56 protein-coding genes are annotated in these 53,956 nt (G+C 56.9%); 4 read left to right on the forward strand and 52 right to left on the reverse strand.

Translation table 11 applies throughout. The features are described from left to right. Positions 1 to 121: 121 nt before the first annotated feature. The 50 genes from ACLEIV_RS14285 to ACLEIV_RS14530 all read right to left on the reverse strand — a co-directional run bounded on the left by ACLEIV_RS14285 (position 122) and on the right by ACLEIV_RS14530 (position 49,402). Positions 122 to 523, reverse strand: a complete 402-nt coding sequence (locus tag ACLEIV_RS14285; RefSeq protein ID WP_410457304.1) for a DUF2802 domain-containing protein — start codon at positions 521 to 523, stop codon at positions 122 to 124. Then, positions 523 to 1,008 carry a chemotaxis protein CheW gene (locus tag ACLEIV_RS14290; protein ID WP_410457305.1) on the reverse strand — a complete coding sequence of 162 codons (486 nt, stop codon included), beginning with the start codon at positions 1,006 to 1,008 and terminating at the stop codon, positions 523 to 525. Before ACLEIV_RS14290 ends, ACLEIV_RS14285 begins: the two co-directional genes overlap by 1 nt. Before the next feature lie 20 nt (positions 1,009 to 1,028). After that, on the reverse strand, positions 1,029 to 1,877 hold the full coding sequence (locus ACLEIV_RS14295; RefSeq protein WP_410457306.1) for a chemotaxis protein CheW: 849 nt from the start codon (positions 1,875 to 1,877) through the stop codon (positions 1,029 to 1,031). Further along, positions 1,874 to 2,659 (reverse strand): ParA family protein, encoded by a 786-nt coding sequence (locus tag ACLEIV_RS14300; RefSeq protein WP_410457307.1) that lies wholly within the window; start codon positions 2,657 to 2,659, stop codon positions 1,874 to 1,876. The genes ACLEIV_RS14295 and ACLEIV_RS14300 overlap by 4 nt, the downstream gene beginning before the upstream one ends. After that, positions 2,656 to 3,516, reverse strand: a complete 861-nt coding sequence (locus ACLEIV_RS14305; protein ID WP_410457308.1) for an OmpA/MotB family protein — start codon at positions 3,514 to 3,516, stop codon at positions 2,656 to 2,658. The genes ACLEIV_RS14300 and ACLEIV_RS14305 overlap by 4 nt, the downstream gene beginning before the upstream one ends. After that, entirely contained in the window at positions 3,513 to 4,256 is a 744-nt protein-coding gene (locus ACLEIV_RS14310) for a flagellar motor protein (RefSeq protein WP_410457309.1), read from the reverse strand. The genes ACLEIV_RS14305 and ACLEIV_RS14310 overlap by 4 nt, the downstream gene beginning before the upstream one ends. Before the next feature lies 1 nt (position 4,257). After that, positions 4,258 to 5,394: a protein-glutamate methylesterase/protein-glutamine glutaminase gene (locus ACLEIV_RS14315; protein WP_410457310.1), complete on the reverse strand. Its 1,137-nt coding sequence runs from the start codon at positions 5,392 to 5,394 to the stop codon at positions 4,258 to 4,260. Positions 5,395 to 5,421: 27 nt separating this feature from the next. After that, the gene (locus tag ACLEIV_RS14320; RefSeq protein WP_410457311.1) at positions 5,422 to 7,494 is read right to left on the reverse strand and encodes a chemotaxis protein CheA; all 2,073 of its coding nucleotides are present in this window, start codon (positions 7,492 to 7,494) and stop codon (positions 5,422 to 5,424) included. A gap of 9 nt (positions 7,495 to 7,503) precedes the next feature. Next, positions 7,504 to 8,253: a protein phosphatase CheZ gene (locus ACLEIV_RS14325; protein WP_410457312.1), complete on the reverse strand. Its 750-nt coding sequence runs from the start codon at positions 8,251 to 8,253 to the stop codon at positions 7,504 to 7,506. 12 nt (positions 8,254 to 8,265) lie between these two features. Next, complete coding sequence (gene cheY / locus ACLEIV_RS14330) at positions 8,266 to 8,637, reverse strand: chemotaxis response regulator CheY (RefSeq protein ID WP_477529394.1); 372 nt, start codon at positions 8,635 to 8,637, stop codon at positions 8,266 to 8,268. Between the two features lie 187 nt (positions 8,638 to 8,824). Further along, positions 8,825 to 9,538 (reverse strand): RNA polymerase sigma factor FliA, encoded by a 714-nt coding sequence (locus tag ACLEIV_RS14335; protein WP_477529395.1) that lies wholly within the window; start codon positions 9,536 to 9,538, stop codon positions 8,825 to 8,827. Beyond that, a complete protein-coding gene (locus ACLEIV_RS14340) occupies positions 9,531 to 10,415 on the reverse strand; it encodes a MinD/ParA family protein (protein ID WP_410457314.1) in 885 nt (294 codons plus the stop codon). Before ACLEIV_RS14340 ends, ACLEIV_RS14335 begins: the two co-directional genes overlap by 8 nt. Next, the gene (flhF, locus tag ACLEIV_RS14345; protein ID WP_410457315.1) at positions 10,408 to 11,793 is read right to left on the reverse strand and encodes a flagellar biosynthesis GTPase FlhF; all 1,386 of its coding nucleotides are present in this window, start codon (positions 11,791 to 11,793) and stop codon (positions 10,408 to 10,410) included. The genes ACLEIV_RS14340 and flhF overlap by 8 nt, the downstream gene beginning before the upstream one ends. A gap of 16 nt (positions 11,794 to 11,809) precedes the next feature. Continuing rightward, positions 11,810 to 13,906, reverse strand: a complete 2,097-nt coding sequence (gene flhA, locus ACLEIV_RS14350) for a flagellar biosynthesis protein FlhA (protein ID WP_410457316.1) — start codon at positions 13,904 to 13,906, stop codon at positions 11,810 to 11,812. Between the two features lie 169 nt (positions 13,907 to 14,075). After that, a complete protein-coding gene (gene flhB / locus ACLEIV_RS14355; RefSeq protein WP_410457317.1) occupies positions 14,076 to 15,209 on the reverse strand; it encodes a flagellar biosynthesis protein FlhB in 1,134 nt (377 codons plus the stop codon). Beyond that, entirely contained in the window at positions 15,210 to 15,998 is a 789-nt protein-coding gene (gene fliR / locus ACLEIV_RS14360; RefSeq protein ID WP_410457318.1) for a flagellar biosynthetic protein FliR, read from the reverse strand. A 178-nt stretch (positions 15,999 to 16,176) separates the two neighbouring features. After that, positions 16,177 to 16,446: a flagellar biosynthesis protein FliQ gene (gene fliQ, locus ACLEIV_RS14365; RefSeq protein WP_410457319.1), complete on the reverse strand. Its 270-nt coding sequence runs from the start codon at positions 16,444 to 16,446 to the stop codon at positions 16,177 to 16,179. Further along, positions 16,446 to 17,192: a flagellar type III secretion system pore protein FliP gene (fliP, locus tag ACLEIV_RS14370; protein ID WP_410457320.1), complete on the reverse strand. Its 747-nt coding sequence runs from the start codon at positions 17,190 to 17,192 to the stop codon at positions 16,446 to 16,448. Before fliP ends, fliQ begins: the two co-directional genes overlap by 1 nt. Continuing rightward, entirely contained in the window at positions 17,179 to 17,550 is a 372-nt protein-coding gene (fliO, locus tag ACLEIV_RS14375; protein ID WP_410457321.1) for a flagellar biosynthetic protein FliO, read from the reverse strand. The genes fliP and fliO overlap by 14 nt, the downstream gene beginning before the upstream one ends. After that, positions 17,550 to 17,966, reverse strand: a complete 417-nt coding sequence (gene fliN, locus ACLEIV_RS14380; RefSeq protein WP_410457322.1) for a flagellar motor switch protein FliN — start codon at positions 17,964 to 17,966, stop codon at positions 17,550 to 17,552. Before fliN ends, fliO begins: the two co-directional genes overlap by 1 nt. Continuing rightward, complete coding sequence (fliM, locus tag ACLEIV_RS14385) at positions 17,963 to 19,021, reverse strand: flagellar motor switch protein FliM (RefSeq protein ID WP_410457323.1); 1,059 nt, start codon at positions 19,019 to 19,021, stop codon at positions 17,963 to 17,965. Before fliM ends, fliN begins: the two co-directional genes overlap by 4 nt. Positions 19,022 to 19,028: 7 nt before the next feature. Continuing rightward, positions 19,029 to 19,499 (reverse strand): flagellar basal body-associated FliL family protein, encoded by a 471-nt coding sequence (locus tag ACLEIV_RS14390; RefSeq protein WP_410457324.1) that lies wholly within the window; start codon positions 19,497 to 19,499, stop codon positions 19,029 to 19,031. Between the two features lie 47 nt (positions 19,500 to 19,546). Next, positions 19,547 to 21,472 (reverse strand): flagellar hook-length control protein FliK, encoded by a 1,926-nt coding sequence (locus ACLEIV_RS14395; protein WP_410457325.1) that lies wholly within the window; start codon positions 21,470 to 21,472, stop codon positions 19,547 to 19,549. Positions 21,473 to 21,594: 122 nt separating this feature from the next. Then, positions 21,595 to 22,032 (reverse strand): flagellar export protein FliJ, encoded by a 438-nt coding sequence (gene fliJ / locus ACLEIV_RS14400; protein WP_410457326.1) that lies wholly within the window; start codon positions 22,030 to 22,032, stop codon positions 21,595 to 21,597. Beyond that, positions 22,032 to 23,363 (reverse strand): flagellar protein export ATPase FliI, encoded by a 1,332-nt coding sequence (gene fliI / locus ACLEIV_RS14405; protein ID WP_410457327.1) that lies wholly within the window; start codon positions 23,361 to 23,363, stop codon positions 22,032 to 22,034. The genes fliJ and fliI overlap by 1 nt, the downstream gene beginning before the upstream one ends. After that, entirely contained in the window at positions 23,350 to 24,156 is an 807-nt protein-coding gene (fliH, locus tag ACLEIV_RS14410) for a flagellar assembly protein FliH (protein ID WP_410457328.1), read from the reverse strand. The genes fliI and fliH overlap by 14 nt, the downstream gene beginning before the upstream one ends. Then, positions 24,153 to 25,199, reverse strand: a complete 1,047-nt coding sequence (fliG, locus tag ACLEIV_RS14415) for a flagellar motor switch protein FliG (RefSeq protein WP_410457329.1) — start codon at positions 25,197 to 25,199, stop codon at positions 24,153 to 24,155. Before fliG ends, fliH begins: the two co-directional genes overlap by 4 nt. Continuing rightward, positions 25,192 to 26,901: a flagellar basal-body MS-ring/collar protein FliF gene (gene fliF, locus ACLEIV_RS14420; RefSeq protein WP_410457330.1), complete on the reverse strand. Its 1,710-nt coding sequence runs from the start codon at positions 26,899 to 26,901 to the stop codon at positions 25,192 to 25,194. The genes fliG and fliF overlap by 8 nt, the downstream gene beginning before the upstream one ends. A gap of 11 nt (positions 26,902 to 26,912) precedes the next feature. Next, positions 26,913 to 27,227, reverse strand: a complete 315-nt coding sequence (gene fliE / locus ACLEIV_RS14425; RefSeq protein ID WP_410457331.1) for a flagellar hook-basal body complex protein FliE — start codon at positions 27,225 to 27,227, stop codon at positions 26,913 to 26,915. 110 nt (positions 27,228 to 27,337) lie between these two features. Then, the gene (locus tag ACLEIV_RS14430) at positions 27,338 to 28,723 is read right to left on the reverse strand and encodes a sigma-54-dependent transcriptional regulator (protein ID WP_410457332.1); all 1,386 of its coding nucleotides are present in this window, start codon (positions 28,721 to 28,723) and stop codon (positions 27,338 to 27,340) included. Positions 28,724 to 29,044: 321 nt separating this feature from the next. Beyond that, a complete protein-coding gene (locus ACLEIV_RS14435; RefSeq protein ID WP_410457363.1) occupies positions 29,045 to 29,998 on the reverse strand; it encodes a sensor histidine kinase in 954 nt (317 codons plus the stop codon). 263 nt (positions 29,999 to 30,261) lie between these two features. Further along, positions 30,262 to 31,722 (reverse strand): sigma-54 dependent transcriptional regulator, encoded by a 1,461-nt coding sequence (locus tag ACLEIV_RS14440; protein WP_410457333.1) that lies wholly within the window; start codon positions 31,720 to 31,722, stop codon positions 30,262 to 30,264. 460 nt (positions 31,723 to 32,182) lie between these two features. Continuing rightward, on the reverse strand, positions 32,183 to 32,566 hold the full coding sequence (gene fliS, locus ACLEIV_RS14445) for a flagellar export chaperone FliS (protein ID WP_410457334.1): 384 nt from the start codon (positions 32,564 to 32,566) through the stop codon (positions 32,183 to 32,185). Between the two features lie 35 nt (positions 32,567 to 32,601). Next, positions 32,602 to 32,898: a hypothetical protein gene (locus ACLEIV_RS14450; protein ID WP_410457335.1), complete on the reverse strand. Its 297-nt coding sequence runs from the start codon at positions 32,896 to 32,898 to the stop codon at positions 32,602 to 32,604. Next, positions 32,895 to 34,304 carry a flagellar filament capping protein FliD gene (gene fliD / locus ACLEIV_RS14455; RefSeq protein WP_410457336.1) on the reverse strand — a complete coding sequence of 470 codons (1,410 nt, stop codon included), beginning with the start codon at positions 34,302 to 34,304 and terminating at the stop codon, positions 32,895 to 32,897. Before fliD ends, ACLEIV_RS14450 begins: the two co-directional genes overlap by 4 nt. A gap of 30 nt (positions 34,305 to 34,334) precedes the next feature. Next, positions 34,335 to 34,745 (reverse strand): flagellar protein FlaG, encoded by a 411-nt coding sequence (locus ACLEIV_RS14460; RefSeq protein ID WP_410457337.1) that lies wholly within the window; start codon positions 34,743 to 34,745, stop codon positions 34,335 to 34,337. A 217-nt stretch (positions 34,746 to 34,962) separates the two neighbouring features. Then, positions 34,963 to 36,414: a flagellin gene (locus ACLEIV_RS14465; RefSeq protein WP_410457338.1), complete on the reverse strand. Its 1,452-nt coding sequence runs from the start codon at positions 36,412 to 36,414 to the stop codon at positions 34,963 to 34,965. A gap of 256 nt (positions 36,415 to 36,670) precedes the next feature. Further along, positions 36,671 to 37,921, reverse strand: a complete 1,251-nt coding sequence (flgL, locus tag ACLEIV_RS14470) for a flagellar hook-associated protein FlgL (RefSeq protein WP_410457339.1) — start codon at positions 37,919 to 37,921, stop codon at positions 36,671 to 36,673. A gap of 9 nt (positions 37,922 to 37,930) precedes the next feature. Further along, the gene (gene flgK / locus ACLEIV_RS14475) at positions 37,931 to 39,892 is read right to left on the reverse strand and encodes a flagellar hook-associated protein FlgK (RefSeq protein WP_410457340.1); all 1,962 of its coding nucleotides are present in this window, start codon (positions 39,890 to 39,892) and stop codon (positions 37,931 to 37,933) included. A gap of 9 nt (positions 39,893 to 39,901) precedes the next feature. Then, the gene (gene flgJ / locus ACLEIV_RS14480) at positions 39,902 to 40,891 is read right to left on the reverse strand and encodes a flagellar assembly peptidoglycan hydrolase FlgJ (protein ID WP_410457341.1); all 990 of its coding nucleotides are present in this window, start codon (positions 40,889 to 40,891) and stop codon (positions 39,902 to 39,904) included. A gap of 221 nt (positions 40,892 to 41,112) precedes the next feature. Beyond that, complete coding sequence (locus ACLEIV_RS14485) at positions 41,113 to 42,216, reverse strand: flagellar basal body P-ring protein FlgI (RefSeq protein WP_410457342.1); 1,104 nt, start codon at positions 42,214 to 42,216, stop codon at positions 41,113 to 41,115. Positions 42,217 to 42,263: 47 nt separating this feature from the next. Further along, positions 42,264 to 42,944 carry a flagellar basal body L-ring protein FlgH gene (gene flgH, locus ACLEIV_RS14490; RefSeq protein ID WP_410457343.1) on the reverse strand — a complete coding sequence of 227 codons (681 nt, stop codon included), beginning with the start codon at positions 42,942 to 42,944 and terminating at the stop codon, positions 42,264 to 42,266. A gap of 25 nt (positions 42,945 to 42,969) precedes the next feature. Beyond that, positions 42,970 to 43,758 (reverse strand): flagellar basal-body rod protein FlgG, encoded by a 789-nt coding sequence (gene flgG / locus ACLEIV_RS14495; RefSeq protein ID WP_410457344.1) that lies wholly within the window; start codon positions 43,756 to 43,758, stop codon positions 42,970 to 42,972. Between the two features lie 11 nt (positions 43,759 to 43,769). Further along, positions 43,770 to 44,513: a flagellar basal-body rod protein FlgF gene (flgF, locus tag ACLEIV_RS14500; protein ID WP_410457345.1), complete on the reverse strand. Its 744-nt coding sequence runs from the start codon at positions 44,511 to 44,513 to the stop codon at positions 43,770 to 43,772. 262 nt (positions 44,514 to 44,775) lie between these two features. Beyond that, positions 44,776 to 46,029 carry a flagellar hook protein FlgE gene (flgE, locus tag ACLEIV_RS14505; protein WP_410457346.1) on the reverse strand — a complete coding sequence of 418 codons (1,254 nt, stop codon included), beginning with the start codon at positions 46,027 to 46,029 and terminating at the stop codon, positions 44,776 to 44,778. Positions 46,030 to 46,040: 11 nt separating this feature from the next. Beyond that, a complete protein-coding gene (locus ACLEIV_RS14510) occupies positions 46,041 to 46,739 on the reverse strand; it encodes a flagellar hook assembly protein FlgD (protein ID WP_410457347.1) in 699 nt (232 codons plus the stop codon). A gap of 6 nt (positions 46,740 to 46,745) precedes the next feature. Continuing rightward, positions 46,746 to 47,165 carry a flagellar basal body rod protein FlgC gene (flgC, locus tag ACLEIV_RS14515; protein ID WP_410457348.1) on the reverse strand — a complete coding sequence of 140 codons (420 nt, stop codon included), beginning with the start codon at positions 47,163 to 47,165 and terminating at the stop codon, positions 46,746 to 46,748. Further along, complete coding sequence (gene flgB, locus ACLEIV_RS14520; RefSeq protein ID WP_410457349.1) at positions 47,162 to 47,563, reverse strand: flagellar basal body rod protein FlgB; 402 nt, start codon at positions 47,561 to 47,563, stop codon at positions 47,162 to 47,164. The genes flgC and flgB overlap by 4 nt, the downstream gene beginning before the upstream one ends. An 82-nt stretch (positions 47,564 to 47,645) precedes the next feature. Then, positions 47,646 to 48,467: a CheR family methyltransferase gene (locus ACLEIV_RS14525; protein WP_410457350.1), complete on the reverse strand. Its 822-nt coding sequence runs from the start codon at positions 48,465 to 48,467 to the stop codon at positions 47,646 to 47,648. 20 nt (positions 48,468 to 48,487) lie between these two features. Then, positions 48,488 to 49,402 (reverse strand): chemotaxis protein CheV, encoded by a 915-nt coding sequence (locus ACLEIV_RS14530; protein WP_410457351.1) that lies wholly within the window; start codon positions 49,400 to 49,402, stop codon positions 48,488 to 48,490. 162 nt (positions 49,403 to 49,564) lie between these two features. Here ACLEIV_RS14530 and flgA point away from each other — a divergent pair, with 162 nt between their 5' ends. From flgA to ACLEIV_RS14545, 3 genes are all read left to right on the forward strand, one after another. After that, positions 49,565 to 50,305, forward strand: coding sequence for a flagellar basal body P-ring formation chaperone FlgA (flgA, locus tag ACLEIV_RS14535; RefSeq protein WP_410457352.1), 741 nt, complete (start codon positions 49,565 to 49,567; stop codon positions 50,303 to 50,305). A gap of 71 nt (positions 50,306 to 50,376) precedes the next feature. Then, positions 50,377 to 50,694: a flagellar biosynthesis anti-sigma factor FlgM gene (gene flgM, locus ACLEIV_RS14540; RefSeq protein WP_410457353.1), complete on the forward strand. Its 318-nt coding sequence runs from the start codon at positions 50,377 to 50,379 to the stop codon at positions 50,692 to 50,694. A 1-nt stretch (position 50,695) separates the two neighbouring features. Then, positions 50,696 to 51,109 carry a flagella synthesis protein FlgN gene (locus ACLEIV_RS14545; protein WP_410457354.1) on the forward strand — a complete coding sequence of 138 codons (414 nt, stop codon included), beginning with the start codon at positions 50,696 to 50,698 and terminating at the stop codon, positions 51,107 to 51,109. Between the two features lie 64 nt (positions 51,110 to 51,173). Here the strand turns inward: ACLEIV_RS14545 and ACLEIV_RS14550 are convergent, their stop codons facing one another. Further along, positions 51,174 to 51,554, reverse strand: a complete 381-nt coding sequence (locus ACLEIV_RS14550) for an LPP20 family lipoprotein (RefSeq protein ID WP_410457355.1) — start codon at positions 51,552 to 51,554, stop codon at positions 51,174 to 51,176. Continuing rightward, positions 51,544 to 52,290 carry a FlgO family outer membrane protein gene (locus ACLEIV_RS14555; protein ID WP_410457356.1) on the reverse strand — a complete coding sequence of 249 codons (747 nt, stop codon included), beginning with the start codon at positions 52,288 to 52,290 and terminating at the stop codon, positions 51,544 to 51,546. Before ACLEIV_RS14555 ends, ACLEIV_RS14550 begins: the two co-directional genes overlap by 11 nt. Positions 52,291 to 52,530: 240 nt before the next feature. Here ACLEIV_RS14555 and ACLEIV_RS14560 point away from each other — a divergent pair, with 240 nt between their 5' ends. After that, on the forward strand, positions 52,531 to 53,670 hold the full coding sequence (locus tag ACLEIV_RS14560) for a flagellar assembly protein T N-terminal domain-containing protein (protein WP_410457357.1): 1,140 nt from the start codon (positions 52,531 to 52,533) through the stop codon (positions 53,668 to 53,670). The last annotated feature ends 286 nt before the right edge of the window (positions 53,671 to 53,956 follow it).

The raw sequence follows: 53,956 nt of genomic DNA on the forward strand, positions 1-53,956 counted from the left end.
CCATTTATACAGAAAGAAACATAGTCGGGGACGCGTGAGGGGTAACCGAACGAAAAACCACAGTCTGTATTGGAGACGGTATTTACTCTTCCCCCTCACAGCTGCCCATTCGCGAGGGAAACTATTGCCGATGCAGGGAAATCAGCAGCTCGGCTTCGGCCCTCGGCATCTCGCACTCGGCCATGATCTCGTCGATATCGGCGCCCAGTTGCACCATGCGAGTCGCCCGACTGTAGAGTTTGCCCTGAGGATCTTTCAGCGCCAGCTCCTGCTGCTGCTCGCTTAGCTGCCCCTGTTGACGGTGCAAATCGCTCACCTTGTTGCCAAGCCCGATATTGGCCGCCTGCAGCTCTTCTATCTGTTTGCGGTAACTGTCCCGGGTCCGGGTCAGCTCACGCATCAGACGGCTCATGGCCTCCAGCTTGCGCTGGCTCTGACGCCACATCGACCAGGACACCAATAAAGCCGTCATGGCCAGCATCAACGCCACTATCGCCAGAATAAACGCCGGCTGCAGCCACATTACAACTGGCCCAACTCGTCCCATTCATCGTCGGACAACAGCTTGTCCAGATCCACCAGGATCAGCAGCTCCTGTTCGCGATTGCACACGCCCTGAATAAATTTGGCGCTTTCGCTGGTGCCGACATTGGGGGCGCTTTCGATCTCGGACGACTTGAGATATACCACCTCGGCCACACTGTCGACCAGGATGCCGATGACCTGTTTTTCCGCCTCGATGATCACAATACGGCTGTTGTCGGTAAGCTCTGCCGGCTGCAGGCCGAATCGCAGCCGGGTGTCGAGCACCGTCACCACGTTGCCACGGAGATTGACGATGCCCAATACATAGTCCGGCGCACCCGGTACCGGGGCTATATCACTGTAGCGCAGTACTTCCTGCACCTGCATGACATTGATGCCGTAGGTCTCGTTATCAAGACGGAAAGTAACCCACTGCAATATCTCTTCGGCAAGATTTTCCGCTATGTTGCGATGACTGTTCATAGATTTTCCCTTATGCCTGCTCAGACTTGTTGTCCGTCGATATTCTTACCCTGCTCCAGCAGCCCGATCAAGGCGTCCACATGCAGCAGGGCACACATTTTGTCTTTTACCATGCCCGCCAGCCAGGGCCGGGAGCCCGGCATGGCGCGCCATTTCACCTGCTCCCGGGTCAGCATCGCGGTACCTTTCAGCAGATGGCAGCCCAGCCCCCAGTTGCTTTCACCCAGCGTCACCAGATACTGATATTCTTCTTCGGCCTGATGGCCAGGCATGGCCCAGCGCGCGGTGTCCACCACATAGAGTTGACGCTCACGCTCGGTCAACACACCGGCGAACCAGTCGGGCTTGCCGAACAGGCTGGTCAGCCTGGACATCTGATAGATGCCCCCCAGGTGAGTCAGCGGTACCGCAAAGGTCATGCCTGCCACCTCGAAGAACAGGGCCTGGAAGCTGTTTTCGGTGTCCATATTGTGCCATTCGGCAACGGCCGGTGCTTCGATGGCTACCGGCGTTTCTGTCGCTATCGGCATCGTCGGTGTCGGCGGCGCCGGTTCGCTCATTGCCGGCTCCTCGATGGGCTGAACAGCCGCCGGAGGCACAAGTACGGGCTTTTGCTCCCGTGACGGCTCCGGTTCGGGCGCCAATACCTCGACCGGCAACGGCAGACTTTCTTCTTCTTTCAGCTCGGCCACCCGGGCCAGCAGGGCCTCCAGCCCCAGGCGTCGTTCCTCCTCGGCCGGATCGGCAAAGGTCGTGGCCGGGCCGGATGCGGCAACCGGTACCGATTGCACTGATAATGGCGCCGGAGAACTTTCTTCCAGCAGGGCACCAAAATAATCGTCGAGGGCGTCGGATTGTCGTTGATTCATAATGCCGGCTCCACGCCATCTAGCTGCCACAGGTAGCGCAGCAGGGTCTGGTAGGCATAAACCCCTCGGCTGCCTTTGGCGAAACAGGACGGTGGTTCATGGCGCAGGCTGGCATCGCGAAACTTGGTATCCACCGGGATCACCGAGGGCCAGAGCCGCTCACCATACTGTTGTTTCAGGCTGTCCAGGCTCTGCACCGAGGCTCGGGTGCGCTGATCGTACATGGTTGGCACCACCGTATAGTTGAAACCGTCTTTTCTGGCCCTGTGCATCAGGGCAAAGGTACTGACCATGCGCTCCAGTCCCTTGATGGCCAGAAACTCGGTCTGCACCGGCACCAGTATGCGATCACAGGCGGCCAGCGCATTGACCATCATCACCCCCAGCACAGGCGGGCAGTCGATGATGACCACATCAAAGTCATGCTGCAGTTCTGTCAGCAGGCGCTTCAGTACCAGTCCCATGCCTTCACGGCTGCTGGAGGTACGATCCAGCGTCGCCAGGGAGATCGACGCCGGTAACAGCGTCAGGCCCTCGAAACGGGTTTTCAGCGCCACCTGCTCGAACAGGGTGCGGGTCGGCCGCTGGGCCTGAAAGAGATCGAACAAGGTGTGCGGCAAGACATCCATATCGTAATCGAGATAGGAAGTCAGGGAGCCGTGCGGATCGGTGTCGATCAGCAACACCCGTTTGTTGCGTTGCGCCAGCAAACCGGCGAGCGCCACGACGGTCGTGGTTTTACCGACGCCCCCTTTCTGATTTGCTACTGTCCAGACAATCACTGCTTCGCCCCGTCTTGTGTCGATGTTGTACCGATACGTATGCCACCACCGGGCAGCTCATACACCCGCAGTGCCGGACTCTGCTCCCTGTTCAACGGCCGTGACGGCAAGGCAGTTCGGGGTTGCCACCGGTGTGCCGAGATGGCAATTTCGACCCGTCTATTCCGGGCTCGCCCCCGCTCGCCCAGCTGTTGCTCCCGTGGATGAAATTCGCCGAAGGCCTCCAGCGCCACGCGCGGCGCGGCAATCCCTTCATGAAGCAGCCACTCCAGTACCGCCCGTGCCCGCTCGGCAGAAAGCTGCCAGTTGGAGGCATAGAGTTCGTTGCTGATCGGCAGATTGTCTGCGTAGCCGCGAATCCGAACAAAATGATTCACCGGCGCCAGCACCGGTACCAGGGTGTGCAGCACCGGCTGGGCATTGCCCCCCAGCAAGGCGCTGCCACTGGCGAACAGCAGCTTGCCATCAAAGCTCAGGGTCAGCCAGTCGCCATCGTTTTCAAGCCCCACCAACCGACGTTCCAGCAAGGGGGCCAACCGTAGCTCCAGTTCGGCTTGCAGACGGGCCAGGCTGACCTCCTCCGGTGGCGCCGGCGCGCCGGTTCCGGCGGCGGCAGACTCGGAAGCCACCGCCAGCCGGCTGATCGCCGCCCGAGCGGGCAACGCATCGCCACCAAGCCGCACCAACGCCTGTTCCATGCCATCCAGCATGGGTTGCTGCAGCTCGGTTTTACTGGCATGAATGGCGTACAGCACCACAAACAGCGCAAACACCAGCGTCATGTAGTCTGCATAGGACACCAGCCAACGCTCCAGGCCGGCACTGTGCGGTCCGGATGCCAGCGAGCGGCGCTTCATTGACGCTGCCCCTGATACTGGGCCAACTGCCGGCTGATCGATAGGCTGCTGTCGCCACGGGCGATGGCCAGCAGGCCGATGGCGGTCAGCTCCCGATAGCGCAGTTCAAGCCGGTACATGGCCCTCAGCCGATTGGCCAGTGGCAACAACAGCAGGTTGGCCAACCCCACCCCGTACAGGGTGGCAACGAAGGCCACGGCGATGCCCGTCCCCAGCTGGCTGGGTTCATCCAGATTTGACATCGCCTGGATCAGCCCCAGCACGGCGCCGATAATACCTATGGTCGGGCTGTAGCCGCCCATGGCCTCGAATACCCGGGCTTCCAGCTCTTTCTGCTCCTCGATACGATCCAGTTCGTTGTCCAGCAACTGCTCCAGGGCCGCCGGCTCTGTGCCATCCACCAACCATTGCAATCCCTGGCGGGTGAAGCGGTCCAGCGCATGATGTTCGATCTTGGACTCGAGGGCCAGAAATCCGCCCTGCCGCGCTTCATGCGACCAGTGCAGCAGCCTGGAGGCCTGCTCCTGAAAGGGCCAGGGCGGCCGGCCGAACAACGTCGTCAACGCCTTGAGCGCCGCCTTGCACTGTAACCAGGGTGTTTGCAGCATGACTGCCCCCAGGGTACCACCACAGACAATCAGCAAGGCGGGGCCGTCCAGTAACCCAGCCAGGCTGCCGCCGTGCCACCATTGGGCCAGGGTGAGACAAAGCAGCGCCAGCACCAGCCCGGTCAGCGCCATATCAACCGCCCATCTCGTTGATGATGGCCTCGCCTATCAGCGGCAAGGACAGGGATTCGGTAGCAATACCGGCCTTGGCTACCGCCTGAGGCATGCCGTAGACCACGCAGCTTTCTTCATCCTGGGCCCAGATGCTGGCCCCCTGATCTTTCAGCAGCCGGGCGCCTTCCCGTCCGTCCGCGCCCATGCCGGTCAGCACCACCGCCAGCACCTTACCGCCGTAGATTTTGGCGGCCGAGGCGAAAGTAATGTCGACACAGGGTTTGTAATTAACCTTGTCATTGCCTTCCAGGATCCGTAGCCGGGCGGCGCCGGGACGGCCTTCAAACAGCATCTGTTTGCCGCCGGGTGCCAGATAGGCATGGCCAGGACGCAGTTGATCGCCGTCTTGCGCTTCCTTGACCCCTATCTGGCACAGGCCGTCGAGCCGGGCGGCAAAGGCGGTGGTGAAGGTACCGGGCATATGCTGGATCAGCACTATGGGATGGGGGAAGTTCGCCGGCAGCTTGGTCAACACATTCTGCAGCGCGACCGGGCCCCCGGTCGAGGTGCCGATGGCCAGCAGTTGATAATGCTTGCCGCTGCGTCGGGGCAGACTGCGGCGATCGACAACCGGCTCGGGCGCAACCGAGGTTACCGGTGTGGAGGCCAGGCGGCCGACAACGCCGGAGCCGGAGCCGACCGGCGTCGACCGGCCGCGCAAGGGGCTGGGCGCCGTCGCCCGAGGCGTCATGAAGGCCCGGCGGCGGGCGATGGTCTTGACCCTTTGCTGCAGCAACAGAATGGCTTCCTCTTTACTGCGGGCTATGTCTTCGAATCGCTTGGGTAAAAAGTCCATGGCGCCGGCGTCCAGCGCATCCAGCGTAGCCCGGGCGCCGTCGTGAGTCAGCGAAGAAAACATCAGCACCGGTGTCGGGGTCGCCTTCATGATGGCTCGCACCGCAGAAATGCCATCCATGACCGGCATTTCTATGTCCATGGTGATCACATCAGGACGCAGCAAGCGGGCTTTTTCCACCGCCTCCTGACCATTGGTGGCGGTGTCCACCACGGTCAACAAGGGATCCTGCTCCAGGATCTCGCTGACGCGACGACGAAAAAAACTAGAATCATCAACCACTAACACCCGAATAGCCATTATTATCCTCGCACTCGCTTTTTGTTATCAGGCATAACGCCGGGCATAGGCCCTGATCAGACCAGCCAGATCCAGGATCAGCGCGATGCCGCCATCGCTGGTAATGGTGGCCCCGGCCATGCCGGGGGTACCGTGCAGCAGCTGATCGAGCGGCTTGATCACCACCTCTTCCTGACCGATAAGACCATCGACCACAAAACCGACCTGCTGATTTCCCACCACCACTATCACCACATGCCCCTTTTCCTTGCGGGCTAGACGTTCGCCTTTCAGCAGCCAGTCCTGCAGATAGAACAGCGGAATGGCGCTGTTACGCACCACTATGGTGAGCTGGCCATCGACGGTACTGGTGCGGGTCAGATCGAGATGGAAAATCTCGTTGACGTTGGTCAGCGGCAACGCAAAGGTCTGCTTGCCCACCAGCACCATCAGGGTTGGCAATATTGCCAGGGTCAGGGGCACCTTGACCTGCAGCCGGGTGCCCTTGCCTTTTTCCGAGTCGATATGAATGGAGCCATTCACCGAGGTAATACCGGTCTTGACCACATCCATACCCACGCCTCGGCCGGAGACATCGGTAATTTCCTGTTTGGTGGAAAAACCGGGGGCAAAGATCAGGTTATAGGCTTCGTTATCGCTCATGCGGGCGGCACCGTCCGCATCGAGGATGCCCCGGCTGATGGCGATGCTTTTGAGCTTTTCCGGATCCATGCCGGCACCGTCATCTTCGATGCCGAGCAGGATGTAGTCTCCCTCCTGAGAGGCGGTCAGCCGAATGACACCGGCCCTGGGTTTACCGGCCGCTTCCCGCTCGTCGGGCATCTCTACCCCGTGATCGCAGGAGTTTCGCACCAGGTGCACCAGCGGATCGGCCAGCGCCTCCACCAGGTTTTTGTCGAGGTCCGTGTCTTCCCCGACCATTTCCAGATTGATTTCCTTGTTCAGGCTGCGCGCCAGATCTCGCACCACCCGCGGGAAGCGGCCGAAAACCTTCTTGATCGGCTGCATGCGGGTTTTCATAACGGCACCCTGTAAATCACCGGTCACCGCATCCAGATTGGCCACCGTCTTGGAAATATCTTCATTGTCATGACTGGCATCCAGACTGAGCAGGCGGTTACGCACCAGCACCAGCTCGCCCACCATATTCATGATGTTATCGAGGATCCTGGTATCCACCCGTACCGTGGTATCTGGCGCCGGGGCCTTGGTCGGGGCCTTGACCGGCGCCTTCTCGGCAACGGCCGTCGCCGCCACCGGTACCGCGGCGGCCGCAGTACCGGTCGTCGCTACCGGGTCGGGCACGGAGGCCACGGCGGAAGCAGGCACAGAAACCGTCACCGAGGGCCCCTTGCCGGAACCATGCAACTGGTCGAGCAAGGCTTCAAACTCCAGGTCATCAATCTCGTCATCACTGGATGCCTGGCTGGGCGGCGGCGCGGCGGCCGGCTGCGGAGCGCCGCCGTGCTTGCCGACACCGTGCAGCTGATCCAGCAGCGCCTCGAATTCATCGTCGGTAATATCATCGCCACTACCGGCAGAGACAGTGTCAGCAGAAGCGGCAGAGATCATATCAGCGCTGTTTTCTGCCGATGCCTCGGGAGCCAGTTCATCCAGCATTTCCTGATATTCGGTTTCGCTCAGACCGGCAATGGACGCGTCCACCGCCTCGGGGATCACCCCGGTGTCAGCCATCGCCTCGTCATCGCCGGCGGGCTCGCAATAACGCTCCAGAGCATCGAGCAACGGCGGCTCGGCCGGAGTCGGGTCCTGACGGTTCTGGATTTCGGCAAACATGTTGTTCACCGAATCCAGCGCCCGCAGAATCACGTCCATCAGCTCGGAAGTCACCCGGCGCTGGCCGGTGCGCAAAATATCGAACACGTTTTCGGCTTTGTGGCAGGTGTCCACCAGTGCAGTCAGCGACAGAAAACCGGCACCACCTTTAATGGTGTGAAAACCGCGAAAAATCGCATTGAGCAAGTCTTTATCATCCGGCTGGCGCTCCAGTGTCACCAACTGCTCCGACAATTGCTCCAGAATCTCCGATGCTTCCACCAGAAAGTCCTGCAGAATGTCCTCATCTACCTCAAAGCCCATGTGTTCTCCTTAGAATCCCAGACTGGACAGCAGATCGTCTACGCCGTCCTGATCCGAGACCACATCATGACGATGTTCTTTATTGATGATCGGGCCTTCGGCAGCAATGGCCGAGACCGGTGCGCTCTTTGGCGCGGCCAGGGCGTCTTCCATGCCCGGCAAGCTGCCAAAGACGGAAAGAATGGCCACCAGCTTGGCTTCCACCTCATGCACAAGGTTGATCACCCGCCGGATCATCTGACCGGTCAGATCCTGGTAATCCTGCGCCATCAGGATCTCGGTCAGCAGTTGCCGCAACTGATTGGCATCCTGCTCCGAACCCTGTAGAAAATCGTCGAGCTGAAAACACAATTCTTTGAATTTGTTCAACTCGAGCTGCCGCTGCATCAACTCACGCCAGCCCGGCATTACCTGCTGAATACGATCATTGAGCCGATCGGCAATGGGCAGGCTGGCCTCCACCGCATCCATGGTGCGATTGGCCGCCTTGTCGGTCATGTCGATGACATAACTCAGCCGCTCTCTGGCGTCGGGAATTTCATTTTCCGCCAGCTCAGGCAAGCGTGGATCGTTGCGAAATTCCTGTAGCGCGTCATGCAACTGACGGGTCAACTGCCCGACTTCACCAAGCAGCTCTTTCGTCTGGGGCATGCACACGTCGGTAAGATAACGGTCTGCGCCGTCCTGATCGCCACGCTCCAGCATGGCGACCAGTATGCGGGCCTGCTCCAGGCTGATCATTCCTTTCTGTAGTGCCATTGCGATGCCTTTTTATCCGATTCGCTCGAAAACCTTCTCGAGTTTTTCCTTGAGGGTGCCGGCGGTAAAAGGCTTGACCACGTAGCCGTTCACCCCCGCCTGGGCGGCGGTAATAATTTGCTCGCGCTTGGCTTCCGCCGTCACCATCAGGACCGGCAGGTGTTTGAGTTTTTCGTCGGCTCTAATGGCGCGCAACAAGTCGATACCCTGCATGCCGGGCATGTTCCAGTCGGTGACCACAAAATCGAAGCCTCCTCCCTTGAGCATCGGCAAGGCGGTGGTGCCGTCGTCGGCCTCATGGGTATTATTGAAGCCGAGATCGCGAAGCAGGTTCTTAATAATCCGGCGCATCGTTGAAAAATCATCCACGATGAGGATTTTCATGTTCTTGTCCAAGTATTTCCTCCTATCAGCCGACCTGCGGCCGCTGAACATGACAAGTATCTTAACTATATCGACCCGTTATACCCTAACTTGAATGGTATCCGGGATGATTAGGACAATAAAATACGTCCTGACCTTCAATTCTGGTCATTTAACAGGCGTAAAACTTACAGCTTATCGCTTTCTTTCACCCTTTCCATTCTTTCAGCCTGGCGCGCAAGCGGTGCATGGCCTGACTGTGGATCTGACTGATCCTGGACTCGCTGACCTCGAGTATCTGACCGATATCCTTCAGGTTCAGCTCCTCGTCGTAATATAAAGACAACACCAGGGCCTCCCGCTCGGGCAATGTCTTGATATGGCTCGATAGTGCGCTCAAGAAGCGCTGCCTGGCCATGTCTTCGAACGGACCGGAGGCATGGCTCCCCTCCTCCGCATGATGGTCGACACCGGTTTCAAATTCGTCCATTTCCAGAATCTTGCCGTTACTGGTATCTCGCAGCATGCCGTAGTAGTTATCCAGACTCACACCCAGCTCTTCGGCCACTTCTCTGTCGTTCGCATTACGCCCTTCCCGGCGCTGTACGGCGACGAGGGCGGCGGAAATCTGACGGCTGTTTTTATGCACCGAGCGCGGCACCCAGTCTCCTCGACGAATTTCATCGAGCATGGCGCCGCGAATGCGAATACCGGCAAAGGTCTCGAAGCTGGCGCCCTTGCCGGCGTCAAAATTACGGGCGGCTTCCAGCAAACCCACCATGCCCGACTGGATAAGATCGTCCAGCAGCACGCTGTCCGGTAATCGCGCCAGCAGGTGATGCGCGATGCGGCGCACCAGCCCCGCATGACGCTCCACCAACTGGTTGCCCTGCTGTCTGGTATACACCAGCGCCTTATTCACCCCGGACATCGGACTCGACCACCGGCGGGGTTAACAGATTTTCGATAAAGAACTGCAAATGGCCGCCTGCTCGCTGGGGCGCCGGCCAACTCAGGGCCTTGACCGCCAGCAGCTTGATCGCCATGGCAGAAGGTGACGTGGGGTACTGATTGACCACCAGCGCCTGACGGCGTACCGCCAGACGCAGGTTGCCGTCGAAGGGCACGCAGGCCACCAGTTCCAGTGCCGCGTCAAGAAAACGGTCGGTGACCCGGGTCAGTTTGGCGAACAATTCCTGTCCTTCACGCTGACTACGGACCATGTTGGCCACTATTTTGAAACGAAACACGCCGTAGTCGCGAGACAGTATCTTGATCAGTGCATAGGCGTCGGTGATGGAGGTGGGTTCGTCACAGACCACCACTACCACCTCTTGCGCAGCCCGGGAGAAACTGAGCACCATGTCGGAGATGCCGGCGGCCGTATCCACCAGCAGGATATCAATCGGCGTCAGCATTTCGCTGAAAGCACGGATCAGGCTCACGTGCTCCAGCGGTGACAATTCGGTCATCGACTTGTTGCCGGACGTAGCCGGGATAATCTTGATCCCCTGAGGCCCATCCACCAACACCTCGTCCAGGGTGCATTCGCCCCGCAATACATGGGAAAGATTGCGCGTGACCCGGATACCCAGCAAGACATCGACGTTGGCCAGCCCCAGATCCGCATCCAGTACCATCACTCTCTTGCCCTGCGCCGCCATGGCCGAGGCCATGTTCAGGGTAATGTTGGTTTTACCAACACCGCCCTTGCCGCCGGTAATCGAAATAACCTGTACTCTGCTTGTTTTTTGCATAAGCCGCAGCCCACTCGCCTGGTCCTGAAACCAATTATTCATAAAAACGCGCATCCTCTTCATCAAACTCCGAGGATTCCCAGTAATAAGGATCCTCCCGACGCTGCTCTACGCTGCCCAGCGCCTGTTTGACCAGCTCGAGGGCATTCGCCAGCCGCAGGTCTTCCGGTACTCGTTGCCCGTCGGTGATATAGCTGATAGGCAGGCTGTTCTGAATACTGATATCCAGCACATCACCCAGCGACAGACTTTCATCCAGCTTGGTGAGAATGCAACCGGCCAGGGGGATGCGGCGAAAGTGATCCACCGCTTCCTGTAGCACCCGGCGCTGGGCCGTAGCCGGCAACACCAGATAGTTGCGAATCTTGATTTTTTTATCCCCGACCAGGGTGTCGAGCTGCTCGTTGAGCCGCAGATCCCGCTGCCCCATGCCGGCGGTATCGATCAACACCAGCCGCCGATGACGCAGCTGATACAACGCCTGCGCCAACTCCTGATAGGTGCGAGCCTGCTTGACCACCACCCCCATGATGCGGCCATAGGTTTGCAGTTGCTCATGAGCGCCAATCCGGTAATGGTCTGTGGTCACCAGGGCGATTTGGTCGGCCCCGTAGCGGGAGGAGAAGCGGGCAGCCAGCTTGGCGATGGTGGTGGTTTTGCCGACGCCGGTGGGGCCCAGCAGCGCCACCGCCCCCCCCTGGCGCAATATTTCGTCTTCACCGGTCATCAGTTGCTGACTCAGGGCCGCTTCAATCTGGCTCCAGGCTTCGTGGGGCTGAGCCTTGTCATTCACCCGCATCGCCAGCTGATCGGCAAAACCGTCGCTGAATCCCAGTCCGTTCAGTTGCTTGATCACCATGGCGCGTACCGGCTCGCGGCGCTCCACCTCCTGCCACATAAGACCCGACACCTGATGCTCCAGCAACTGCCGGATACTGGCAATTTCCTGGCGCATGGCATTCAGCTCCTTGTCCTTGGCCCCTTCCTTGCGTTTATTCTCTCGACTGTCATGCAACTGAGGCTGTGCCAGCGGCTCTCTTGCTCCCAGTCTAGGCTCCTGACGTTGATCCTTGTGCGACTCTTTCAGGCCGGGTTCGGCCCAGCTTTCCTGCTCGGCCAGGGTTTTGGGAGACGCTTCGCTGCGGCCGCGCAGCAACAGCGACTGCAGGGTTTCGGACTGCTGTTTTTCATCCAGCGGGGAAATAAATTGACGAGCCTGCGCCGAAATTTTGACATTGTCATCCCGCAGCGGCCGCTGCACCGGCGTGACTGGAATTTCGTCGTCATCCACCGCCGCCACTATCTCGATGCCGCCCGAGACTTTTTTATTGGACATGATGACCGCGTCCGCGCCGAGCACATCCTTCACTTCGGCCAGAGCGGCTCTCATGTCCTTGGCAAAAAATCGTTTTATCTTCATTTAAACTACCACCCTGCTACTGCTGGCCAACAGACGCCACGATGCGGATTTGACGGTCATCAGGTACCTCCTGATAAGACAAGACCCGCAGGCTGGGAATCGTGTGTTTTACAAAGCGCGCCAAGGTGGTGCGCAACATGCCGGAGGTCAGCAAAATAGCCGCCTGTCCCTCCATTTCCTGGTTAGCCGCCGCCTGTGCCAGTGATTGCTGCATGCGCTCGGCCAGGCCAGGCTCGATGCCGCTGCCCTGAGCACCACCGGACTGTAAAGAGTTCTGCAATATCTGTTCCAGTTCTGGTGCCAGGGTAATCACCGGCAGCTCGCGCTCGGTGCCCGCTATCTCCTGCACCATAAAACGACGCAGGGCGATACGACAGGCTGCGGTCAGCACTTCCGGATCCTGGCTCTTGGTCGAATACTCGGTCAGGGTCTGTAAAATGGTACGCATGTCACGGATGGTCACCCCTTCATGCAACAGGCTCTGCAGCACCTTGGTCACCAGGGCCAGGCTCATGGCGCTGGGCACCAGCCCTTCTACCAGCTTGGGCTGACTACGGCCTATCTGATCGATCAGATTCTGCACTTCCTCATGACCCAGCAACACGGACGCATGATTGGTCAACAGCTGGCTGAGGTGGGTCGCCACCACGGTGGAGGCATCCACCACTGTGTAACCCAGACTCTGGGCCTGTTCAATCTGGTCTTTGGCAATCCAGGTGGCCTCCAGGTCGAAGGCGGGATCGCGGGTGTCGATACCCTGCAAGGGCCCGAAGACCTGGCCTGGGTTGATGGCCAGTTCCCTGTCCGGATAAATATCGGCCGCCCCCGAGCTCACCCCCATCAGGGTGATCTGATACTGATTGGGGCCCAGTTCCAGGTTGTCACGAATATGCACGGCGGGGATCAAAAAACCCAACTCTTGCGAGAGCTTCTTGCGCACCCCCTTGATCCGGCTGAGCAATTCGCCGCCCTGGGCCTGATCGACCAGACTTATCAACCGATAACCGACTTCAAGGCCTATGGTATCGACCTGTGCCACATCCTCCCAGCTCAGCTCTTTCATCTCGGTGCTCTGTACCGCCGGTGCCTGCTCTTGCTCCACCGCCTCTTGCTGTGTTCGCTTGTTGCGTTTCACGGTCCACCAGGCGGCGAAAGCCGCCAGTCCCCCCAGCAGCAGAAAGGCAAAATGGGGCATACCCGGCACCAGACCCATGGTGATCAGAATGCCGGCGGCAATGGTCAGCGACTTGGGATTATCGAACAGCTGACCCAGCATCGCCTGGCCCATGTCTTCCCGGGTATTCTGACGGGTAACGATGATGGCGGCGGCAATCGACAACAGCAGGGAAGGAATTTGCGCCACCAGGCCGTCGCCGATGGTCAGCAGGGTATAGATCTCGGCCGCCTCGCCGAATGGCAGCCCGTGCTGGGCCATGCCGATGATGAAACCGCCGATGATATTGATGAACAGTATCATGATGCCGGCGATGGCATCGCCCTTCACGAACTTGGAGGCACCGTCCATGGAGCCGTAGAAGTCGGCCTCCCGGGTCACTTCATCCCGACGCAGCCGCGCCTCGTCCTGATTGATAAGACCGGCATTCAGATCCGCATCGATGGCCATCTGCTTGCCGGGCATGGCGTCCAGGGTAAAGCGGGCACTGACTTCCGAAATACGGCCGGCCCCCTTGGTGACCACCGCGAAGTTGATGATCATCAGGATCAGAAATACGATAAGACCGACGGCGTAGTTGCCGCCGATCACCACGGAGCCAAAGGCCTCGATCACGTTACCGGCCGCATTGCCGCCCTCGTGCCCTTCCAGCAACACTACTCGGGTCGAGGCCACGTTCAGCGCCAGCCGCAGCAGGGTGGCCACCAGCAGCACGGTCGGAAAGGCGGCAAAGTCCAGCGGCCGCTGGCTGTATACCGCCACCAGCAGGATCACCAGCGCCAGGGAGATATTGAAGGAGAACAGCACGTCCAGCAGCAGGGCGGGAACCGGCAACACCACCATGCCCAGTGCCGCCAGCACCAGCAGGGGAGTCCCCAACCCCTTATGAAACCACGAGGACCAGGGTCCTGCCTGTAAAAGCTTATCCTTGAATGCCATTACCGCTGCTGTGTTGCCGATGATTGATGGCTTTCATATGCAACAAGCAGGCCAACAAATAATCCTGCTATGCTGGCATCGCCACCATCCCCGGCGATCTGATGACATGCCCGAGTTTAGATGGGGCGAGCGTGTCTCGTCGTGATGAACCATTTCAGCCTGAACGAACTTATGTGCGATATTCTTCCGGTATCGGCAGCTCTTCCTTCAGCGGAATCGGCTTGTTGCCTTGTCCCTTGCGCCAGGCGTTCAGCTGGAAGACATAGGCCAGTATCTGGGCCACAGCCACGAAGAGGCCGTCGGGGATTTCGCGATCGAGCTTGGTGGAGTGGTATACCGCCCGTGCCAGGGCGGGAGACGATATGACCGGCACCTCGTATTCCCGGGCAATCTCCCGGATCTTGAGCGCTATTTCATCCAGGCCCTTGGCTACCACCACGGGGGCGGCGCCGGGCTTGTCCTTGTCATAACGCAAGGCCACCGAGTAATGAGTCGGGTTGACTACTACCACGTCGGCGGTGGGAACTTCGCCCATCATGCGGCGGTTGGCCATTTCCTGCTGCAAACGGCGAATACGGCCCTTCACCTCGGGCTTGCCCTCGGTGTTCTTGTATTCGTCCTTGATTTCCTGCAGCGTCATCTTCAGCTGGCGGGTGTGATTCCATATTTGAAAGGGCACATCGATGGCGACGATCGGCAGCAACGCCATGCACAACAGCAAGCCCATGCGCAGTAACAATTCCAGCGAGCCGACCATGGCGGCGGGCAGGGTTTCATCGCTCAGGCGCAGAATATTGTCAAACTGGCCCCACAACAGCCAGATGGCCAGGGTGGCGATAAACACCACCTTGGCAATGGACTTGAGCAGCTCCACCAGTGCCTGCATACCGAACATCCGCTTGAAGCCTTTCATCGGGCTCATGCGATCGAGCTTGGGCAGCATCGCCTGACTACTGAAATTAACGCCCCCGAGCAGGCTGTTGCCCACCAGCGCCGCCACCAGCACGATGGCAAAGAAACCAAACAAGGGCCACATCAACCCCAGCAAGGAATCACGCAGCGCCGGCATCATGGCCTCGGGATCGAACAGGGCCTCCCGGTCGATCCGAAAGTTGTGCTCAAACACCCGCGACATGGCCAGGCCCAGCGCATCGCCGACCATCATGAGTCCCAGGGCCGCACTCAACAGCACGGCGGCAGTACCCAGCTCTTTGGAACGGGGGATCTGGCCTTTTTCTCGTGCCTGGCGAAGGCGTTGTTCCGTGGGCTGTTCTGTTTTTTCCTGACCGTCCGACTCCGCCATTCAGCCTCCTTCACAGATCAGGTTAAGGGTATCGCACATCACCGTCTGCAGCCGTAACCACTGGTTTTCGAAATGTCCCAGAAATCCGCCCAGGGTCAGCCACAAAATAAAGAGGCCGCACACCATGCTGACCGCAAAGCCGACGCTGAAGATATTGAGCTGGGGGGCGGCTCGAGTCATGACCCCGAAGGTCAGGTTGATCAACAGCATGGCAACGATGGCCGACAGTGACATGGCCACCGCCGCCTGGAACAGCAGACTCAGCAATCCGGCAAGGTTTTCCCAACTGGTCACCGACAGGCCATTCATCGCCACCGGCAGGGTATCGAAGCTCAGTACTATGGCTTCAATCATCACCAGATGACCATTCAGGGCCAGAAACAACAAGGTGCCCAGCATCAGATACAACTGGCCCACCACGGGAGTAGACTGGCCGTTGAGCGGATCGACCATGGAGGCAAAGCCCAGGCTGGTCTGCATGGCGATGATCTGGCCGGCGGTCACGAAAGTTTGTAACAGAAACTGGGACAGCAGGCCGATTACGGCGCCAATCAGTACCTGCTGACCGGTGATCAGAAAGCCACCAACAGAAAACAGCGCCACATCGGGCATGACTGGCAGCACAGGCGCCACCGCCAGTGTGGTGGCAACCGCCAACAGCAAGCGGTTATAGACGGGCGTCAGCTGGGCACCAAACATCACCATGGTCATCATCATGCCGGCGATGCGGCACAGCGGCCACAGGTAGCTGGCCAGCCACATCAGGATCTGTTCGGTGCTGTAGTTCAAACATCATCTCCCGAAAACAAGGCAGTAAGCCGTAGCCGTAAGCTTTAAGACAAACCATCGGTGGCCGGGAGATTTGCGTTCCGCCTGTCTATTCCGATGGGTATGACCGTTTGCGCCGAATAAACTGGCGCCTACAAAATACTCGGCTCGCTTAAAGCCGGCGGCTTTAAGCCTTGTGTTAACCAATCACCTGCGGGATCTGGTAAATCATCTCGTAAAAGAAATCCATCAGCATATCGAAGCCCCAGTGAGCTCCCACCGCCAGCGCGCCCAGGGTCACCAGCAAGCGAGGCAAGAAGCTCAGGGTCTGCTCGTTGATGGACGTGGCCGCCTGAAACACCGCCACCACCAGACCGATGGCCAGACTCGGCAAGATCACCGCCGATACCAGCACCGTCACCAGCCAGAGCGCACTGCGAAATATGTCGACGAAGGTTTCCGGGCTCACTATCCTGCTCCCAGGCCAAAGCTGTTGGCCAGGGTGCCCATGATCAGGTTCCAGCCGTCCACCAGCACAAACAGCATCAGCTTGAATGGCAGCGAAATCAGCATCGGCGACAGCATCATCATACCCATCGCCATCAGAATACTGGCCACCACCAAATCGATGACCAGAAAGGGCAAAAACAGCATGAAGCCTATCTGAAAGGCGGTTTTCAGCTCGCTGGTGACAAAGGCCGGTATCAGCACCCGCAGCGGCACGTCGGCTTCGCTGTCGACCTTGATATCGGCGATGTCGAGAAAGGTGTCGAGATCCTTGACCCGGGTCTGGGCCATCATGAAATCCCGCACCGGCAGCTCGGCCCGGGCCAGGGCTTCCCTGGAACCGATTTCTTCCGCCAGATAGGGCTGAAGGGCATCCACATTCACCCTGTCCAGCACCGGTGACATGATAAAAAAGGACAGAAACAGGCTGATGCCGATCAGCACCTGGTTATTGGGACTTTGCTGCAGACCCAGCGCCTGACGCAGAATCGACAGCACTATGATGATGCGGGTGAACGAGGTCATCATGATGACGATGGCCGGCAAAAAAGACAGCGCCGTCATCAGCGCCAGCACCTGCAGGGTCAGGCTGTATTCCTGGCTGCCATCCGCATTGGTGGTCACCGTTACCGCCGACAGGCCCTGCTGGGCCATGGCCGGCCCGGCCAGTAACAGCAACAGGGGCAGGCAGCGACTAAGACGACTCATGGCCGCTCCTTTCACTCCGCCTCGCCAGTAAAGCACCCGCCTGCTCCGGCGCCAGCGGTTGTTCCAGCTTGCCCAGATCGGAGATCTGCTGTGCGGTCACCCCAAGCAGTCGCTGCTCTTCTCCCACCTGCACCACCAGCAGGCGTTCTCGCTGCCCCAGCGCCAGCGAAGTCACTATCTTGAGCTGGCGGCTGCCGCCCAGCAGCGAAGCCCCCCGCAACCGGCGCAGCACCCAGCCCAGCAGCAGGATAACGCCGATCACCAGCATCGAAGACAGCGCCCACGAATCCCAGCGAACTTCCGGTCCCTGTGCCAGTACGGTGGCCGGCAGCAACAGCAATATCGATAACAGACGCATTATTTCAGCTTTTTGATACGTTCGGTCTGGCTGATCACATCGGTCAGCCGGATCCCGAACTTGTCATTCACCACCACCACCTCACCGTGGGCGATCAGGGTGCCGTTTACCATCACATCCAGCGGCTCGCCGGCCAGCCGGTCCAGTTCCACTACCGATCCCTGGTTCAGCTGCAGCAAATTACGGATACTGATCTGGGTACGGCCCACTTCCATCGAAATGGTGACCGGAATATCCAGAATGGCGTCAAGTTTCCGTCGTTCTTCACCGGATAGCGGCGGCGCATCGCCGCCACTAAAGTCATCCAGCTCGGCCCGCTTTGCCGATGAGGTCTCTGCTTTTTTGCCTTCCTGAGACACCTGTTCGGCCATGGCCTCGCCCCAGACATCATCCAGCTCATTCTGTTCATCACTCATGATGCATCCTCAATGGTTCTTTCCAGTTCTTCCAGCTCGGCCTCACCGTCGATACGCACGCCACGGCGGGTAACGTGGCTCAACTCTGTCTTCACCGTTTCCGGTTTCTTGATTTTTTCGGTGATACGCATCGCCATCTTTTCACCGGACCGCCCCAGCTGGCCGCGGAAGCTGGGTAATCCCTCGACCGAAATCAGCAGGTGCTCGGGCATGTCTACCGGAATGATATCTCCGGCCTGCAGCTCCATGATGCCGCGCAGGCTCAGCTCTTTTTCCAGTAGTCTCACCGACAGGTCTACCCCCACATCGAGAATTTCGTCGCGCAGCGCCTTGCCCCAGCGCAAGTCATTTTCACCCTTGTCGCTTTGCACCCCCGCATCCAGCAGCTCGCGGATCGGCTCCAGCATGCCGTAAGGCAGGGTGACGTGAAAGTCACCGCCACCGCCGTCCAGCTCGATATGAAAAGAGCTGACCACGACCACCTCGGTCGGACTGACGATATTGGCCATGGTGGGGTTCACTTCCGAGTCCAGATATTCAAAGCCCACGTCCATCACCGGCGCCCAGGCTTCCTTGTAATCCTCGAACACCAGCTTCAACAACAGCTGGATCACCCGGCGTTCGGTGGGAGTAAATTCTCGACCTTCAATCTTGGCATGGCGACCATCACCACCGAAGAAATTGTCCACCAGAATAAACACCAGACGGGCTTCCATGGTGACCAGACCTATCCCCTTGAGCGGGCGAAAACGGACCATATTCAGGCTGGTGGGCAAGAACAGCGAATGTACATATTCGCCGAACTTGATCATCTGTACCCCGTTGACGGACACCTCGGCGGTGCGCCGCATCATGTTGAACAGGCTGATGCGCATATGTCGGGCGAAGCGCTCATTGACCATTTCCAGCGTCGGCATACGCCCACGGACGATGCGATCCTGAGAAGAGAAATCGAACATGGAAACGCCGTTTCCATCATTGGCCTCTTCTTCTTCTACATCGTCCACCCCGTGTAACAGGGCATCAATTTCATCCTGAGATAACAGATCGCTCACGAATCACCTATTGCATTACGATACCGGTAAAGAGCACCTTTTCTATCAGGGGTGCTCCCAGCTCTTCCGTCAACACCGTATTCAACTCGTTCAGCGCTTCCTGACGAACCCCTTGCTTGCCTTCGGCAGACAGATAATTATCGGCACTTTGACGGCTCAACACCGTCAGCAGGATACTTTCCAGCAACGGCAGGTGGCGCTTGGCCTTCGTTTCCCCGGCCTCCCCCCTAACCATCAATTGCAGTTCTACCTGTACCAGTCGTTCCCGCCGTCCGGCTGACACCGAAAAGACAAAAGGTCGGGACAAGCCGACATACAGCGCCCGATTGTCAACCACCGGTGCCGCCTCGACACTGTCGGACGAGGGGATCAGCCACCAGGCGGCACCGCCGCCGGCACACACCAGCAACAAGACGATGATCCAGACAAGTTTACGTTTGTACCATGCCACCTTGGGCATGATGAGTTCATCGGCCATGTTGTTTATTTATCCTTGACGAGAAGTAAGTTGCTCACTTTTTTAAATCACGCAAAAAAATCAATTCTGCCGGCATCGCGACCAAAGCGCGACGTTCGAGTTTCCTCTCCCGACGCTTGATATTCATCACCATCGACGGTGCCGCGCGAGCTATCACGGGAGCTTTCCCCCGACGATTGAGCTTCTTGTCGGGCTTCTTGCTGCGCATTCTGATTGAAGCCCCCCTGCTGACCGGCTAACTGACCCTGACCTGGGCTCAGGTTCAACCCCTGCTGGCTCATCATCTCTCTCAAGCGCGGCAAGGCCTGATCAAGCAATTCCCTGGCCTGTGGATGACTGGCCAGAAACTGGACCTGGACTTCCCCCTGCTCCATTTTCACCTGGATCCTGAGACCGCCAAGTTCCGACGGATTAAGGCGAATATCCGCCTCCTCCAGATTCTGGCTCACCATTATCTGTACCTGTTGTGCCAGCTGCTTTGCGCTTTGTTCCGGAGTGCCCTGCAACGTTAACACCCGATCCGGCAACGCTGGACGCTCTGGTGTGGCCGCTGTCTGTATACCATCCCGGCCCGCCATTATAATGCCGACATCCTGAGCGACAGGGGGGTGATTCGTCACCGATGACCATTCAGCACCCGTTTGACCTGACAGCAATGCGGATTCGATCGAGCCCATCACCTCCCGTTCGAATACGCGCTCCGCCTTGCTTTCGCCCTCGCCTTCCTCCTCCGCCAGCGCGACCGATGGCAACTCTTTGCCGTCGGTGCCGGGATCCGGCCGGGCACCGGGCTGCAAGCCTGGTTGTGACCAGCGACGACCATGTTCAATTTGTGCCAGCCATTCCGGTGCCCGGCCTTCATTCGCGGCTGCCGCGGGAGCCGAGGACGAGATAGCCTCAGTTGACGACCAGGCCATTACCTGACGTATCTGCCGGTCAAACTCCGCCGTGGGCTCGGTGGTCGCGTTTGACATCATCACCATCGGCTCACGACGAATATCGCTTGACTGCGCGCCAACCTGTCCACCCGAAGGAGCCTCTGGCTTTGACATACTCCTGGGCATCGGGGGCGACTCGTCGGCCTCTATGCTCGCATCCTGTGCCGAGCTCGAGTCACTCTTTGCCTTCTGGCCCGCCATTGCATCCTTAGTCTGTGATGAGCCGGTGCCGACCGAGGCGGATAAAAAACCGGCCCCTGTGACGCCAGTTGTTTCCTTACCGGCGGCCGCGTCGACCGGCTTATCCATTTCGTATTTACCGGCGGCGTATTTTTCCGCTACGAATTTCTCCGCTCCCGCTGTCTCGACGGTGGTCTTATCAACTGCGGTGTTATCAATGTCGGGCTTATCGATGGTGCCCGTCGGTGGCAATGGAATGCCGCCTTGCCGCTCAGATGTGCCGGAAGGCACCGAGCCTGCCATCCGGCTTTCCGGTGTCACCGCAGCCGACCGGGCACCACCTGGCGCATCTTGCGTGAGCACCTCACCCGAAGCGGCTGCCGTCGTCGTCCGCATTGCCGACCCTGTCCCGGTTTCAGACCCTGAGTCGATGGCGGGGGAGACAAAAGTAGCTGCTGCCGAGAGGGCGGTGGCTCTGGCCGGATCCGTCGGCTTGTTCGCCGTCAACTCCTGGCCCGCCGTATCGCCGGCTGACAACGTTTCTGCCGACCGCTCGCTTTCCCCCTCGGCTGAAGCAGACGCCGGAGCCTCGAGATGGCTCTCTTGCACACCGCTCCGGAAATCGCCATCGGTCGATGCGGCCGGAGGCGGCTCGGAAGAGATCGAACCAGACGAGGCAACCCCGGCCTGGATTTCGGTATCGGGCTGGGCACCAAGCTCGCCCTCCCCAGGTGATGACTGCCGCGTCAGCACCTCGGCAAACCGCCCGGCACCGCCAGTGTTGTCGGCATCAGTCATTCTGGCGGCCATTTCCTGACCGGCCTGAACCCGCATAGACATGATGTTCATGGTCATGATGAAGTGATCCCCGTAAATCCTGCGGCCGCGCCGTCAGTCATTGCATCGACACATAAACCATGCAATAACCACACCATAAATCTATTCCGTTCAGTTAGTCTCCGTTTCTTCCCCGGAGGCTAGCGTCTTTTCTTGTGAAACCGGTAGATAGCCAGGTTATCGAGCATTTTCTGCTCCTGCCGGCTGCTGTCGAGCCGTTGCCGTTCGGCCTCTCGCTCCAACAATTTTTCGATGGCCTGCTTGCGGGTACGTATCGCCATCCAGGCGATGCGGCTTTGCTCCAGCATCCGTCTGGCCTGCAGCAAACCGTCTTGCTGCTGCTGCTGAGCCACTTCCAGCTTGTCTATAAAACCCTGAAAATGACCGAACTGATGAGCGCTAAGTCCCTGTTGACCCCGGTTGTGAAATTCCTGACTGTAATTACGCTGGTACTGGCTCAGTGTCTGCTGCTGCTGCTCCAGCTGTTGCAGTTGCAGCCGTGCGGCGCCAAGCTCTGCCGCCGCCTTGCGTTCCTGACCATCGAGTTGTTCCAGCAACAGCTGCAGTGCCCGACTCATCAACCGGCTCTCAACAGCGGTTTACTAATGATGTCGAGATCGTTCAGGCACATGGGGAGCTCCACCACATCCGTCATGCTCTGGGTCAGGAAGTGATCCAGCCGAGGGCGGATATGAATGGCCATGTCCAGCCGGGGATCGGCACCGGACTGATAGGCACCCAGGTTGATCAGATCGTGATTTTGCTGATAGAGGGCATAAGCCTGTTTGACGGCGCGGGCCTGTTGCTGGTGCGTATCGGTCGTGACCGCCGTCATTACCCGACTGATCGACTTTTCGATGTCGATGGCCGGATAGTGGCCGCTGTCGGCCAGTTGCCGCGACAGCACTATGTGACCATCGAGAATGGCGCGAGCCGCATCGGCGATGGGATCCTGCAGGTCGTCACCTTCGGTCAGCACGGTGAAAAAGGCGGTAATGCTGCCCTGGCCTTCGGCGCCGTTACCGGCCCGCTCAACCAATGCCGGCAGCCGGGCAAACACCGAGGGCGGATACCCCTTGCTGGCCGGAGGCTCCCCCACCGCCAGCGCGATTTCACGCTGGGCCTGGGCGTAACGGGTCAGCGAATCCATCAGCAGCAACACGCTGAGTCCCTGATCCCGAAAGTATTCCGCCAGGGTCAGTGCCGTTTCGCAGCCCTTGAGGCGCATCAGGGGTGAGGCATCGGCCGGAGCCGCCACCACCACGGCGCGAGCCCGACCTTCTTCGCCGAGAATGACGTCGATAAATTCTTTTACTTCACGGCCACGCTCGCCAATCAGTCCCACGATCACCACATCGGCCTTGGCACCCCGGGTCATCATGCCCAGCAGTACACTCTTGCCGACCCCTGAGCCGGCAAAGAGCCCCATGCGCTGGCCCTGCCCTACCGTCAGCAGCGCATTGATGGCCCGTACGCCCACATCCATCGGCGTTTCAATCGGCTTGCGTGCCATCGGGTTCAGTCGCTGGGCGGTAAAGTCGGCGGTGGTACTGGTGACGATGGGGCCCAGGCCATCCAGCGGCTGGCCGATACCGTCAATCACCCGCCCCAGCAATTCCATGCCCACCGGCACCCCGGCTCCCTGGCCTACCGGCGTCACCCGGGCGCCGGGGATCACCCCCTTGAGCGACTCGCTGGGCATTAAAAACAGCCGATCGTCGGCAAAACCGACCACCTCGGCGTCCATATCACCAAACATCGTCTGGATTTTGCACTGACTGCCCACGGCGGCGGTACACCCCACCGCCTCCAACGTCAGCCCCACCACCCGGGTCAACTTGCCGCTGGCCGCCATGGCCGGCATTAATCCCCTGGTCTGATAGGCAGCAAGCCGCTCAGGGAGAGTCATGGAAGCGATTCCAGTTCGCCTTGAGGAAGTTGGCCATCAGCTCGTCTATACGCAAGGCCAGGCTGACATCCAGCTCGGACAAGGCGGTTTTTACTCGCAGATCGCCGCGGCCCTGGCCGGGCTCGCTTACCAGTTCCCAGCCTCTCTGCCGGCGATTTTTTTCGTCGAAATGCTGTTCGATGATGGCCAGGTCGTCCGGATGCAAAAACAGGGTGACGCCGCCCTCATGGCCCGGCAAGGCCGCCAGCGCTTCACGTACCGTGGCCAGCAATAACTGGGGCGAGGTGCTGACTTCGGTCTTCAGCAGGTTACGGGCCAGCTCCTGGGCCAGGGTGACCAGACTTTGCTCCACTACCCGATCTATCTGGGCCAATGGCGCCTGCAAACCCTCGAGCAGTTGCTGCCATTGTCGGCGCAACTGCTCGATTTGTTCCTGCCCTTCGGCCAGGCCCTGCTCCAGCCCCTGTTGCAAGCCGGCTTCGTGCCCCTGCTGCAGCCCGGTGAGCCGACCTTCTTCCTGCCCGGCAGCCTGGCCCTCTTGTTTTCCCTGTTCAAAGCCTTCCTCATAGGCGGCCTGTCGAATGGCTTCCAGAGCTTCGGCAGTCAGGGGCTCGGGATCCGGCTCAAACACCGGCTCGGGCGTCGCCACCTCGACCCGGCGCTTGATATTAAGCGCCCGCTCTTTGGAGGCAACCCGGGGCTGCGCCATGTCCGGCCAGGACCAGTGTTCGGCGTCCGCGTTTTCATCACGGGGCGGATGACCATGACCAGAGGAATAGGCATTACGACTCATACGAAGTCATCTCCACCGCCTTTGGCCAGCATCAGCTCACCACTGTCTGCCAGACGACGGGCGATGCCCAGTATTTCCTTCTGGGCCAGCTCAACATCGCTTACCCGCACCGGGCCCATGGCATCCAGATCGTCCTGCATCATCTCGGCGGCCCGCTTGGACATGTTGTTCAGGAACTTGTCCTTGAGCTGATCGTCCGCCCCTTTCAAGGCCCGCTGCAACAGCTCGCCATTCACCTCGCGCAGCAGCAACTGTATGCCGCGATCGTCCACATCAATCAGATTTTCAAACACGAACATCAGATCCTGGATCTTCATGCTCATCTCTTCGTCTTCATCACGAATGGCTTCCATCAGGGTGCCTTCGATCGAGGTATCCAGGTAGTTCATGATATTGGCCGCGGCTTTCAGGCCCCCCATCTTGGCGGCCTTGGCACCACTCTGGCCGGCAAACTGTTTTTCCATGATGTCGTTCAGCTCTTGCAGCGCCGCCGGCTGTACTTCTTCCAGCTCGGCGATACGCATTACCAGATCCAGGCGCACCGGCTCGGCAAACTGCTGCAGAATTTCGGCGGCCTGCTCCGGCTCGAGATAAGACAGCACTATGGTCTGAATTTGCGGATGTTCGTTGAGAATAATACCCGCCACCTGGCGCGCATCCATCCATTTAAGCGAGTCCAGGCCGCGTGAACCGGCACCGGCCGAAATCTGGTCCACCAGGCGTCCGGCCTTGTCTTCACCCAGGGCCGACACCAGGGCGTTGCGCACGAAGTCCTGGCTGCCCACGCCGATTTTGGTGAAACGCTGAATATCTTCGATAAAGAGACGATGCACAGCCCCCACCCGGTCGGGGCCAAAATCGCCGACCGAGGCCATTTTCATTCCCAGTCGCTGTACCTGCTTGGGGTCGAGATGACGAAAAATCTGGGCCGCATCCTCTTCCCGCAGGCTCAACATCAGGAGCGCGGCCCTTTCGGTACCGGTCATCTTGTCGAGCAACTGACGCTGCTCGTCGGTAATCATCAGTTGCTGAGTATCAGTCATCGGCTCTCACCCAATCTCTCACTACCTGTGCCGCCAGATCCGGTTCGTTGGCCACCAGGGCCCGAATAGCCGACAACACATCTTCATCTTTATTCAGATCCGGCAGTTGCAAACGACCCTCGCGAATACCGAACATGCCGTCATCCTGCTCGGCCTGCTGAGCCAACAACGACAGACTGTCATTGCCCAACAGTGCATTCTGACCGTCCAGATCCACCTCTTCCGGCATTTTTTCGTCGCTGCCCAGCAGACGCCGCACCATGGGCCGCACCAGAGTCAGCAACAACACAATCAGCACCAGAACGGCACCGAGGATCCGGGCCAGATGCCAGAACCAGGGCTGTTGATAAAAAGGCACGCCGGCAATATCGTCAAGCTGGGGTCGGTTGAACGCCACCGACACCACTTCGATGGCATCGCCCCGGCTCACATCGAAGCCCAGGCCGCCCCGCAACAGCCGATCGATGCGCGTCAGCTCTTCCGGCGTGAGCGCTACCCGCTCTGTGGTGCCATCGGCGTTACTGACGGTCTTGTGATCCACCGCCACCGATACCGTCAGCCGACGAATATCACCGGTCGAACTCTGGGTATGACTGATGGTGGTATCCAGCTCGAAATTGCGGGTTGCCTCCCGACGGGAGCGCTCGTTGGTCCGTTTTTCCTGCGCCAGCCCGGCGGCCTCTTCGGGGATATCAGACTCGGCCGGCGGCTGATTGGTGAGCGCGCCCGGAATGCCGATGGCCCCCAGACCCGAGGTGTTGTCTTCCATCACCATTTCCGATCGTACCGCCGGCAGATCGGGGTTAAACGACTTGATGGTCTGCTCTTTGCGGCTGAAATCGAGCCGCACATCGACTTCGGCTGTGTAATTTCCGAGCCCCAGCACCGGACTCAGAATGGCGTCAATCTTCTGACGATACTCGGCTTCCTGCTTTTGCTGCTGTTCAAATTCACGACGAGTGCGGGCCGACAGCGGATCCTGTGAGCCGGAATTGAGTAATCGACCGTTCTGATCGGTCACCGTAACCCGGCCCGGCGTCATGTCCGACACCGCCGAGGCCACCGTATCCACGATGGCATCCACTTCTTCCTGACGCAGGGTGCCGCCCCGGCGCAAGTTCAACACCACGGTGGCGCTGGGCTGGCGCTTGTCGCGTACAAAGACGTTTTCGCGAGGAATGGCCAGCAATACCTGGGCCTGAGCCACGCTGTTAAATTGCTCTATCACCCGCGCCAGTTGCCGTTCGCGGCTCAGGTTAAGCCGCTCCCGCTCCAGGCGCTGACTGATGCCGAAACCGGGGTCGGACAACAAGATGGCATCGCCCTGGGGGGCACTCTGGTTCAGGCCGGATCGGCGCAGGTTGAGCTGAATGTCGGCAAATTTATCGGCCCGCACCAGCACAGTGCTGCCGTCGATGGAGTATTCGACTTTTTGCGCATCGAGAAAATCGAGAGTTTCAATCAGTTCCTGATTGCTGTACACGCCCAGCGGCCGCATCTGGGGCTCTTTTCCCCACAGCAGGATAAATACCGCCATCGCCAGACAAATGGCCAGCGCCAGCACGATAATGACCTGGCGCAAGATATCGGTGTTGCCCAGCAGGGCGAACGGTGTGCTTTTCTGCTCTTCTGCTTCCAGTGAATTGGCCTCGCTGGTGGCAAGTGCAGATTTGTCGGTATTCACCAACGGATTATCAGCCACCAATCAAGTCCTCATACCGGCATGTTCATAATGGTTTTGTAGGCCTCAACCACCTTGTTGCGCACCTGCACGGTGGCATCGAAGGCGATACTCGACTTTTGCGCCGAGATCATGACCTGCTCCAGGCTGACCGATTCATCTCCCAGCTCGAAGCGGTTACGCAGATCACCGGTATTTTGCTGCAAGCCATTCACGTTATTTACCGCCTGAGTCAGCAGGGCGGAAAAATCCTGTTGCGGCGCCATACCATTGGCCGGGGTCAGCGGTTGCAGCTCGCCTTTGACGGCTTGCATGTCCGATAACAATGCAGCGGCGGTAATGTCCATTCCAGTCACTCCCTCTGTCAGATTAAGTAGCGTGAAGATCATAATGCAAACGACGGGCCAGTCTATCTTTATCTGTTCCTTCGTCTTGTATCCGATCATGCCGGGCCATTTCAGGCCGGCACGCTGATCCCGGCATCTCGCATGCGGGCCAGTTTATAACGCAGGGTGCGCGGGCTGATGCCGAGCTTTTCCGCTACCTGCTGGCGGCTGCCGGCGCAGGTTTGCAATGCCTGCAAGATAATCAGATGTTCCTGCGTGGCCAGCTCTTTGCCCAGATCACTGCCCTGTTCTTCCGCGATCATCTGTACCGGGTCGGTTGAGGGGGCAGAGAATGACGGCTGTGCCGCTGGCGCCGAGGCGTCCAGCAGAATATCGGTCGCTTCAATCACAGCACCATGCGCCAGTATCAGCGCCCGCTGTATCACGTTACCCAGCTCACGCACGTTACCCGGCCAGTGCCAGGCCTGCAATTTGACCCTGGCCTCGTCACTCAGTACCAGCCTTCCTCGTCCCTGATCGCGCCCGTGGCGCTGCAACAGATATTCCGCCAGTGGCATTATGTCGCCGGGCCGTTCGACCAGTGCCGGCCAGTGCAACGGAAACACATTAAGCCGGTAGAACAGATCTTCCCGGAAATGTTTTTCCGCAACGGCATGGTGCAGATCCCGATTGCTGGTCGCCAGCACCCGCACATCCAACGCTATTGTCTTGCGCCCGCCCAGGCGTTCCACTTCCCGCTCTTGCAACACCCGCAGCAACTTGGCCTGCAGGTTGAGATCCATTTCGGTAATTTCATCCAGCAGCAGGGTGCCGCCATGGGCCTGTTCGAATTTGCCAGGGCAGGCCAGAACCGCCCCGGTGAAGGCACCTTTTTCGTAACCGAACAGGGTGGCTTCCAGCATGTTATCGGGAATGGCGGCACAGTTGATGGCCACAAAGGGACCCCCGGCCCGCTCGGAGCGTTGATGAATAAAACGCGCCAGCACCTCTTTGCCGGTGCCGCTGGGGCCGCTTATCATCACGCTCGCCCCCGACTCGGCCACCTTTGTCGCCAGTTGCAGCAGTTGTATGCTACCGGCGTCCCCCACCACAGGATCGCCGCTGTCCGCCACGTCTTGTGACACATGGCGCGATACGACCGCCAGCAGGGCTTCTGGCGCAAACGGCTTGGCCAGATAATCCACCGCGCCGGCACGCATGGCGGCCACCGCGCCCGCCACCTGGGCGTAAGCGGTGATCACCAGCACCGGCAGGCCCGGAACACGACGGTTGATCCAGTCGAGCAACTCCAGGCCGTCCATACCGGCCATCTGCACATCGGTGATCACCAGCCGCACCGTTTGCTTCTGCAACCAGACGATGGCCGACTCGGCACTGTTGACCGCCTCGCAAGAAAAACCTGCCAGCAGCAGGGTATCCTGCAACGCTTGCTGCAACCCCGGATCGTCTTCGACGATGAGCATATCAACAACATCGGGCTGTACATCATTAGTCATGAAGATGCCTCCTTAACCTATTTACGCCATGTCCTATAACTGATGTGGACTCTGGGGCTGGTTTGCCTTTCTCGTCACCCTCGCGAAGGCGGGGGTACAGGACCTTTGCAGACAAACCGCCGTCTGACCGTTCTGCGCCACCAGTTCTGGACTCCCACCTTCCCGGGAATGACAACGCAGTAAAAAGACGCCACAAGCGCTGCCCTGCGTGCTCGGCCAAACGCGTTTAACTCGGACGAAATTCAACCGAAAAAGGTCACTAAACCCTAATAGCTGGAGGAAACAGACTATCTGCGCAGGCTCGATATTCCGCTTTCCCCCTCACTTCTTAGGCAGCCACAGGCTGAAGCAACTGCCCAGCCCCTGTGTCGACTGCACCGTGACTCGGCCCTGATGGGCGCGCATCACCGCCGTTACCGCCGCCAAGCCAAGACCGGTACCCTGACTTCGGGTAGTAAAAAACGGGGTGAAGATCCGATTGAGCAGGCTGGTGTCCATGCCTTTGCCGTTATCCCGTACTCGTATCTCGACTTCATCATTCGGGGCCGACATTACCGTCAGCTCGATCCGGGTCGCCCCCGCTTCTGTCGCATTCTCCAGTAAATTCAGCAGAATGCCTTTGAGGGCATGGGCGTTGCCTAGTACCAGCACCGGCTCCGCCGAAGAAACCTTCAGGGTGGCACCTTTGGCCACCAGCAAGGAAGCGGCCGCCTCGGCGTATTGGCGCACCAGCTCACTCAACTCCAATTCCTCGGCTATCGAGCTCTGCTCGGGCCGGGCAAACAGCAAAATGTCGCTTATTTGACGCTCTATGTCGTTCAGCCGCGCCATCAGCCGCTGCTGAAACTGCGCCCGTTGCGTATCACTCAGGGTGGAAGCAGATAAATTCGCGCCGTACAAGATGGCGGCAGAAAGAGGTGTACGTATTTGATGGGCCAGGATAGCCGCCATTTGCCCCAGCGCCGCCAGACGCTGGGCATGGCTTTGCTGCTCAACCCAGGTACGGGTGGGCGTCATGTCGGTCAACTGGATCAGCTGGCCGGGTTGTCCTTCTACGTGCGCGATGGCCAGCTGTATGCGCCGGCCGTCTTTCAACGACACCTGCAGCCCGTCATCCGGCTGCGGCGCAAACACCCGTTCAATCACCCCGGGCCAGCGCTCTGCCAGCAAAGGCTCGCCCAGTATCGCCCGAGCCGCCGGGTTGGCCAGCGCCACCCGCCCCCGGCCATCCAGCCAGACCACACCGCTGGGCATGGCATTCAGCAATAACTCCATATTCAAGGGCGTACCTGACGACGCTTTTAGCAATAGGGCAGGATCACTGAACATAAGGTGGCGACGATTGAGGAAGTAGTTATCGGATTATTCAATAAGCATGCCAAAGCCGGAAACATGAGGCGTGAGACCGCTTATCGTAGGCGCCCATTGATGCGCCGCAGCCGCCAGAGAATAGGAACTGACAGGCATAAACTGATACCACATCCACCGGCTGTTTCTCTGACGGCTTACGGCTTAACGCTTTTTTCCGCCTCACGCCCTCACATGTCACGGTTAATACCGTATTTCTTCATTTTCTCGACCAGGGTGGTGCGGCGCATGCCCAGGTGCTCGGCGGCTCGCGCCACCACGCCGTCGTTGACTTCCAGCGCCTGACCAATCATGTCCATCTCGATATTGGCCAGCATTTTCTTGAGGTTGACGCCCTCAGGCGACAGCGAGGGGGCGACCGGTTCCGGCTGTTCAAGCTCCATATCGTCAACCGGCTGAAAATCGAAGAAATCGGCCTCGTCTTCGGCCTGCTCATCACCGGACTGAAACATCGCAGACAGCGCATCTCGTTCGTCCAGTTCATCGAAAGACCGCACGACCAGCTGCTCGTCACTCAAAAAACGGTATTTCGCCGGCAGGTCTTCCGGCTGCACCACCAGGTTTGGACACAGAATAAACATCCGCTCCACCAGGTTGGACAACTCGCGCACGTTACCCGGCCAGTGCCAGGATTGCAGCGAGGCAATAGCATCCGCCGAAAAAGACAGGTCGGCACCGTGAGTAAGCCGATGACGAGCAATCAGTTCATTCAACAACAGAGGAATATCGTCCTGGCGTTGGCGCAAGGGGGGAGCCTCAATCGGAAAGACATTCAACCGATAATAAAGATCTTCCCGAAAACGCTGTTCATAAATCATCTGCTCAAGATCGCGGTGCGTCGCCGCAATCACTCGCACCTTGGCCTCGATCGGCCGGGTACCACCGACCCGTTCGAAGGTGCGCTCCTGCAATACCCGCAACAGTTTAACCTGCATCGGCAACGGCATGTCGCCTATCTCGTCCAGAAACAGGGTACCGCCCTCGGCCAACTCGAAACGCCCCTTGCGCGCCGACACCGCACCGGTGAAGGCGCCTTTTTCGTGGCCGAACAGCTCGCTTTCCAGCAGCTCGGCCGGAATGGCACCGCAGTTGATGGGCACGAAAGGCCCCTCTGCCTGCAACGACAAGGCATGAATGGCGCGGGCGATCACTTCCTTGCCGGTACCAGACTCACCCAGCAGCAGCACATTGGCCGGTTTGCCCGCCACCTGACGGATCAGGTTCTTCACCTCTTTCATGGAGGCACTGGCGCCAATCAGTAACTGTTGCAGACCCGCATCCTGCTCGTTGGACGGCCGCACCGGCTGCCAGTATTGCGCCTGGGTCAGCAACGAAGTCAGCTCGTCATAAGTCAGCTCGCTCAGGGTGCCCAGTAAATTACCGGCCCGGCAGCCGGTATTCTTCAGACTGATAAAGGCATGATGCGGAAAGGTATTCAGCAACTGAGGTAAAGAGATATCCGTATCGCCCACCAGCACCGTCACATTCTGCGGCTGACTCTGCAACCAGGTCTGATCTTCAGCCCGACTGCCACTGCGCCACTTCACTTGCATGAAGGAAAGGATGGCTTCAAGCCTTGACCGTCGCTCCTGGTTGTGGTCCATAATCAGGACGAAGCCGTTAAAGCCCATAGGGTAAATATCCTTGCTATTCAATTAGTTATTATGAGTGCTTACTCGATGATTATCCCGAATCGGTCATAGCATAGCATCATGATGGTGCCAATATGAACCCATTAGTCGTAATTCTGACACAGGCGTCAAAATAACTCGACAGATAAGGTCGCATAAAGTCCATGATCATTGATCAAGATCAAATCCCCACTTGAGGCTGTCTATTTTTCAATCAAAACCCATTTATCAGCCGAGGAGCTGGCAAATTTCTGACACCGATGGATAAAAAACGATAATCGACGAGACAAACTGAGCCGTCACTTTTTTCGGAAGGTTTCAAAAGATAAGGGTTCTGCTCTGGGTATTGGATATTTATTGATAAATGGAGGGTAAACAAGAGGATAAACGCGCATAGCGACCTGACGAAAAGACAACACTCAAATCAAGCGGCGCCGGTATTGGCGCCGATGACATAGGGTCAGGCTGGCACCTGTTGCTGGCCAGCGGGAATGGCATCCCAGCTTTCCTTGATATCACGCAGCAAACCACTAATGGCTTCCAGCTTATCGATACTGTTTTCGGTATTGGCCAGTACCAGCTCGGCCATGATGAACTCATAGAGGTTATCGAGATTGGCCGCTATCTCGCCGCCGGTGTCATGATCCAAGGCCATACGCAGTTCGGCGACGATCATCATGGTGGCCCCCAGCAATTCACCACGCTGGTCCGGCTTTTCCTGCTCTATGGCAACTCGAGCCTTGGCCAGCCGTTCTAGGGCACCGGCCAATAACATTTGTACTACTTTATAGGGACTGGCTACGGTTTTTTGACTGTCCAACGCCACAGATTTATAGGCTTTCATTGAGCCACGCATTGCTACTTACTCCTACATTACGTCTAATTACGTTTAACGGTTTGATAAGCCTGCACCGAACGGCGACCTTTATGCATTTTTTTAAGTTGCTCGCCCAGCTGTAACTGTAGCTGTTCGGCGGCTTCTTTTAATTGGCGCGAGCGAACAATCAGCTCGCTCGATTCGGCAGCACTTATGTCACCTTCGCTAATCACTTGCGCCAAAAAATCGGCTCTTACTGCCAGCTGTTCGGCAAAATATTCTTCATCAAACTCATCCGCCTTAGCCAGCTCGGCAAACAGTTTAATATCCAACTCGGTTAGCTGCGTGAGAGAGCTCATGACTTACTACCGCTAAAGTCAGGCATATTGGCAAAGGCTGCCGTGACTGAACTCAGCTGCTGATTTAATTGTGCAATCATAATATCCATACTGGTAAATTGCTTATAAGTACGCTCTTCAAACTTCTCCATATAAAGCTCGAAGTCGACCGCTTCTTTATCGAGCTTTGCCATTTTCTCGTTTAGTGACTTATCACGCTCGGTTAAAACCCCTTCTTTACCGACGAAACTTTCCAGCATCTCATCCAGCTTGTTCGACACCCCTTTTTCAGACGCAAACAAGTGGCCAATGCGCTCGAAGTTGTCTTCTACCTGCTTTTTAAGAATATCCTCATCCAGCTCTATGGTGCCGTCTTTTTTACTGGTAATACCCAGGTCAGTCAGGTTTTTAATTGGGGCTACCGCGCCTTCTACCGATTCGCTCAGCATGTTACGAATTTGCGATGTTAAACTACGGGTACTGCTATCGCCATTCAGTGGGCCGGCTCGCTCGGTGTCGGGATCATAAGACGTCAGCTGATTGATGGCACTCATCACCTTATTAAAGGAGTCAACAAAGCCTTTTAAATTTTTCTCTACCGTACTTTTATCATAACCGATGGTTAAAATCGTTTCTTTCTTGGCGTCAGTTTTATCAGAAGTTTCTGGGTCATTCACTTTTTTAAGATCCAGCGTCACCCCTTGAATCGCATCTTTAATCTCGTTGCTTTGGCTGGTAACTAATGCACCATCTATGGTCACTTGTGCGTCTTTAGCCGGTTGGATCTCGGTAACGGAACCCAGTGTAGCCAGGCTAGGGCCCTCTCCATTACCATCACCGGTAGCAGAAACGGTCACTTCATTTTCGGTACCGGTTTTTTCAGCAAAAAACACCAACCGAGATCCGGTGTCATCTGTCACGACAGTAGCGCGTACCCCTTTGTTTTCTTCAGCGTTGTTTACTGCTGCCGCCACCTCTGCCAAGGTGCTTTTCTCTTTATCTATCGCCACGCTAAATGACTCGTCACCTACACCTAGGGTCAAAGTACCCGAGCCTAGCGTTTTTTCGGCATCCGCCTTAGGAATGGCATCAGAACCCACTTTATGGGCTTGTGCCAACTGCTTAACCACTAGCGTATAACTACCGGCTACCGCGTCTTTATCTGCTTTGGCACTAGTAAAACCGCTGTTATTAAAGCTGGTAGAACGCTTTTGAAAGGCCTCTTCCTCACCCAAGGCTTTAAGCGAGTCTTTAAACTCACTCAGCACGCTTTTTAGTGAGCCATAAGAAGACAGCTGCACGTTAATGTCATTAGCTTGACGAGCTAGCATTTTTTCTTTAGGTGCCCGCTCGGCGGACACGGTTGCATCCACAAACTGTTGAATTGGAAAACCCGAGCCAACGCCGGGTAATTTCAAACCGCTCATAATGTAGTCTCCTCTGCGTTGGCCAAAGATTTAAGCCTTAACGTCAATCAAGCCACCACTGGCTTCGGCCAAGCGAGCGATCACGTCTAACAGCTCTTCGGTAGGAATCTGGCGAATAGTATCACCACTTTGACTATCAATCACTGTCACTACATTGCGGCCCGAGTCTTCGTCTACGCGAAATTTAAGCTCATGAGTAAAGCTACCCACAAACTTGTCCATCTGCTCGGCCATGTCGGCCAGCTGTTCGGCGGTCAGATTTTGTGCTGTTTGTTCGGTCACCGAGGCGCTATTCGCATCTGTTTTATCCAGCGCCTGCACGGCCTGCACCGTTTGTGTAGCTTCACGGCCTACGGGTTTCGTGGTGGTTGCCTGCTGTATTGTGCCCATATCAGAAGCTAAAACAGGGGCTTTGGGGGATAAAGGAAGAGTGTCCATCATTGCATCCTCAAGCTTATGCTATACAGACTAATAAATGAAAACGCTGCTTAGCTTAATGCGGTAAGGCTTTGGTACTAACAATAAGCACTCAGCACCAACAACCTTAAACTAAACAGCCTCGCATTAGAGGAGACTTAAGTTAAAGTAACTTAAGTTAAATCAACTTAAATCAACTGAAAAAACGGGGGCCAAGCCCCCGGTTACTAATATTAAGGTCTTAGCCCAACAGTGAAAGAGCCGCCTGCGGGATTTGCTTGGCTTGAGCCAGGATGGAAGTACCGGCCTGCTGCAGGATCTGCTGCTTGGTCAGATTCACGGTTTCCTGGGCAAAATCCACATCCTTGATGCGAGACATGCCAGCCGCCGCGTTTTCACGAGTGTTGGCCAGGTTGTTGATGGTGCTGTTCAAACGGTTTTGCATGGCACCCAGGTCGGAACGCTGGGCATCAATCATACCAATGGCACCGTCAAGAATGGAAACCGCGGACTGTGCTCCAGCTTGAGTAGACAAATTAATATCAGCTACCGATGATAAATCTGAGAAATCGGCAGTAGCGGATGCACCAATAGTAGCATTCGCTCCACCAGCATCGATAGAAAAGGCTTCGTTGGAACTCAGACGTACCGAACCAGTTATATTAGCAGTATCAGTAGCTGTAGCACCCGCAACAAGCGTTACCCCTGTACCTTTATTACCATCAATATCAACACCAGTTAAATCAATATCTCCACCTACATATCCAGATATACCAATATCTGCACCTGACTTATCAGTCAGAGTTAGAGTGCCACCATCAACTGATGCTTGAACACCGGTATCGGTAGCCTTAGCATTAATAGCATCTGCAAGAGCAGACAAGTCACCCGGGTCGCTGATATTTGCAGAAATCGAAGAACCATTTAGATCAAAATCTATCTTGCCTTTCACAGCTAAACCTGAAAGTTCGGCTTGGGTCGAAGCTTCTGCGGAAACACCGGTATTTGCAGACTCTTTATTAATATTGGAAGCTATGGTGCTAGCTGACTGACCAGCTCCAATAGCTACACCAACATCATCCCCTGTACCTTTAATGGTAAAACCAGCGGAAGCCGTTACTCCGTTCGCAGCTGTAAGTGTTGCTTGGCCTAACGCACTACCGGCTAGAGTAAAACGATTTGAACCTATAGAATCCGCAGATACATTTTTAAGGGTAAGATCAATGGTCTCGTTAGAGTTTGCACCCACTTGTAGTGTACGGCTGCCAAATGAGCCATCAATCAAATTTTGCCCGCCGAAAGAGGTAGTTTCGGCGATCCGGGTCAGTTCAGACTGTAACGCACTCACTTCTTTCTGAATCGCCTTGCGATCGTCAGCCGAGTTGGTTCCGTTAGCAGACTGCAATGACAGGTCACGCATACGCTGCAGTATGTTGGTGGACTCGTTCATCGCACCTTCTGCGGTTTGCGCGATGGAGATACCGTCACTGGCGTTTTTCATCGCTACACCCAAACCACGCACCTGAGAGTTGAGGCGGTTGGAAATTTGCAGACCGGCGGCATCGTCTTTGGCGGAGTTGATGCGGCTACCGGTTGCCAGACGCTCCATGGAGGTGGCCAGCGCGCTGCTGGACTGGTTCAGGTTACGCTGTGCGGTCATGCCGGTAACGTTGGTGTTGACTGTAATCGCCATAATAAACTCTCCGTTGAGGTTCTTTCCGGCGCCATGCCGGTGTTGCGTTCTATCTGTTGTTCTTACCCGGGTTATCGGCAAGAAAAGTAACGACTTTAAGGTTTTTTACGCGCTAAATTATCGGTACATGTTCTTGCCTGGTTACATATGAGTATCGGCGTGACGGTGGGAAGCTTTAGGAGAAATTGTGAGGCGTGAGGCGTGAACGATGGGGTGACCCCGACCATTCACGCCTTACCTCTCTATCTGGGCCAAGTTAAATGTAATTAAACAAACTCATGTTCTGTACCTTGCCGAACATGGTCTGGGTGGCTTGCAGAGCGACCATGGTCTGACCGAACTCGCCGGTGGCCTTGGCGTAGTCCAGATCTTCCATACCGCTACGCAGTTTTTCCAGCGTCAGCGTCATGTCGGCGTGGGTCTCTTTCTGGTTGTCCAGCCGCTGCATGCGGTTTCCGGTGTCGGCACGCACCTGGGTAAAGTGGCTACCCATGGCATCCAGTTCATCGAGGATGTCGATCATTTCACTCTGTCCGCTGGGGTTGTGGCCGTCACTTTCCAGCCAACTCTTAGCGCGGTTTAGAATGTCGAATACGCCGCGCTCATCCTGACCGGTGCCGTCTTGCACTGCCGATGACAAGGTGACCTTATCACCGATCCGGGCTTCACCCTTGATGACGATTTCAACGCCGTCGACGGTGATCTTGTCACCCGAGGTATAGGCAGCCGGATCGGCCGGAGGCGCCGGCATGCTCACACCATTGTTGTCGGTAACCCGATAAGAGATGTCACCGGAAATCGGACTACTGTCCATAAACTCTATGGTGTAGGGGTGCGCATCGGTAAAACCGGCTTTGTCAGCGATGTTGGCACTTTCTACCCGCACCTGCTCTTCTCTGGGCTCTGTGCCCAGATGGTACTTCACGGTAAAGTCGCCGCGTGGATTGGATACGCCGCCAAAGACCAATTCGCCGTCGTGGTTGATACCCACTTTGACGCTGTCACCAATCATCATCTCTCTCTGGCCACTGTCGCCGCTATAGCTCACACTACCGTCTGGTTGACGGGTAAATGGGTCGGTATCGGTTTGAAAACCGCCGAAAATGGCCTGCCCGAATTCGTCTTTGGTATTGGCGATATCGAGCATTTCGTCGATGCGGCTCTGCAGTTCAGCCTTGTAGGCGTCTCGTTCCCGCTGGGTAATGGCCGGGTTGTTGGCGCCCAGCATGATTTCTTTCACCTGCTGGGTGATGTTTTCGCCGCTAACTAGCCCCGTTTCTTCACGCCGCAGCCGGTTTTCGGCCAGGTTGATGTTGTTCTGGTACTGGTCGAGCTTACGCAGTTCCTGCTTGTAGTTGAGAATACCGTTGGCGGCGACCGGGTCATCACTGGCGTATTCTACCCGCTTGCCGGAGGACATTTGCCCCAGCTGCCGGTTGGCCTCGGAGGTGCGGCCACTGATATTGTCCAGGTTACGCTGAATAAACTGAAAACTGGCTACTCGCATCGTGATTCCTTAGCGTATCTGCAAGAGGGTATTCATGGTCTCGGAGGCCACGGTCACCACCCGGGCCGAGGCCATGTACGACTGCTGAAAACGCAGCAGGTTGGCGGCTTCTTCATCCAGGTTGACCCCGGAGGTAGACAGCATGCGATCGTAAGACTGGTTATAGGCCGCTTCGGCAGCCAGTGCTTTTATCCGCTGGTTTTTGGTGAGGCCGCCTATTTCTACCGTGGTTTTATTGAGGCTGTCGGTCACGGTCGACTTGCCGTTGTTGAGCCATTTTTTGTTTTGCAGCTCGGCAAAAGCCAGGGCATTGGTGTTATTGCCCGAACCACCCGCCTGCTTGATCTCAAACTGGTCAAACTCCTTGGCATCTCCCTTGACGTTCAACTCCACATCATTGAAGGCAATCTTGCCATTGGCATCGGGTACGCCACTGAACAGGCTGGCGCCATTTTTATCGAGCACGTTATACACAAGCCCTCCAGCTCCGTCATCTTCTATCTTCATACTCAGCGGGTAGTCGGCCTCGGGGATGGCCGTGGCAGGAGGCACTACCTCATTCAGTGTGATCCCCACCTTGGCGGTACCGGTATTATCGCCGTTGGGGCTAACCATCACCGAGCCGGAGGCGGCAATCTGATCGCCGGTGTTCAGGTTCACTTCCAGATCGTTTCCACCCTGGCGGGTGGGCCTTAGCTGCATTTCATCACCGGTACTGGGTACATCACTTAACGAAAAACTGAAACCCAGATCCGGCAGGTTAATGGTTTGCTTGGTACCGGGGCCAACGACGACGTCCGCGGCGTCAATGCCCACAGACTCACCGGTGGTGACATCGGTTAACAGATAATCTCCATTAGCCTGATATTCAAGCGTATATTCACCGCCGGTCAGCTTGCCGGTATCGGTAATCTCAACTCCCCCGCTGATGGCGGGGTTGTTCCCGATAAAACGGCGAGCCTGGGCGTCGGGATCGTTGATGTCGTTAAAGAAATTTTCTCCCGCTATACCATTCAAATCCACCCCCTGCGCCTGCACCCGATTAAAGGCATCGGCAATGGCGATGGCGGTTTTACCCATGTCGCTCAGGTTGGGGCCGAGTATTTGATCCCGATAATGAAACAGGGCCCCTATTTCGCCACCCAGGGCCTGGCTACCCTTGAGGCGGGTAGCCTGATCCGGGTTATTGGGGCTGGTCAGATACAACTCGGTTTGTTGCGGATCCGGCGAGCCGGGCCTCACTTCCATCCCGTACGCCTGGTTACCACTGACTAACGGCTCACGGCCACCCAGCATCACCGATATCATGCCGTTTTTGTCTTTGATGGTAGTAATTTGTACTTCCTGCCCCAGTTCCTGGATCAGCCTGTCACGCTGATCGAGCAGGTCATTGGGCGTGCCGTTAAGGCCGGCATTAAAAATCTGTTGGTTAAGCTCGGCAATACCGGCGGTGATAGACGTAACGTGCTCGGCGCGGGATTCGATATCCCGATTCTTGATCGTCATTTCCTGCTCGAGCGCACTGTAATACTCGTTGAAATGGTTGGCAATATCGTTGGCGTTAGCCAGCATCAACTCGCGGTTACCCAGGTTACCTGGGTTGTCTGCCACGGCGTTAATGGCACCGTATAAATCATCCAGACTGGCGGCAATGCCCTGATTGACGCTGGTCAGGCCTTTATCGAGAAAGCTGAGGTGGTTATACAGGGCTTCTGCGCCCGCCAGCTCGGTATTATTAATAAGTACGTCTTTGAAGGCGTATTCCTGATACATTCGGGTCACGTCGGTGACTCGAGTACCGGTGCCGTAGAACTGGCCACCCGAATACATCTGCAGCGTGGTCATCTGCTCCACTCTCTGACGACTGAAGCCTTCGGTATTGACGTTGGCGATGTTATGGCCGGTGGTCGCCAGCTGACTTTGCGCTGCCAGCAGGCCACTGACACCGGTTTGATACATATCAACAGCCATCTTGTGTCCTTATGCTTGTGATACCAGTCGGGTTACGGTATTGAAAATGGAACTCAGCTTGTCGGCATATTTGGGGTCGGTGGCATAACCGGCCTCTTGCAATGCCTTGAAATACTGCCGGGGTGAGTCGGTTTGCTGCAACGCATCGCCATAACGTGGGTTATCGTGCAAAAAGTCCACATAATCGTTGAAGCTGTCGTTGAAGGAACCGTATGAACGAAACGGCGCCTGCACCTTAACGGCGATGCCCTGCTCGTATTCCAGGGTATTGACCCAGGTTTTTGCCTGCTTCCAGCTGTTATCGGCCTTGATGCCGAAAAGATTATGGCTGGAGTCACCATTTTTTGGGCCGATGATCTTTTTGCCCCAGCCGGTTTCCAGTGCCGCCTGGGCCAGCATGGCCTCGGGTGGCAGGCCCAGACGCTTTCCTGCCGCCACGGCCGCGGGCATGAGCCGGCGTACAAAGTCCTCCGGGGAACGGAACGGCTCGCTGGCGTTATAGGTAACCGACTCTTTGCCGTTGGTGGCGGCTTGCAAGGGAGGCCGCGCTCGCTTGTCTGCCTGAGCGGCCCCGGAGCCTGCCGCATCGGCCATCACATCTATCGGCCGAACCACCTTGCCGGATACCCGGCGTACACCGGTCAGTTCGAAGTGCCGGGCCGCCGGCTCTGCCTTGTCTTGCTCGCCACCCAGTTGCCGAGCAACCAGATCGGCCAGCCCCAGGCTGCCCTGGCGGCTGAGTTCGGCCGACATCTGCTGATCATGCATGTCCTGATAATACTGGGTGTAACGGCTGTTCATGGGGCTGTTAGACTCGAACACCTTGTTGGCGGCACGCATCGACTTGAACAACTGCTGGGTGAACAGGCTCTCGAACTGGCGCGCCGCTTCGTCCAGCGCCTTGCCGCGGTCTTGCTCAAAGCCCTGCTGGCGCAGCTTGTCCAGCCCCTGAATGTCGTTGGCCAGCAGGCTGTTGTTGTATGAGTCGGTGGGTGTCATGCCGTTACTCCTGAAACAAGGCTGTCAACTTTAAGCTGTCAGCTGTAAGTAAAACCAGAGCCTGAAACCGAGATCCTGATGGTCACCAGGATGACGGCAAAAATACAAAACAAAAGCCGATTTCATTCGACCGTTTTTAGGCCCCTTCACCCGCTTGGTCGAATAAATTCGCCCCTACAAAACACGCCGACTTTTATATAGCCAGGTGCTTGGCGCTTTCTTTAAATAATCACCAATTCGCCCTGTATGGCACCGGCCTGACGCAGGGCTTCGAGTATGGCGACCAGATCACCGGGTGCCACTCCAACCTGATTGACTGCCCGCACCAGGTCATCCAGGGTGGTGCCGGTGTCCAGCTTGAACATGCGGCCGTCTTGCTGTTCTACGTTGATGTTGCTGTTTGGCACCACCACGGTTTCGCCACCGGCCAGCGCATTGGGCTGAGACACCTGGGGGTTTTCGGAAATGGTAATGGTCAAGCCGCCGTGGGTAATGGCCGCCGGTTTCAACTGCACCTGCTGGCCAATCACCACGGTACCGGTGCGCGAGTTGATGATGATTTTGGCGGCTTCGTCGGCCACGTCCACGGTCAGGTTTTCCAGCGTCGACAGATAACTGACCCGCTGACCCGGATCACGCGGCGCATACACCTGCACCGAGGTGGCATCCAGTGCCTGGGCGTTGTTGGGGCCCACCAGATCGTTGATGGCCTCGGCCATGCGTTTGGCGGTGGTAAAATCGGAGCGGTGCAGGTTAAAGGTGATGGTGTCGCCGCGACCGAACGAGCTTTCTACTTCGCGCTCGACCATGGCGCCACCGGGAATGCGGCCGACGGTGGGAATATTGATCATGATGGAAGAGCCATCGGCGCCCTCTGCTCCCAGGCCACCCACCACCAGGCTGCCCTGAGCCAGGGCATAAACCCGGCCATCCACCCCTTTCAAGAAGGTTTGCAGCAGGGTGCCGCCGCGCAGGCTCTTGGCCTCGCCGATGGCAGACACGGTAATGTCGATGGTCTGGCCCGGCTTGGCAAAGGCCGGCAGCTCGGCATGCACCGCCACCGGTGCCACGTCGTTCATCTTGGGCCGCAGGTTGTCGGGCACGGTAATGCCAAAGTTGTTGAGCATGGTACGAAAGGTCTGGGCGGCAAAGGCGTTGTTACGCTCGCCGGTACCGGGCAGGCCCACCACCAGACCATAACCGACCAGCTGGTTGGCACGAACGCCGGCCACCGAGCTGATGTCTTTGATGCGGGCAGCCTGAGCCTGCATGGTGAATACCGGTAATAACAAGATGCTCAAAAAACAGGCGGCGAGCCGTTTCATTTATTAACTCCTTTGGTCGAATGAATTCGACCCTGCAAAAAGCGACATTAAAACGGCAGCCAGGGGCTGTTGAAGAACTTGGCCAGCCAGCCTCGGGTCTGGGTGTTGGCAAAGTCACCGGTGCCGCCGTAATAGATGCGGGCATTGGCAACCCGGGTCGACTCTACCCTGTTGTCGGCACCGATATCCTGCGGCCGTATCATGCCGCTGATGCGCACGTATTCTTCGCCGGTATTCAGCATTATCCACTTTTCGCCCTGCACCAGCAGGTTACCGTTGGCCAGCACCTGGGCCACGCTGACGGTAATGCTGCCCTGCAGGCTGTTGCTCTGGTTGGTGTTGGCCTGACCGTCGAATTCGTTGTTGCTCGACATGGAAGCCTGTAGTGGGTAACCGCCGATGTTGACCGGCGCCCCCCCGAGACTGAGCGGGTTGATGTTCAGACTGGAGTCTTTTCCCTGCTGGGTAGTGGCGCGCTTCTGGGCACGGGTAGACTCGGCCAAATCGACGGTAATGATGTCGCCAACCCGGTGCGCCTTGATGTCGGAATACAGGCTGTTGGCGTAGTTGTCCCTGAAAATACCGCCGTTGGGTTCCAGCTGCTGTTCGCTCAGGCTGGGGATCACCGGCGCAAAGGCGGGATCATCCGGTTTGGGGGTATAGGGGGTGCTGGTGCAGCCCGCCAGTCCGCCAAGCCCCAGAACCAATGCCGTCATTATGCTACGCATTACACTCACCCTGTTTAAAGACCCGTTACAGCTGCTGGTTGACGTAAGCCATCATTTCATCAACCGACGAGATCACCTTGGAGTTCATTTCGTACACCCTCTGGGCCTGGATCAGGTTAACCAGCTCTTCGGTGACGTTGACGTTGGAGGTTTCCAGCATACCCTGCTTGATGGTGCCGTAGCCGTCGGCCCCGGCAATGCCCTGCAGTGCCGCACCGCTCGACTGGGTTTCCAGATAGAGGTTTTCACCCTTGGGTTGCAGACCGGCCGGGTTGGCGAAGTCGGTCAGGATCAACTGGCCAATCACCTGGGATTCGGCCTGACCGGCCAGTTGCACCGATACCTCGCCGTTGGTGCCCACGCTGATGCTCTGGGCATTGGCGGGGATCTGCATTTCCGGCTGCAACGGATAGCCGTTGCCGGGGGTAACGATGATGCCTTCTTCATTGAGGGCAAACTGACCGTTACGGGTGTAGCCGGTGGTGCCGTCGGGCAACATGACTTCAAGAAAGCCACGGCCGTCAATCATCACATCCAGGGCGTTATCGGTGGTTTGCACGCTGCCCTGGGTAAAGGTTTTCTGGGTGGCCACCACCTTGCTGCCCGCCCCCAGCATGAGGCCGGATGGCAGATTGGTGTCGGCGGTCGCCCGGCCACCGGGCTGGTGAATGTTCTGATACAGCAGGTCTTCGAAGATGGCCCGGCCTTTCTTGAAGCCGACGGTGCTGGCGTTGGCCAGGTTGTTGGAGGTGACCGAAATATTGGTCTGCTGGGCATCGAGGCCGGTTTTACTAATCCATAATGCGGGGTTCATCGCAATCTCCTTTAGATACGCAGCAGCTGTGCATGGGCTTTGTCATTCTCTTCGGCGTGACTCATCATCTTCAGCTGGGTTTCGAAACGGCGCTGCAAGTCGATCAGGTGGGTCATTTCGGCCACCGGGTTGACGTTGCTGCCTTCCAGAGCGCCCGCAATCAGCTGCACCTGCGCCGAAGGTGCCTCGGGCTGACCGTCTTTACGACGGAAGAGACCATCCAGTCCTTTTTCGATGTCACCGTTATCGGGCAACACCGTCTTGATGCGTTGCAGCTCTGCACCGCCGTTGGCGGGCTCGCCTTCCAACCTCGCAAAGATGGTGCCGTCTTTGTTGATTTCCATTTTTTCCAGCGGCAACGGCAAAAAAATGGGCCCGCCGTTGTCGTCCAGCACGTTGAGGCCGTTGCTGGTTTGCAGCACGCCCTCGGGAGTGAGCTGCAGGCTGCCGAACCGGGTGTAAGCCTCGGAGCCGTCCTTGGACTCCACCGCCAGCCAGCCGTCGCCGGCCACGGCAACGTCAAGATCCCGACCCGTGGTCTGAATGGGACCGGAGGCAAAACTTTGCCCCGGCCGCTCGGCCATGGCAAACACCCGGCTGGGCAAGCCTTCACCAAAGGCCTGCATGGCCCGGGCCTGCTCCATATCGGCCTTGAAGCCGGTGGTGTTGGCGTTGGCCAGATTGTTGGCACGCAGGGCCACGCTGTGCATGTTTTCTTTGGCGCCAGACATGGCGATATAAAGCAAATGATCCATTTCAGCTCCGTCGACGTTGTTGCCGAATAAGTACTGAGTGATGCTGAACGTCAGCTATTGCACAAACTAGATTGCATAATCATCTGCAAGATTAGTGCCATTAGACAAAGCTGTTAGTCATGAATAAACAAAAAATCAAAGCGAGATCCTGACTGTCGTCAGGATGACGGACACCACTGAAAACACCGAACATAATAAAACACCGCTCTTTGGGGAACGGTGTATTTCTTTCGACTTCAAGCTTATTGCCTACGGCTATTTCTTACCGGATTTGCAATATGGTCTGCTGCAGGGTGCTGTTCACTTCCAGTGCCCGGGAGTTGGCCTGAAAATTACGCTGGGCGGTGATCAAATCCACCAACTCGCTGGTCAGGTTGGTGTTTGAGCTCTCCAGCGCCGCCACGCTGACCTTACCGAATACGCCGGTATTGGGCTGACCGGTCACGGCTTCACCCGACAGCAGCGATTGCCGCCATTGGGTATCGCCAACCTGAGTCAGGCCCTGATCGTTGGGGAAGCGCGCCATGGCCACTATGCCCAGGTTTTCTGAAGTACCGTTGCTGTAGGTGGCCTGCACCAAGCCATCGGGGCCGACATCCACCTTGGTCAGTCGACCGACAGTGGTACCATTCTGGCTGGAAGAGGTCACCTCGAACGGACCGGAATTAAGACTGGCAGAGTCGATTTTAACGGTTAAGGTTTGAGTCGGATCTGAGCCATTGGTAAAGCCCAGAGCATTCGTCGTGAACTCGGTTGGCAGAGGTGCCGTCAAAACACCGCTGCTGTCAAAGGTCAATTGCTGCGGACCACCTAGCGCTTCTTGACCATCAACATAGACATACATCTGCCATTCGTTAGTGCCCGCCGCAGCATTACTGTCCTTGACGAAATACTGGGTCATGGTGTGGGTGTCACCCAAGGAGTCGTATACGGTCAATGAAGTAGATGACGTATAAGTGGCGGAATTACCCGGGTCGAAATTTGCCGGATCCAGGGCTCCGGCCTTGGCGGGCAAATTGATACCGGTATTGACCTCTGTAGTTGCCTGGGGTTCACCGGCCTTGTCGGGAATTTTCAGCGCCTGGGTGCTGTTCAGGCCCAGACCGGCAGGGGTGCCGTCGGCATTGGCCTGGTAGGTCTGTAAATAGTGTCCCTGGGAGTTGGTGATAAAACCCTGATCATTGAGTCGAAAGGCGCCGGCCCGGGTAAAGGTGCGATCCAGAGAGCCTTGCTCGTTGGACATTACAAAAAAGCCGCTGCCGTTGATGGCCATGTCCAGCGAGTTGTTGGTGAACTGCAAGGCGCCCTGATGGAACTGCTGGGACACGGAGGCGGTTTGAACACCGCTGCCGGTACTGGTCTTGGCGTTGGAAAAAATGGAGTTGGCATACACGTCGGCAAATTCGGCCCGCGACTCTTTAAAGCCGAGGGTGTTGACGTTGGCAATGTTGTTGGCGGTTACGTCCAGATCTTTCTGGGCCGCGTTAACGCCGCTCAGGGCAATATTAAAAGACATTAATGTTCTCCTTATGCCGCTTTACGGCCGGCTATTTCGAGTACCTGATTCAGAGGAATGCCCCCCAGACCAGCAAGGTTCACCAGAGTCGGGCTGGTGGCACTGCCCAGGGTGACGCTGTCGACCCTGCCAAAGGCCAGGGCATTAAGATCTTCACGTTGATTATCAATCAGGCCGCTGACCTTGATTTTGTAACGGCCCTCGGGCGCCGGCTCGCCATTGTCGTTCAGGCCGTCCCAGGTAAAGGGCACGTTGCCTTTTTGCGGGCCGTCCAGTGACATGGTTCGCACCAGTTCACCCTTTTCATTTTCTATTCTGATCAATACGTTATCAGCTCCCTCGCCGGTTACGGCGATGCCGTCTACCGCTTCAGACTGATCCCAATAGGCCAGGTTGCTGGGCAGCAAGACTTTTTGCCCGACCAGGCTGGAGGCCTGCAGCGCCTGGCTGGAGGTCATGACGTCACTTAGGCTCGACAGTTTTTCGCTCATCTGATTGATGCCGTCGGCGGTGGTGAAGGACGTCATCTGGGCAATCATCTGGGAATTATCCGCCGGCTTGAACGGATCCTGATAGGCCAGTTGCTGGGTCATCAATGCAAAAAAGTCTTCCTGCCCCAACTGGGCCCGGCTGGGATCTTCGGCTTTTTCGGCCGGGCTTTGCTCTCCGGGCCATTGCAGACCGTTAAGATAATCGTTATTTACTTGCATGCGTTATTACCCCTTACCCAGCCGCAGGGTCTGCTGCAGCATCTGTTTGGCGGCATCGGCCACCTGCACGTTGGTCTGGTAGTTGCGCGATGCGCTGAGCATATCGGTCATCTCTTCCACCACGTTGACGTTGGGCTTGTAAATAAAGCCGTCTTTGTCCGCCATCGGGTGATCGGGCCGGAATTCTTTCAGCAACGGCTTGTCGGTTTCGACGATACCCATTACCTTGACGCCGACGCTTTCCTGACGGTCAGACAGCGCCTGGTTCAGATCGGCGGCAAACACCGGTTTGCGGGCACGGTAGGTTTCGTCGATGCTGGAGCTGACACTGTCGGCATTGGCCAGATTACTGGCGGTGGTATTGAGCCGCACCGACTGGGCGCTCATGGCGCTACCGGAAATATCAAATACCTTAAACAGGCTCACATTGAATCTCCTTTGATTGCCTTCAGCAGGCCGCTGATCTTGCCGTTCAGGAATTCCAGCGAGGCCTGATACTGCAGGGCGTTTTCCATGTAGTTGTTACGTTCGGTCTGCACGTCCACCGTATTACCGTCACCGGTATCCGGTTGATTAGGTACGCGAAACTGCACCGTCCCGGGGGGAGACAGCTCTACGGCAAAGTGTTGTTGGCTAGTGCGACTCAGCGAGAAGCCCTGATTAGTCTGCGCCTGGCTCAGGGCAGACTGAAAGTCCATGTCTTTGGCTTTATAACCGGGGGTGTCTGCATTGGCCAGGTTACCGGCCAGCAATTCGGCCCGCTCGGAACGGGCCACCAGGGCGTGTTGATGAATACCAAAGGCTTTGTCGAAAGAAATCGTCACCTGGCACCTCTTGCGTTATGTTGACGCCGTTAATTTATGGCTAAAGTTCACGGTTAAAATAAAGCAAAAGGTATGCCAGATATCACCTGAGGCGATAGATAATGCCCGGACTGCAGCGGATCATCTCGAATTTATCCGACAGGCCGGTGAGCGACTCGGAGGCGCCCAGCAGCAGGTAGCCGCCGGGGTTCAAACTGTTGGCAAACTGGTTGAGAATTTTGGATTTATTCTTAGGAGAGAAATAAATCAATACGTTACGGCAGAAAATAAGATCGAACTTACCCAGAGAGCCATAGTTGTCCAGCAAATTGAAGGGACGAAAGCTGACCATGTTTCTTACTTTTGCCTGCAGCTGCATCTTGCCGTCAGCCAGTGGGGTAAAAAACTGCTTTCGACGTTCGGGTGACAAGCCTCTCGCCAGTGACAGGCTGTCGTAAATGCCGCTCTTGCACTGTTCCAGCATGCCGGTGGAGATGTCGGTGGCAACAATTTGCAGCCCCGGCAAACCGCCCGGCCGCCGGGCCTGATATTCCAGCGCCGTCATGGCGATGGAATAGGGTTCCTGACCGGAAGAACTGGCGGCAGACCAGACTTTCAACGGTTTCCCCGGTTTGACCAGTTCCGGAAACAACTTGTCCGTGAGCAGGGTAAAGGGGTAACCATCACGAAACCACAGGGTTTCGTTGGTGGTCATGGCGTCGATGACCGCCGTTTTCAGCTCTCGCTCGCGTATCGACATGGATTTGTTTATCAGCTCGCCGAGTGACTCTATCTGAAAACGGGACAACAGCGGAGACAGCCGGCTTTTTACCAGATACTGCTTGTTGTCACCCAGCACTATGCCGGTACCGGCTTCAAGAAACTGGCAGAATGTCCTGTATTGTTCGTCGGTAAAGTTCTTCATCCCTTTCCTTTACACTTTTATCAGAGTGCGTTCTTGACCGTCGATGCCAGCTCGTCGGGGTTGAATTTGGCGATAAAATTATCCGCCCCGACCTTTTCAATCAACGCCTGATTGAAGACTCCACTCAGGGAGGTATGCAGGATCACATGCAAGTCTTTCAGTGCCGGGTCATTGCGGATTTCAGCGGTCAGGGTATAGCCATCCATCTCCGGCATTTCCACATCGGATATCACCATAGACAACTGCTCGTTAACGGGGCCGATGGCGGCGATTTCCCGAAGCTTGTTCAGCGCGAGCTTGCCGTTTTCGGCAACGATACATTTCAATCCCAGCGCCTCGAGGGTTTTCTGGATCTGGCGGCGGGCGACGGAGGAATCATCGGCAATCAGTATCGGCTTTTGCTCTGCCGTATTTAAATGAGAAACCTGCTCAAGGATCTCGGCGTTCACGGCGCCATTGACCGGTGCTATTTCGTAGAGAATTTTTTCCACATCCAGAATTTCTACCAGCTCACCGTCAATTTCGGTCACCGCCGTCATGTAATTGAAGCGACCCGCGCCCCTCGGAGGCGGCAATATCGACTCCCAGTTAACGTTGATGATGCGTTCAACCGAGTTAACCAGAAAGCCCTGCACCGAACGGTTATATTCGGAGATGATGACAAAGCTGTTTTCGGTCTGCTCTATCGGCCGGCCGCCCATGGACTTGCTGAGATCGATAATGGAAATGGTTTTCCCACGAATATTGGCCACCCCCTTGATCACTGGGTTGCGCTGCGGCAAGGCGGTGAGCCTGGGGCACTGCAAGACTTCTTTCACCTTGAACACGTTAATGCCAAATCTTTGACGTCCATTCAGCTTGAACAACAGTAATTCCAGTCTGTTCTGACCGACGAGTTGTGTTCTTTGGTTTACCGAGTCGAGTATCCCCGCCATTACAGTATCTCCGTCTATGCCACGACTCGTTTCAAGATCATGGCATGTTCTATGCTTGTTTTATGATTATTGTGCTTGAGTCAGACGGCGTTAGCTTAACACCACCCAGGGCAGACACCAATTGAGGCCAGCCTACCGTGTTCTATCGGCCATGAGGTAGTAATGCTTAAGAAAATTTTTCCGATTTTTAACATCTTGGTGCGCAAAGCGTCACTGGCAAAGTCGGGCAAGCTGCTTTGCTTGTTGCTTGCCGCCCCGTTGTGGCCAACTTCGGCTCATGCGTCGGTACATGATACTCTTCGCCACTATGCCGAAGGTTATGTGCGCGACATGGTTCCGTTACAGCCCGGCAATCGGCTGGAGGTCAATGCCGCCAGCATCGATACCCGATTAGCCTTGACCGAGTGCCTGGGTAAACTGACGGCCGATATTCGCGGAGCGGGTGAGGTGCGCCGTAATACCCACGTTTACCTGCAATGCCATGAGCAGCCAGGTTGGGAGCTGTTTGTACCTGTGCGGGTAAAGATACTCAAGCCGGTGGTCACCGCCGCCGACCCCGTTGCCCGCAATACATTGTTACAAGCCCAGCACCTGACGGTAGATTATCAGGACGAGGTGTTACTGCGCGGTGATGTATTCAACGATCCCCGTGATCTGATCGGCTCCCGCAGCAAGCGGGATCTTCGCCCGGGTCAACCCATTCGCAGCAGCCAGCTGTGTGTGGTGTGCAAAGGTGACAAGGTCGGCATTTTCGCACAGGCAGGGGGATTGATGCTTAAAACCGACGGCATGGCTCAGGAAGACGGGGCTTTCAATGACAGCATTCGTGTACGTAACATCAACTCGGGTCGAGAAATTACCGCCCGGGTCATGGCCGCAGGCCAGGTGCAAGTCAAACTGTAAATTCTGCTAAAGTTATGGCCGCAGAAGTCGATACCCCGTTTACGCAGCAGCAATATCAGGACTTGAATATCATGGCTATCGATAAACTACCCCCCGGCCTCGGTAATACCACACCGTTGACAGGCCATCAGAAGTACAAGGCATCAACCACCACAGGTACACAGCCCGATGGTGGTGCAGCCCCAATCCGACAGGATGAGGTCACCCTGACACCTCAGGCAAAGCGGCTCAGTCAGATGCAGCAAACACTGGCAACGACGCCCGCTCCCGACAACAGTGCCCGGCTGGATGCGCTGAAAAAAGCGATCAACGAAGGCAGTTATCAGGTAGACAGCGAACGGCTGGCGGCCAATATTTCTCGCTTTGAACAGGATTTAGAAGGCCTCTGACATGTCCCTTGATGCGCTGCTGAACCATCAGAAATCACAACTCGAGCTGCTGCTGGACATTACCCATCAGGAACTTGAGTTGATCGTTAAACGCCAGGCCCTCGAACTGCCCCCGCTGACCGAGCGCAAGCAGGCGTTGCTGATCGAGATCCAGACGACCGATAGCCAGCTTGCCAGCCATCCCGATCGGGAACGCCTGAACAGCGACTATCACGACCGGGTAACAGAGCTGCGTGCACTGTTACAGCAATGCCAGGAACAAAACCAGGTGGCCGAGCAACTGCTGGAGCAATCCCTCAATGGTATTCGCCAGCTAACCAATATTCTGAGCCGGCTGCATGAACGGCAAAGCATGACCTATGATCAAAAAGGTCACACCAAAGGCATCAACAAAGGCATTGGTTTCAAGGTTTAAAAGAAGGTGGTAATTAACACATCGCCTTGCCTCATCACGTTATGGCTATCCCTGCGGCCTCCGCTCAGATGCCGCGCCGCAGCTTCTCGTAAACCGCCAGATCCAATTCAAGCTCGGTCACATACATGTCACCATCCGGATAGCTGTTCACCACCCGTGCGCCCCGTACTACACCACGACTGCTGTTGCTAACCGTGCCATCCTGCAATATCTGGCTATTCATCCGGCTGGAGCTCGACGTCATGACACCACTCAGCTGCTCGGTCAGTTCGCGATAGGCATCCATCTTGGATGCACGCATGGCATGCAGCAGCTTTTGTTGATGTTCGGCCGGCTGCTGCAGGCTGATGGGGGCATACCCCACCGCATAAATATGATTTCTGGCCGGCTGTACGCTGCAACCAGACAGTACCAGCAACAACAGGGCACAGAGATTATTTCGCATAACGGCTCCTTTGCTCCGGCGTCATCACCATACGGGGTTGGGGCCCTCGCGCCCTGATAGCACTGGCCACCAGGTATTCAGGAATAAACTGCTGGGCACTGGCCACCAGGCTGTTGTCCCCCATCGATACCAACCGCGCATTGATCAAACGACCGCCCGTGGTTTCACTGACGGTGCCATGCAACAAATAGCGGGCACCGATACGTGAACTGAGCTGACGATAATCCCGGCTGGTGCTGACATCTCCATCCGGGGTGATGCGAATAAAAGGCAAGGTCTTGAAGTCGACCACGCGCAGCCCATACTGATTGAGCTGAAACATCATGGTTTCCGACAACAGCCGGCCAAAATCGTCCTGGGTACGATAGTCCTGTTGATCGACGAAGCCACTGACGGCAATGCCGGCTCGGTCGTTCAGCTGGTGCGCGCTGGACACCAGCCGATAGGCCAGCGCCGATATATGCTGCTGCAGCTGAGTCTGGCCACCCACCAATGATGGTCCGGCAGCAGGCAGATAGGCACTGCGGGTGCCGGCACTCATACGCATCGGCACCCCGTCCTGACTGTGCCGGGGAGAAGCCTGCGGCTGCGCTAAGGGTCCCAGCGGCTCGTGATTGATGTAGTGGGACGCATGATCATGGGGCAGGTAATGATGTTGATCATCAAACTGCGACTCCCTCGTTCCCGAACAGGCTGTGAGACCCAGCACGGCAACAAGGAAAAAGGGTCTACTCATGCAGTGACTCCCGCTAAATTAAATGAAATCCAAGATGTTATCGGCCAGAGATCGGCAGACTTTACCCTGCCAACAGCAAAACAACCATATGATATGCCTGAGAAACGCAAGACCCGTATTGACGTACTCGCTCTTTTAACGGTTCTACAACGTGTCAGGCAAGATTTTTGCATAATCCTTGCCAATGATTGACCGCCGCCGTGATTTTATCTGGCAGCCGTTTTCACACAGGATACCCCAGTGTCGATAAAAACCGTTTTACCTTCATTATTTCTGCTGCTGCCTCTTGCAGCTCAAGCCGACTGGTATCAAGCCGAAGGGTCGGCGCCACTCAGCCTGGGTACTGAGGCCGCCCGCCAGCAGGCTCTGGAGCAGGCGTTGGCCGACGCCCTATTACAGGCAGGCGCCTCGCTGACCACAGTGCAATCGGTCACCAACGGTGCTCTGTCGAGTCAGCAGCTGGATATTGCCGCTCGGGGTGAGCTGATGGACTACGTTATTCTCGACGAACGGCGTTCACAGGGGCATTTGAAGCTTACACTGAGGGCCGATATCTGGCCCAATGATAATGTACAGCCTCAGTGTGCCGGTCGTTATCGTCCAGGCCTGACCCTGAGCAGTTTTCCGCTGCTACGCCCCGAGCAGGGCAGGATCGGCCAAATTTTTGAACTGGGCACCGCCGTGACCGCCAGATTGGCACAACATCTGACACCAGACGTCAATTTGATGACACAACTGCCTCACCAGCTGCTCACTGATACGCGCCTGCCTCGCAGCCCCGGACTGCGCCAGGGCAGTGATGTGTTGGTCCAGAAGCAACAATCCCGACTGCTGCTAAGCGGAGTGATTGACGATATCAGCATGGACGAGGGCAACTGGGTTAAATGGCGTTTCACCGATATGCCACGTCAGTTTGGCCTATCGGTTACACTGGAAGACAGCCTGACCGGCGAGCGTTTACTGCAACAGCACTATCAGACCATATCGCCCTGGTCTTTCAGTAAACACACCAAGGTTAAGGTACATGAGCAGGGTTTCTGGCAATCGGCTTACGGCCAGTCGGCAGATAAATTACTGCAGCGCATCGCCCGCGATGTGACTAACGCCCAGTCGTGCATGAAGGCCATCGGACATATATTGCAGCAGTCTGAAGAGGGTATCCTGATGGATCTGGGCCGTCAGGCCGGTATACAACCCGGCGATCGTTTTACCCTTATTCATCGTCGCCAGCTTCAGCCCGGCTACTACAGCGAAACCTCATCCACAAGCCAGTTTGTAGTGCAACAAAGCCACACCGATTACAGCCTGTTGACACCGGCCGATGGTATCGCCCGTCAGATCAGTATCACCCCGGGTGACATGCTGACCAGCGTCAAGTAATACAATCCATTAAGTATCTGCCCAGATATTGGATTCTGGCAGCAGAGGCAATACAGTCGCCTCCCTCGAGGCGCTACGGGATAGGACATTCGTTGTTTCACCGCAAGCATTCATCGGATATTTGCAGCGGCTGAAACGGTGAGTGTCACTCGCCTGCAGCGGGTTGTCGGCCGACCCCTGATCCGATGAGCACGCCGGGCGAGCTTGATGTTCTGCCGGAAGCGGAAAAACAAAAAGCCCGACTCTTTCGAGTCGGGCTTTTTAATTGGGTGCCTGGCAGTGACCT

Origin of the sequence: Oceanisphaera submarina (genome assembly GCF_046521305.1) — a bacterium.
Classification (GTDB): Bacteria; Pseudomonadota; Gammaproteobacteria; order Enterobacterales; family Aeromonadaceae; genus Oceanimonas; species Oceanimonas submarina.

Coding starts and splice junctions, on each gene's coding strand:
- flgA (WP_410457352.1), top strand. CDS start 49,565: ATGCTTAAGAAAATTTTTCCGATTTTTAACATCTTGGTGCGCAAAGCG.
- ACLEIV_RS14510 (WP_410457347.1), bottom strand. CDS start 46,739: ATGCAAGTAAATAACGATTATCTTAACGGTCTGCAATGGCCCGGAGAG.
- ACLEIV_RS14435 (WP_410457363.1), bottom strand. CDS start 29,998: ATGGAGTTATTGCTGAATGCCATGCCCAGCGGTGTGGTCTGGCTGGAT.
- fliP (WP_410457320.1), bottom strand. CDS start 17,192: ATGAGTCGTCTTAGTCGCTGCCTGCCCCTGTTGCTGTTACTGGCCGGG.
- ACLEIV_RS14390 (WP_410457324.1), bottom strand. CDS start 19,499: ATGGCCGATGAACTCATCATGCCCAAGGTGGCATGGTACAAACGTAAA.
- ACLEIV_RS14315 (WP_410457310.1), bottom strand. CDS start 5,394: ATGGCTATTCGGGTGTTAGTGGTTGATGATTCTAGTTTTTTTCGTCGT.
- ACLEIV_RS14340 (WP_410457314.1), bottom strand. CDS start 10,415: ATGAATAATTGGTTTCAGGACCAGGCGAGTGGGCTGCGGCTTATGCAA.
- flhF (WP_410457315.1), bottom strand. CDS start 11,793: ATGAAGATAAAACGATTTTTTGCCAAGGACATGAGAGCCGCTCTGGCC.
- ACLEIV_RS14460 (WP_410457337.1), bottom strand. CDS start 34,745: ATGATGGACACTCTTCCTTTATCCCCCAAAGCCCCTGTTTTAGCTTCT.
- ACLEIV_RS14320 (WP_410457311.1), bottom strand. CDS start 7,494: ATGGGCTTTGAGGTAGATGAGGACATTCTGCAGGACTTTCTGGTGGAA.
- flgK (WP_410457340.1), bottom strand. CDS start 39,892: ATGGCTGTTGATATGTATCAAACCGGTGTCAGTGGCCTGCTGGCAGCG.
- fliD (WP_410457336.1), bottom strand. CDS start 34,304: ATGAGCGGTTTGAAATTACCCGGCGTTGGCTCGGGTTTTCCAATTCAA.
- flgJ (WP_410457341.1), bottom strand. CDS start 40,891: ATGACACCCACCGACTCATACAACAACAGCCTGCTGGCCAACGACATT.
- ACLEIV_RS14430 (WP_410457332.1), bottom strand. CDS start 28,723: ATGACTAATGATGTACAGCCCGATGTTGTTGATATGCTCATCGTCGAA.
- fliO (WP_410457321.1), bottom strand. CDS start 17,550: ATGCGTCTGTTATCGATATTGCTGTTGCTGCCGGCCACCGTACTGGCA.
- ACLEIV_RS14440 (WP_410457333.1), bottom strand. CDS start 31,722: ATGGGCTTTAACGGCTTCGTCCTGATTATGGACCACAACCAGGAGCGA.
- ACLEIV_RS14395 (WP_410457325.1), bottom strand. CDS start 21,472: ATGACCATGAACATCATGTCTATGCGGGTTCAGGCCGGTCAGGAAATG.
- ACLEIV_RS14485 (WP_410457342.1), bottom strand. CDS start 42,216: ATGAAACGGCTCGCCGCCTGTTTTTTGAGCATCTTGTTATTACCGGTA.
- ACLEIV_RS14545 (WP_410457354.1), top strand. CDS start 50,696: ATGTCCCTTGATGCGCTGCTGAACCATCAGAAATCACAACTCGAGCTG.
- ACLEIV_RS14550 (WP_410457355.1), bottom strand. CDS start 51,554: ATGCGAAATAATCTCTGTGCCCTGTTGTTGCTGGTACTGTCTGGTTGC.
- flgF (WP_410457345.1), bottom strand. CDS start 44,513: ATGGATCATTTGCTTTATATCGCCATGTCTGGCGCCAAAGAAAACATG.
- flgM (WP_410457353.1), top strand. CDS start 50,377: ATGGCTATCGATAAACTACCCCCCGGCCTCGGTAATACCACACCGTTG.
- fliG (WP_410457329.1), bottom strand. CDS start 25,199: ATGACTGATACTCAGCAACTGATGATTACCGACGAGCAGCGTCAGTTG.
- flgE (WP_410457346.1), bottom strand. CDS start 46,029: ATGTCTTTTAATATTGCCCTGAGCGGCGTTAACGCGGCCCAGAAAGAT.
- ACLEIV_RS14530 (WP_410457351.1), bottom strand. CDS start 49,402: ATGGCGGGGATACTCGACTCGGTAAACCAAAGAACACAACTCGTCGGT.
- ACLEIV_RS14290 (WP_410457305.1), bottom strand. CDS start 1,008: ATGAACAGTCATCGCAACATAGCGGAAAATCTTGCCGAAGAGATATTG.
- flgH (WP_410457343.1), bottom strand. CDS start 42,944: ATGCGTAGCATAATGACGGCATTGGTTCTGGGGCTTGGCGGACTGGCG.
- ACLEIV_RS14450 (WP_410457335.1), bottom strand. CDS start 32,898: ATGAGCTCTCTCACGCAGCTAACCGAGTTGGATATTAAACTGTTTGCC.
- fliS (WP_410457334.1), bottom strand. CDS start 32,566: ATGAAAGCCTATAAATCTGTGGCGTTGGACAGTCAAAAAACCGTAGCC.
- ACLEIV_RS14305 (WP_410457308.1), bottom strand. CDS start 3,516: ATGAAGCGCCGCTCGCTGGCATCCGGACCGCACAGTGCCGGCCTGGAG.
- ACLEIV_RS14465 (WP_410457338.1), bottom strand. CDS start 36,414: ATGGCGATTACAGTCAACACCAACGTTACCGGCATGACCGCACAGCGT.
- ACLEIV_RS14325 (WP_410457312.1), bottom strand. CDS start 8,253: ATGGCACTACAGAAAGGAATGATCAGCCTGGAGCAGGCCCGCATACTG.
- fliI (WP_410457327.1), bottom strand. CDS start 23,363: ATGACTCTCCCTGAGCGGCTTGCTGCCTATCAGACCAGGGGATTAATG.
- ACLEIV_RS14285 (WP_410457304.1), bottom strand. CDS start 523: ATGTGGCTGCAGCCGGCGTTTATTCTGGCGATAGTGGCGTTGATGCTG.
- ACLEIV_RS14555 (WP_410457356.1), bottom strand. CDS start 52,290: ATGAGTAGACCCTTTTTCCTTGTTGCCGTGCTGGGTCTCACAGCCTGT.
- fliH (WP_410457328.1), bottom strand. CDS start 24,156: ATGAGTCGTAATGCCTATTCCTCTGGTCATGGTCATCCGCCCCGTGAT.
- flhA (WP_410457316.1), bottom strand. CDS start 13,906: ATGGCATTCAAGGATAAGCTTTTACAGGCAGGACCCTGGTCCTCGTGG.
- fliN (WP_410457322.1), bottom strand. CDS start 17,966: ATGAGTGATGAACAGAATGAGCTGGATGATGTCTGGGGCGAGGCCATG.
- flgG (WP_410457344.1), bottom strand. CDS start 43,758: ATGAACCCCGCATTATGGATTAGTAAAACCGGCCTCGATGCCCAGCAG.
- ACLEIV_RS14525 (WP_410457350.1), bottom strand. CDS start 48,467: ATGAAGAACTTTACCGACGAACAATACAGGACATTCTGCCAGTTTCTT.
- fliE (WP_410457331.1), bottom strand. CDS start 27,227: ATGGACATTACCGCCGCTGCATTGTTATCGGACATGCAAGCCGTCAAA.
- flgL (WP_410457339.1), bottom strand. CDS start 37,921: ATGCGAGTAGCCAGTTTTCAGTTTATTCAGCGTAACCTGGACAATATC.
- fliJ (WP_410457326.1), bottom strand. CDS start 22,032: ATGAGTCGGGCACTGCAGCTGTTGCTGGAACAACTCGATGGTCAGGAA.
- flhB (WP_410457317.1), bottom strand. CDS start 15,209: ATGGCGGAGTCGGACGGTCAGGAAAAAACAGAACAGCCCACGGAACAA.
- ACLEIV_RS14310 (WP_410457309.1), bottom strand. CDS start 4,256: ATGGCGCTGACCGGGCTGGTGCTGGCGCTGCTTTGTCTCACCCTGGCC.
- cheY (WP_477529394.1), bottom strand. CDS start 8,637: ATGAAAATCCTCATCGTGGATGATTTTTCAACGATGCGCCGGATTATT.
- ACLEIV_RS14295 (WP_410457306.1), bottom strand. CDS start 1,877: ATGAATCAACGACAATCCGACGCCCTCGACGATTATTTTGGTGCCCTG.